We start from the raw sequence: 55438 nt of genomic DNA on the forward strand, positions 1-55438 counted from the left end.
GCCCCAGCGACCACGGGCGCCGGTTGGCCCGACGGGGCCACTCGCTTGCTCTGTTGAACCCCTGCTGCCCGTTACCGGTTCCGGGGCATGGATCGCCCCCGACGTAACATTTTCGCTGGTGGCGGGGTCAGCGGGTGGTGTGGTTGCGGGTGTGGGCAAGGCGGTAGGAGTGGGTGCCGGTTTCGATGATGGTGCCGCCGAAGGTGAGGCGGTCGACGATCGCGGCGCAGAGCCGTGGGTCGGTGAACGTCTTGGTCCATCCGGCAGAAGGATTCGTTGCTGGTGATGGCGATGGCGTTCTTCTCCTCCCGCTCGGTGAGCACCTGGAACAGCAGCTCAGCGCCGCGTTTGTCGAGCTTCATGTACCCGAGCTCGTCGAGTAAAAGAAGATCAACCCTGCCGTAGCGGTTGATGGTCTTGGTGAGCTGTTTGTCATCGGCAGCCTCGATCAGTTCGTTCACCAGCCGGGTGGCCAGGGTGTAGCGGACCCGGTAGCCGCGTTCAGCAGCTGCCGTCCCGAGGGCGATCAGCAGATGGCTCTTGCCGGTGCCGGACCAGTTCGATGCGCTCAAGACGCATACGGAGGATCACAGGCTGCCGAGGCCCGCAAGCGCACGCGAACAGATAGCCCCGTATCTCTCGACGCTATATGTTGCAGCGCAATGCAAGTCGACGATGCCTCACCTCCCGATGTTGCTGCTTTGCAGTGCTGAGGCAAGCAAGATCGGCGCCGGGCGGGTCACCGCGCCTACATCGGACGACGCCCTGGTCGAGTCGGCGAAGAAAGACTCGCGCACTGACAGACGTCCAGGTCTACGACAACCTGCACCACCGTACCGTTCCGACTTTTGCCGTTTGGATGACCAAAACCGCTCCTCCACCTGCGTGGCAATCTTGAAAAGGTGCAGCTAGGAGCGGTGGTCTACGCCATCCAGTTTGGCAATCGACAGTCGCCGCCGCCGAGGATGTTGCTGCTGTACCACCGCGGAAGAGGACGGCGATGCATGACCCTTGAGGACTAACGTCGTCCGTCGTGACGGTTCAACGCTTGCCATTCGCGAGGTGACATGCCGTAGAGGCTCCGAAAGCGGCGCGCGAAATGCGAAGCGTCGCTGAAGCCCCAACGGTGCGCCACCGCGGCAATCGGCGCGGGCGTCTGCGCGGATACCGTGAGCTCCTCATGGGCGCATGCGAGCCGCTGCTCGATGATCCACTTTTCCAGGCTCAGGTCGGCACGAGCAAAGATCTTGTACAGCTGTCGTACCGACACGTGGTTCGCTGCGGCGATGCTCGCTGCGTCGAGGCTGGCGTCTGGTAGATGGGTGCGGATGAAAGCCATGACCCGCGGCATCAAGCTGTCCTCCAGCGCTTCCCTTTCGAACGCGGCGTCATTCGACACGCTGGCGAGCAAGGCGCGGGCGAGTGCCAAGGTGGCCGTCCCGAGTGACGCCTCGGCGACACCGTTGACGTCGTCGGCGACATCGCGAAGATGCATCAAGTGTCGGCTGAACAGCGGCGCGAGCGGGCTGCGGCCGACATGCCCCAGCGCCGGGCCCACAAGATCGAGCGGGACACCGAGCAGGTCAGCCGGGAGTTTGGCCGTGGTCGTCCAGGTGTCCGTGACGTGATGGGTGTAAGGCTCGGCGAGATTGGTGGCCCAGACGTCAGCGGGTTTCACGGCCCACTCGCGGTCGTGCTGACGATGTAGGCCACGGCCTAACCGACCACATGTGAGGGCTATGACCGTCCCGTCGTCTGATCTTTGGCGGCTGGAGCGGCGCAGTGTGTGCGCAGAGCATTTGGCGTCGACAACCTCCACGCTTCCGAGCTGCCATGCACTCAAGGTCAAGTGAAGGCGCTCGCCACCGTGCTGGGGTGTCATGAAAGATGCTCCGGCCGCGCTTGTGATGGAGTCGACTATGGCGCTCTGCCGGTCACTCTTCGGCACCGAAGCACTGTCGAAGACGAGCATCGCCGGGGCCCTTTCCTGAGGCGCGCGAGGATTCCGCAAGTTTCAGTGGCGGACGTGCCAACAGTGTGCCACCGAGTTGACTCAGCGTGCACACCAATGGTCCGACAGTGCTCAACATGCCGGCGGCGAGATGCCGCGGGGCCACGCCGGCGCCACGATGAACGCACCGCGCCTCAATCGCGCCGGCCCGACGACGACCGCCAGCGGCCCCACGCCGACCGGCTCGATAATCAGCTCCGAACAACGAGAAGAGAGACCACCATGAGCGACGCGAAAAGCAACTGCGACACAATCGTTTTGGTGCACGGCCTTTGGATGACGCCGCGCAGCTGGGAGGGCTGGAAGGCCCACTACGAAGCCAAGGGCTACCGCGTCCTGACCCCGGCGTACCCCGGCTTCGAGATCGAGGTCGAGGAACTGCGGGCCCACCCGGACGTCATCGCGAAACTCACGGTGCCCGAGACCGTCGACCATTTGGCGTCTGTCATCGAAGCCGTCGAGGTGCCACCGATCATCATGGGGCACTCGTTCGGCGGCACGCTCACCCAGTTGCTGCTGGCGCGCGGCCTCGGCGCGGCGGCCGTGGTGGTCGACTCCGCGCCGACCGAGGGCGTGCGGGTCAACCCACTGTCCCAGGTGAGGTCGCTGTTCCCCGCGCTGAAGAACCCGGCCAACTTGCACCGTGCAGTCGGGTTCACGCAGGAGGAGTTCCACTACGCGTTCGCCAACACCTTGAGCCGCGAGGACTCCGACGCGGCGTGGGAGCGCTACGCGATCCCCGCGCCGGGCAACTGGGTCTGGGCCTACGGACTGATCGCCAACTTCAAACCGGGCCACCAGGAGACCTGGGTCGACTACTCGGCCGACCGCGCCCCGCTGCTGTTCATCGGCGGCGAGAAGGACCACATCATGCCGCCGTCGGTGAACAAGTCGAACGCGAAGCACTACGCCAAGTCGCCCGCCGTCACGGAGTACTACGAGTTCGCGGGCCGCGACCACTGGACGTGCGCCGCACCCGGCTGGGAGGCCGTCGCCGACCACGCCCTCGACTGGGCGCTGGCCTACGCCGACACCAAGCCGCGCGGTGCGCACACGGCTTGACAGGCGACCATGACGAACTACACCAGCAGCAGGACGGCAGTGCTGCTCGTCGACCCCTATAACGACTTCCTGTCCGACGGCGGCAAGTTGTGGCCCCTTCTGAAGTCCGTTGCCACCGAGGTGGCGCTGCTGGACAACCTGCGTACTGCGATCGCAAAGGCGCGGGAAGCCGGTATGCAGGTGCTGTTCGTTCCGCACCGACGTTGGGAAGCAAGCAATTTCGTGGGCTGGGACCATGCCAACCTCAACCAGCAGGGAGTGAATCAGCAGCAGATATTCGCGCGAGGCAGTTGGGGCGGCGAGTTCCACCCAGACTTCCAGCCGCATCCGGGCGACGTGCTCATCACCGAACACTGGGCGCAGAGTGGTTTCGCCAATACGGATCTCGACATGCAACTCAAACAGCGCGGCATTACCCACGTGGTTCTCGTAGGTGTCGTCGCCAATACCTGCGTCGAATCCACGGGCCGGTTCGCGATGGAACTCGGCTATCACGTGACGCTGGTCCGGGATGCGACGGCGGCGTTCGGGCCCGAAATGATGCACGCCGCGCATGAACTGAATGGGCCGACCTTTGCCCATGCGATTCTCACCACGGCGGAGTTCGTCGACATCCTCGCCGGCCAAACTGCATGGGAAGCCGGTGATTGACGGTGTCCTCTCGTGTCTTGATGGCGTCGACGGCGACCGCGACCATCAACGCCCCAGCCGACGCGGTGGACGTCGCGGCCTGGCTCTTCCAGCTCACCGACGCCGAGTATCAAAGGTGCGCTCCCGGCGAGCACATCGCCGCGGGCGCGACTACAACCGACGACGGCAGGCTGATGTCGATCAACGTCGAACATGTCGGGTCGGCGTTGCTCATTCAGCACTACGTCGGCGTTATCGTGTCCCCGAAGCACTGCCGACTCGTCTCGGAGTCCGACAATTTCACCCCCGTCGGGCGCACTAAGCCTCGATCCACCGACTGTTGTGGATCGAGTGCGGTTCCCGCTGAAGAAATGCTGGCTCTGATCTGGGCTGATTCGTACTTGGGCCGGTTGTGCCGGTCGCTGCGGTCCGGCACTGCGAGTGCCCGTGGGTTGTACGACCCCGGTGTAATCCGCGCTTAGCGATTCGTGGGCAGCGAATCCACGTGAAGTCGCAAGATCTTGGCGATGGTGGTCGGCTTTCGGGGGCCGTGTGCTGTCACAGCGTCGAGGGCGAGGCCGGACAGAAGTGACGCTAGGCGTTGGGCTTCCAGGCTGGGCTGTGGCACCGACATGCCCTTCAGGGCTGTGACCAGCACGTCATCCAGGTCGGTGGCCATTTGCGCTGTCGCTGCGCGGAATGCTTCAGTGGTTCGGGAGGCAGCGATGACTTCCATGAGGATCACTGCCTCGCTATGCCGTTCGGCGTCAAGGGGAACAAGTTCTTCAAGTAGTGCGATCAGATGTTGTCGTTGTCGCGAGAGATCGCGCGATTGCGGTGGTGTGTGTTTCATCAGCCGCTGGCCCATGCGGTTTCCGGCCTCGGTAACTACTGCGACGACGAGGGATTCGTGATCTGCGAAGTAGTGCCGGACTGACCCGATGTTCAACTGCGATTCCGCCGCAACACGGCGGAACGTTGCGGCGGACAGCCCCTCCTTCAGCACCAGACGTAGCGCGGCCTCGACGATGTGACTTCGGCGTTCCACGGGGTCGATACGTGCTGGCATCGTCGAAGTCTAACGACAGCAGACGGCGGCCTATCACGAGTGTGATAAAAAGAATGCAGGGTGGGCGGGCGGTCGCCGATCGGACGGAGGGACCCAAATGAATTACGTTGATGCGCTAGCCCGTAACCAAGAGAATTGGGACGAACGCGCAGACATCCATGCCCGGTCGCAGATGTATGACGTGGAGGGCTTCCTGGCGGACCGGTCACAGGTCTCATCGGTGGTCCGAAACGATCTGTCCGTGCTGCAACCGCACCTGCCCGCCTCGGGGATCACCGGCCGATCACTGCTGCATCTGCAGTGCCACATCGGGACCGACACCGTGTCCTGGGCGCGGCTGGGCGCCGTCAACGTCACCGGCTTGGATCTGTCGCCGAACTCGCTACGTCACGCTCAACGTATCGCAGAGCGAGATGGTCAGGCCATCACATGGGTGCAGGGCGATGCCCGGGTCGCGTCCTCACTGATCGACGAGCAGTTCGACACCGTTGTCACCAGCGCAGGAACCATCGTGTGGCTGCCAGAGCTGTCAGCGTGGGCGCACTCCATCCACGACCTGCTGACACCCGGCGGCGTTTTCATGATCCGAGACGACCATCCGATACTGGCGGCGATGGAGTTCCAGCCTTGGACAATCAGCGACGACTACCTCTCCGGTGGCGGTACCCGGACCTATGACGACGCCAGCACCTACACCGAGAACACCGACGTGGCGATCCGTCAGACAACAAACTACGAATGGCGCCACGATCTCAGTGAAGTCCTCACGGCGCTCTTGGAAGCAGACCTGCGTATCGAGGCCGTCCACGAGCTTGCTTACATGGATTGGCTAGCATTCCCGGCGTTGACTCCCGACCCCCGCGGTTGGACACTGCCCGCAGACGCGCCACGCATTCCGTTGAACTTCGCGATCGTCGCCCGCCGCGCCAGCTAAGTTCAACACGGGCACAGACACTTTCGAGCGCCGCGAATGGAACTATCGCACAGATTTGCCGCGTCGTCGGCGGTCTTCGACGATGATCATCTCGTGTCAATCGCCGGTTTGGTGCCCGTGATGACGCTGGCCACCCAGACCGGATTGTCGGCGCTATTGGCCGACAAGGTTCGGATCAGCGAACCAAGAATCAAGTCCGGGTCTGCCAACCCGTCACCGAAGCTGACCACGCTGATCGCCGGGATGTGCGCCGGCGCCGACAGCATCGACGACCTCGACATCGTGCGCTCGGGCGGGATGAAGACCCTCTTCGACGACGTGTACGCACCCTCAACCATCGGCACACTGTTGCGTGAGTTCACTTTCGGGCACGCCCGACTGGCGTGTCCCCGCTGAATGAGTCCGCCCAGTTTTAGAGTCCTGTAGCCCGATGTCGGCGAGAAGGGACGATGAACGTATGGCTGGTCGGAAGCGGAATTCCGCAGAGGACATCGTGCGCAAACTGCGCCGCGCTGATGAGCTGGCTGCCGAAGGCAAGACCGGCGAGGAGATCGCCGCCGAACTCGAGGTGTCGGCCGCGACGTTGTACAACTGGCGCCGCACCTACGGCGGGATGGGCACCGACGCCGCCAAGGAACTCAAGGAATTCCGCGAGCAAAACGCCCGATTGAAGCGGCTGCTCGCCGAGGCGGAACTCATGAAGGATGCCTTGCGGGAAGTGGCCAAGGGAAAATTTTAGGCCCAGCCGCCAAGCGCCGCGCCGTCGACATGCTCAAAGAGACGTTGAACATGTCAGAACGGCTCGCCTGCAAGGCTGTTGGGCTGGCCCGCTCTACCTGCCGCAGACTCCCCATCTCGGAGACCCCTGATGATCCGGACGCCGAGATGCGGTCCTGGCTGCGCTCCTACGCCACCAAACACCCCTGCCACGGGTTCCGCCGTGCCTGGGCGGCGTTGCGCTACGACGAACGCCGTGAGGTCAACAAAAAGAAGATCCACCGGCTGTGGCGCGGGGAAGGGCTACAGGTGAAGGTCACCAGTCCGCGCAAGCGGGCCGGGGTGTCGTCGATCCCGCCGATTGAAGCTGACGCCCCGAACGTGGTGTGGGCGATCGACTTCCAGTTCGACTCCACCATCGACGGCAAGGCCATCAAGATCGCGTCGATGGTCGACGAACACACCCGCATGTCGCTGCTGAACATCGTGGAGCGGTCGATCACCGCCGACCGTCTGGTCGACGAACTCAAGAAGGTGTTCGCCGCAGCGGGCGGCCCGCCCGCGGTGCTGCGGATGGACAACGGGCCGGAATTCATTTCCCAAGCGCTGCAACAGTTCTACGATCACAAAGTGGGAATGTCCTACATCCCGCCCGGAACGCCGTGGAACAACGGGCACATCGAATCCTTCAACAACCGCTTACGCAAGGAGTGCCTCAGCCGCAACCACTGGAACACCCTGCTGGAGGCCCGCGTGGTCATCGGCGACTTCAAGGACGAACACAACCATCGGCATCGCCACTCGTCCCTGGGCTACCGAACGCCGGCCGAGTACGCTGCGGCCTGCAGGTGCGCCCACACCCCGGTGGCCTGCAGCATCAACTGAATCTGGATCACACCAACCCGACTCTAGTAACGGGTGGACTCAGAAACGGGGACTCGCCAGTCAGATAAGCAGCGCGAGCCGAATCCCTTCAAACCCGGTTCGGGCCTTGTGTATTTCGTGGTTCTCGCCCGCATCTTTCGTGGCGAAGTTTCACACCGATCAGGTGCCTCGCCCTGCGGGGGACGTACTTCAGTCCGAGTTTCCGGTCGGATGGAACGAGGAAGGCTTGGCGCGACGCACAAGCTGCCCGACCGCGGCCTGTTGTCTCGAAGTGGGCGCAGTAGCGAAAGCGGCACTTCCGGGCGGTGGCAATCTTGCTCGGGTTGGTCTCCTTCCGCCAGAGCGAGTTCACGAAGCGACATCCGGCCTAACCCATCACTTTTGGTCACGGTGACAGATGCAGTAATTTCATTCGCCACCGCATTTTCTCCGGTGGTTTGTCGTTTGGAACTGCCGGTACTGGTTGGTGGTAGCGTGTCGATTGCAAGTTTCGGATAGACGAGGAATGGCTATGGCTGAACGCATTGTCCGCCAACTAATTGACGATCTTGATGGTTCTGAAATCGCAGACGACGGCGGTGAGCGTATCGAGTTTTCTGTGCGCGGCGTTGAGTATCAGATCGATTTATCTAACGCGAATATCGCCAAGCTCGATAAGGCTTTGAAGCCGTATGTCGATGCGGCTGCGAAGGTGCGCGCCACTCGCACTCGGCGTGCGAAATCCCATGGCGGTAACTCAGCTAGCTCGAAGGATCAGCTCGCGGCAATTCGCGATTGGGCCCGCAAGAATGGCCATAAGGTGTCCGATCGCGGACGTATCAAAGCCGAAGTTATCGAAGCGTTCGAAGCGGCGCACTAACAAACGTGCTGCGTGGGCTGTGGTTGGCGTGAAATGTGAAAGGGGGCCGCTCGCTCGTCAGATTTCGAGCAGTTGAGCGTGCCGAAACAGCCTTGTCCCCGCGCGGCATACATGCCGCAAGAGTCGCCGTACGTCATCACTTGTGACGCAGTTCTCTTAGACAGCCTTGAGCTTCGCCGAGACCGGTCCTGAACGCGGGATCGGACGTTCGAACCTTCTTGCTACAGCCGCGTCGTTAACGGTGTTTCGCTGACGCACGCGCTGTACTTCGGCTGGTGTCGGTGGCCGATCGATCAAGGCCAAGATCGCGGTGCTGATCTCGATGTCAGAAACCGGGAATCCGTGATCGAGAAAGTCGTCAGCAATGGCCGTTGCCTCCTCCGCGGAGAGTCGGCGCGCCAATACGGCAATCACTCCAAGCGGGCCAGCGCTTGCGCTGCGGAGCAAGGCAGTCCACGACTGGCGCCTTTGCATGGCGTTTCCTTTCTGTCGCGTACTGGTCGTATGCGTATCACGGTCCCATCAATGTGGAATATTGAGGCGGCGGGTACCTGGTGGCGGCGTCGAGTAATCGCGACCGAGAAGGGTTGCGCGCGACTGGTCACCCACCCAGGACTCTGCCACGCGGCAGCTCACGTGTTTCCGCGAGCCGAACGCCATGACCAGCACCAAGGCAGGTCCGGCCTCCATGGCATCTCAGCCAATAGCGACGTTTTCGTCGATGTGGGTCGCCTATTCGGGGGCAGCCAACACACACGGCCGCTAAAATGAACTTGCATTGCTTTCGAGATGTAGGGTCAGTAGTGCGCTGGATTCGCTTCAGTGTCGACAGCGGAAAACGTCCATGTTTGGGAGCTGACGATGAGCGGCGAGCAACTGTTTGGCGGTTTCGGCGATGCTGGATGGGATCATGCGCCGTGGGAGCACGAACCGCATTTTTCGGCCGAAGAGCTCAGCATTCTGTTTGATCCGACGTTGACCCCATCCGAAGCTGCGCAACTGGTGGGCTGCGTGGAGCGCGATGTAGTGCGGCTTCGCCACATCGCTTAGCCCGATAGGGGTTGGGCCGATCTTCTGGGCGCCTCGGATCGGTCAATGTCCAGTTCGAGTGACGTACGGTTGGCGGCCTGACCCCGATCGGTCTATTTATGGTTGTGAGAGACGTCCCGCCCACCTTGTGGACAGCAAGACTCGACAAGATCCTGGCTACGAGGAACCGGTCGGGATGTTCGCGATGCAGATATCGCTGAGTAGCCAGGACCCCGTCGAAGAATATTTTGGCGCTGGCCTTAGAACCGCATCACCGAGAACCACCCGCAGCCCGGCACGATCTTAATCCAGTTGACTTGTAGGCCAAGTGCTTCGGCCCGAGGAACATGGCGCGCACATCGTGATGGTCACAGTCGGAGTTCGAGCATGGTCAGTGCGGACATGACGGTCTCGTTGGGCGCTGGGTTGTCATGAAAAGCGGCGATCAGGACGCCGACGATCGCCCCGGCAACCACTCGCCGTTCCTGCTCGCTGCTGGGTGAGTCGGCGCGATGGACGAGCGCGTGGGTGATCAAGTCGATCAATCTGGTGAACTCCGTGTAGAGAGGGCCCCGGGCCTCGGGCACTTGTTGCATAACTTGCAGAACGGCTTTCGCGTCTTCGAGTTCCTCCGCTGTCAGCCGGCCGAAAACCTCGGCTAGTGCATGCCGGTAGGCTGCGACCGCCGAGAGGTGTCGGGGAGCTGCAATAAAGGCCGACACTGTCGGCTCAATCTGTGTATCGCCCAGTAAGACTGATTCTTTGAGCCCGAAGTATCGATAGAATGTGCGGGGCGAGACGTCGGCCGCCTCGGCGATCTGATCGACCGTGGTGTTCGCGAAGCCTTGTGCAGCAAAAAGTTCGAGTGCCGCACGGCGGATCGCTAGGCGCGTCTTGACCTTCTTGCGTTCCCGCAACGGAGTGACCTCACCAGATGCTGGCACCACTCTGTGTTCCTTTCACAAGGAAGCTTTCACGACTGATCCCTCGGGTATCGCGGATGCCGAATGCGTAGTTTGAGATGGTCTTTGCAGTGTGAACGGAATGAGCGGTGCTCGCAAGGGACGGTCATGCGGTGACACCAGACCCCTGGCGGCGTTCGAGCTGGACGCGACCCTGGAACATCCCCGAGCTGAACATTCGTCGCGCAGCCACTACCGTGCGTGGCGATGCGCGAGCGGTAGGGGCGGGCCTGTCGGCGCTAGGCTATCCGCTGTTGCTGGCGGATCGACCGGTGGCTTCGAAGACGACGCGGCGCCCGATCGCGACGGCGTGGTCAGCGAATCTCTCGTAGAAGCGCCCCAGCAGTGTGACATCGACAGCCGCTGCCGCACCGTGCTTCCAGTCGGGGCCCATGAGTACCAGGAAGAGGTGGCGGTGCAGCGTGTCCATGGCGTCGTCGTCGGTGTCGATCTCAGCAGCACGGGACGGATTACGCGAGCGCACGACATGTTCTGCGGCCGTCCCGAGATCGACAGCGATTTTGCCCATCTGGGCAAAGTAGCTTCTGACCTGTTCTGGCACTGCGCACCCGGGGTGCCGCCGCCGTGCGATCTTTGCGACGTGCACTGCCAGGCCTCCCATCCTTTCTGCGTCGGCGACATTCTGCAGGGATGCCACGACGGTTCGGAGATCACGGGCGACAGGGCCCTGCAGCGCCAAGAGGAGGAAGGCCTGCTCCTCGGCGTGAGCCCGTGCTTCTGCGAGTTGGCTCTGGTCGCTGATGACACTTTCAGCCAGCCCAAGGTCTGCGTCCAACAACGCGCTGGTCGCGCGGTTCATCGACCGACCCGCCGCGCTGCACATGGCGCTGAGCGTCACGGTCAACGAATCAAGCTTCTCGTGGAAGTCCGCCCGCATGACTCAACTGTAGGGCTGACGTTAGCGTCGCGTGCTTGGGTCGTCCTCTACCGAACGCGTCGTTGATGTTCGGTACGGCACACTGACGTCATTTCAGTGGATCTCACTCCATGCCTCGAGGACTGTGGCAGGTATACGCCGGCGCGCAGAGAGCGTGTGACGATTGTCTGCCGCCCACTGACGGTAGTACCAGTTGGCGCTGCCTCCGGGGCGCCGACCGTAGCCATGGTGCTAGTCCGAGATGTCCAGTTCTTGCCGCAGAGCGGTGAGGCTTCTGGCCAGCAGGCGTGATACGTGCATCTGCGATATGCCGACACGTTCGGCGATCTGGGTCTGGGTCATCGACTCGAAGAAGCGTAGCCGCAGCACCTCGCGTTCGCGTTCGGGCAGTTTGGCCAGCGCCGGGCGTATCGCTTCGCGGTCTTCGATGCGGTCGAGCGCTGAGTCGCGTTCGCCGAGGCTGGCTGCGAGGAAGGGCGTGTCGTCGTCGCGGCCGGCGTCGATAGATCGTGTGGTGTAGGAACTGCCGACGATGAGGCCCTGAACGATCTCTTCGCGGTCCTCACCCAGTTCGGCTGCCAGTTCTGATGCGGTCGGCGCGCGGCCGAGCCGTTGCGACATCTCGGCGGTCGCCGAGCCGATGCGCAGGTGCAGTTCTTTGAGTCGGCGAGGCACTTTGACAGCCCAGCCGTGGTCGCGGAAGTGTCGGCGGACCTCGCCCATGATGGTCGGAACCGCAAAGGCCATGAACTCCGATCCGGTCTGCACATCAAACCGGTTGACCGCGTTCAACAGACCGATACGGGCGACCTGGACGAGGTCGTCGTGGGCTTCACCGCGGTTGTTGAAACGGCGCGCTATGTGATCGGCCAGCGGAAGGCATTGCTGCACAATCTGTTCGCGTAGCGCTACGTACTCGGGTGTGTCCGCCGTCAGAGAGGAGAGTTCGTGAAACTTGACGGTGACGTCCGCGTATTCCGAACTCACCGACGTATGCTCCGCCGGCTCAGGGTCAGCGAAGTTCCCAGTACCTGGTGCGGGCCGCTTTCGTCACTGGTGAAGGTGTGGACGCTGTCGGCCAGCGAGTCGAGCACATGTCGGCTGAAACTGCCCGGCTCTATCACTGTCACCCCAGTGGGGCAGACGACCGAGACCCGCACTGCGACGACATCAGGTTGTGGTTGCACCACCACCTGCAGGGTTTCGCCGGGCAACGCGGCGCGGACGAGTGCGGTTGCCGCCTCGTCGAGGGCTAACCGCAGGTCAGCGACGGCGTTGAGGTCCAAGTCTTCGTATGAGGCCGCAGCCGACACCATGGTCCGCAGAATTGCGAGGCTATGTGCGTGTGCCGCTGCCCGAACCGTTACTGCGACGTGGCTCTGAGGGGACGCGAGCTCACGCTCGTGTGGCACGTGCTCAGCCATGCGGCCTCCTGATCATCGGTTGGGCACGCTACCGCACCGACCGCTGTGGACATGATGAGCTGTGATCGGCAAGAGTTGGTGTTGGAGCAGTGGTCGGCGATCGCGGTGCGGCCCCACTGTCGTCTCAACAAGGGGTTGGCCCACCTGATCGCCTCGCAGACGACACCAGCACAACCCGACTGTCGGCCGCCCACTGCGACTTGTTAAGGGCCTCTCTGCTGACCGGCTGTGATGTCTTAATACATTGGTGACGCGAGAGGGACGCGGCAGCTGTGGTCTACCACCTGACCTCGGTGACGATGCGTGCGGACACCTCGGACAGCGTGATGTTGAGGTCTTGGGACAGGCTACGCAAGGTGTTGAAGGCCGCCACCACGTCGATGTCGAAGCGTTCCATCAGGATGCCCTTGGCCTGACCGATCAGGTCCCGGCTGCCCAGTGCGGTCTGGAACTGGCGTTCGCGTTGCAGCGAATTCCACGCCAACGTGAAACGCTCTGGCGCACTTTGCCTCCGGTCACCGACAACGCGACAGGATTAGTTTGCTCGCCGGCCGGGCATACACGTCACGAAGAGTCCAGTTTCCCTTTGGGGCGCCGAACTCCTCGTCAAGTGCGGGTCAGGGCTCCACCAACGACCTTGGACAATTCCAACGTCGGTGCTTGCCTACGCACACAGGAGCCCTGGCCCTGCACCACACATAATTGGTTGCACCACAGAGCATTTCAGACTGGTTCCGCGATGCCGGAGCGATTGTTGAACTGGAGACACACCCTGGTGCCGGACCCGGTGCCATCAACAGCGACTTCGTCGACTTCGTCGCAGAGCGCCCGCAGAAGGCGCAGCCCTCTTCCGCGCGCGATGTCGACCTCGGACGCTTACGGCTCAACCCAAGTTCCGCTGTCCGTGCCGCAAACGACGATCGCCTCATGGCGGTCGCTGAACGTTGCTTCGAGCGTCATCTGGCCTGCCGCACCCCGGTACGCGTGGTCGACGCAATTGGCTAATGCTTCATACGCTGCCAGCGAGATATCGGACGTGCGCGCCGGATCGATGCGTTGGCTGTTGAGCCATCTGACCAGATCTTGGGTCAGTCTGTTGGCGGCAGGAGGGTCTGCTCCTACCGCCAACGCCAGCCCAGTGCCACGCGCGGCGCTCCGGTGCATCGGTCATCGACACTTTCGTACCCAAATCGGCTGCACGCTAGTCAATCCCGAGAAAACGAAATGGATACGGCAGATTCTGCGCAAAGTGGATAGCGAACCGATCCCGGGCCCGCACACCGGTCGGCGACCGTCGCACACCCCTATATGATCGGCCAGCCTCGAACACGCGGCTGAACTAGCTATGGAAGGTCGCGCCAATGAACGACGACACCAACGCGGGCCGTTCTACGGCGACGTGCAAAGTAACCGAACACCGCGACGGCGACATCTGGGTGCTCACGGTGTCGGGAACAGTGGACATGTTGACCGTCGCCCGCCTAGAGGCCGCGATCGAGTCAGTGATGTCGAAATCCCCGGGCAGCCTGGTGGTAGATCTGCTGGCCGTCGACTTTCTGGCTTCCGTCGGGATCGGCGCACTAGTCTCCGCGCATTACAATCTGGACGCTCAGTTCGCCGTGGTCGCAGACGGACCCACGACAGCACGCCCATTGACGCTAGTGGGCGTCGCTGATGTAGTCGACATCTACACCGCCCTCGATGAAGCATTGGCCGCAATCAGAACGGACGAACCCACGACCCCGACCTCGGACTAAGGCGCACTACCCGTCGAACCAGAAGCCGGTGGCGAATGAACTGTCACGGTCACTGTTGACACCACCGTCGACACCGACGACGGTGTCACGAACACCGTCGTTGTGGTCCCGTCGTTCCCGCCGCCGCAGCCCGCCAAGATCGCCACGCCCATTGTGCTGACCAGCGCAGCAATCAGCTTCATACCCAACCACACCAGGTCTAGCACGGCCCCGAATGGCCACTGTGCCTTCTACCGTTCGGGGGACCGAATAAGTTTGCGTATTCCGGACGTGACCCCGTCGTGGCTCCTCGGGTGCCTTCGGAATCTGTCGAGATGGCCCTCACTGGTTCAGCCGACCGCTGAACACGTAGCCCCGACAGAAAATGTCCACTTCGCGGGTGCGTGAGGTATCCAGAGTGCCCTGCTACTGATACCAGGGCGAATTGTGGACGGCCCCGCCGGCATAGTTAGGGAGGAGTCTGCAGCGGGGCCTGGGCGGGACGTCTGGTCAACGCAGACGCACACCCACCGTGGTGTCGATGGTACGCCCGAGAATCGATGGCAGGACTGATTCGCCATGCGGTGCAGAGTCGTTGCCGCACGAATGCGCCCGCGATCGATCAGACAGCCCCCAGCGTTGGTCTACCTGACGACAGGGGGCTTTATCAGCGCCGCTGCACACCAACTCATGGAAGAAACGAGATCACGGCTGGAGAAGCGCAGCGATCCTCGTGGCCGCTTTCTTGGCGGATCCTGGGTTTTGTCCGGTCACCAGATTGCCGTCGGTGACGGCGCAGGCCTTGAACGGGACAAGGTTTTTTTCATATCGGGCACCCCGCAGCCGTGCCTGTTCTTCGGCGTTGTAGGGGACGAGCTTGTCGATGCGGGCGAGAACTTCTTTCTGCCATGCGAAACCGGTCATCAACTTGCCGTCGATAAGGTACGAGCCGTCGGACAGTTTGGTATGGAGTAGTCCGCAGTAGCCGTGACATACTGGTGCGACGATGTCTCCGCACTCGTACAGTTCGCGGGTGATCCGTTGCAGTCCAACGCTATTGGGGAATTCGTACATGACAGCGTGTCCGCCGGTGAAGAAAATGGCATCGTAATCGGTTGAGTCGATCTCGTCTGGGCTGCGGGTGTTTTCCAGCAGTGCCATCTTGGCGGGATCGGTATGCCAAGCCTTGGCGGTCTTGTCGTAGCTCGGGAACTTCAGCGAGCGGGGCTCCAGTGGAACCGTTCCGCCGGCGGGGCTGACGAGAGTCTGTTCGAATCCATGCTGGCCGAAGACATGCCAGGCATGGGTCAGCTCGGAGAGCCAGAGGCCGGTCCGGTGTTCCTCGTAATGCGCGACGTTGGTGACGGCATGGAGGATGTGCTTGGTCATGTGCTGTCCTAGAGATAGGCGAGTCCGTGGACCAAGCCCCAGCCGCCCAGGGCCAGTCCGTCGATGGTGTCGGGCAGTCCCCGGCCCCGAGACAGATCGATCTTCAGATCACGTAGCCCCTGCGCCGCTACCGCGGATTCAAGCGCCTCGCGGTCGGGAAAATGTCGGTATGGAGCGGTGGGCGACACGCCGGCCTCGCGTGCGACGGCCCGAATGGAGAATGCTTCGCCGCGTTCGAGCATACCCATCGCCGTCCTCAACAGCGCAGCACGCAGATCCGCTGAGACCAGAACCGCCACGCTGCCCTATAAGTGGTGTGTCCTGTTGCCGCCATCGCGTTTGGCATCGAACATCGCTCGGTCGGCGCGCGCGATGATCGTGTCGAGCAGCTGGTGCGGATCCGCGTCCGGAGACATGAAATCGGCGCGGGCCGCGATGGTGACGCCCAGGCTGGCTGTGACTGCCATTCGGCCTACTGTGGTCATGATCGCTTGCCTGACGAGTTCAGCGGTATGGGCGGCGTCGTTGGGGTCTGCGCGGTCGACGATGACAAACTCTTCGCCGCCCACACGCGCAACCAGTGCACGATCGCCGACTGTTGATCTGATTTTCTGGGCACAGCTCGTCAGCACCTCGTCCCCTGCAGCGTGGCCGTAGGTGTCGTTGATATCTTTGAATCGGTCAAGGTCGACGAGTAGTACCGCCACGGCCTCAATTTCGGACTCACCGAGTTGGAGTAACTCATCCAGGTGCAAATGGAGGCCTCGGCGATTGAGCAGCCCTGTCAGCGGATCGTTGGCAGACTCGTTGGCATCTTGGCGCAACGTACGTATGCCGAACTGTATCCCCAATGGTGTTGTGATCAGCGGGATCACCGCTCCGAGAACCCTGCCGGCAACGCTGGTGTCTGCGCCTTCGACCACGACGAAGCCCATCGTCGCGACAAGGATCAAACTAGTATGTAGGGCAAGGGATTTCGGCCCATCGAAGAACATCAGATAGACTGAGATCAATGCAAAGCAATTCAGTGCGAACAAGGCGGTCAACCAGTTCGCAGCCGTGACCGCCATGGCTGCGATGCCGACATCGGCGGTGATGATGAACACCCGGGACTGCTGGCGGGTTGGCCACGGGCGCAAGCACCACAACACCGCCCAGCAGCCGAGAAGCCCGGCGAAAAGAACCAGAACGATCTGAGACGCAGGCTGGGTATCGCCGGCCGAGGGATACACCAGCGCACCGGTGATCACCCCAATGAGACCGATTCCGCAGCCGATCATGATGCGTATGGCGCCGGCCAGAGATCGCTTGGAAAAGTACTGCACGTACGCGTTGTAGTCGACAGGTTCTCGCCACCATTCAGCCACCAGTCGCGCAAAGATCTGAGCGCTCCGAAGATCGCCGCGCAACCCCCATGCCCCTTCGTCCAGTTGCTGTGCCTGCCGTCAGCGTTCGGCGCCGACACAGCACCCCCAAAGCCAGCTATCGCCGCAGTCCGATAACTGGACGATAATATCGCAGTTGAACACGGAGATTCTGCATGCGCAAGTCTTGCCGGCAAAATATATCGATCGCGTCAATACATTTGGCCGAATGTCAGACGTGTAGCGCCAGTCGCCGTCCGCGAGCCAATGCCGGTGGGACAGGTTGACATGCTGACGCAATGTGGGGGTGACATCCTGGGATCGTGGATGCGAGGAATTGGGGGCTGAGGACCGCCGGGGCGGCATCGTGGTGGCGGCGGCGCGTCGTGTCGTTCGTCCGGCACGCCGAAACATGGTTCGACAGTCATACATCGGCACATCTGTGCCTGGGGACGAGAGCTCTTGACCACTGATATCAGCCTTCGGACGGAGAGCATCAACGAGGCGCTCAGGCGACGAGGGGCCAATCCGGCGATAAGTCGGCGATACGCAGCAGTAGCGGCGCGGTGGGAGTCCCTGCGACTGGCACGACTGGAGATGGGCTCGTCAGCGGAAGAGGAGGCGCGGTTCAGCACGCTTTCCAGCGTGCTGGCGGCGCTGACCGCAACGCTCGATTTGGCAGTCTGCGAAAGCTCAGTCGGCCAATCTGTGGGTGGTTTGACCGACGAAAATGGCCTTCTGCCAATTGACTCAAGTCATCCTGGTGTTGGCACTTGGATTGAAGTCGCAGAGTATTGGCGCGCCGGCCACCGGTGAGATGTTTGTTGTCGCCGGTGCATATGTGACTTTCTTTCACGGTCTCAAACTCCCTGCCTGCCAAGTTATTGGGCCAGCCTGACAGTGGTGGGTTTGACCATCTGGATGGGTGCTGAACAGGGACTCTCCGGCGCAGCTATGGATCAGTCACGACATTGATTGTGCCTGCAGTCGTAGTGGGGATCCTGCCGGCAGTGCAGTTCGGCTACTGGCTGGTCCACACCAGTGCGGTCGATTCGCTGGTCGACCCTTTGACCGGACTCGCATCATCGTCGACGCGATGCCGGCAGATGTCGCCGCGGTGATCAGTGAGAGGGTGCGAGCGACGATTGCATCCGGACCGCCGCCGAAGGTGACGGCCAGTATCGGCCTGGCGGTGATTGAGCAGGATGACCCACTCGGTACAGCGGAGATCAACGAACTGGTCGCGCATGCCGATCACGTGATGTATTGCGCCAAACGTCGCGGCGGTGACGCCGTAGAGATCGTTTTCCGCATCCAGGGCAAACATTCCCGATATTTGGTCAATTGCCCTGCCAAACTGTTCATTTCGCCCCACGCGGATGAGTCGAACAAGGCCCACATGTGTCGTCGTTGCCATCGAGATCATCGGTGCGCAGGAGTGGTACCAAGCGGTGCTGACTGCGATAGTCGTTGACGCCTCTGTCAGTTCGGTGTCCACCGAGTAATTCGGGTAGGTGGCCAAGTATGGGTTCGCCGCAGCCTTGGTCGGCGAAAGTAGCCCGCTGGGCAAGAGCACTGGGGAGTCCGCTGAACTTCGTGCGGCGCGGCATCGGATCATGTCATTAGCGCAGGAGAACGAAATCCCGTGCTGGGCCGCGGTCTATCGGTCACATGCCAACCTGCCCTTGTCTTTGCGGGCAAGTTGTAAAGGGGAATTCATACCGACAATCGAATGGTGCGTAATTCGAAGACGGCAACGGTTGATTGTGTGGCAGCTTCGGAGTGGCCGAATCCGGGGGCGCGTTGCTTGATGATGTCGAGGAGGCAGTCGCGGGCTTCGCCGAGTATCTCGTCAGCGTGGCCGTAGGCGATATCGGCGCCGCCGAGCTCGATGCGGACGCCGGGATTTGCCCGGATATTGAGGACCCATGCAGGTTGCGCATTGCTACCGGGCGCTGAACCGAGGATGTATCGGGCCCCGTCGATATCGAAGTACCGCACTGGACTAATGCGGCGGAGGGTGCTCTTGGCGTCCACATTGTGCAGCAGGAGAATGTCGAATCCTTCAAAGGCACCGCTCACTTTTCCACCGTGTGAGCGGAACTCTTCAATAACGCGTTCGCTGAACGTGTGCTCCTGCTGGTGGTTGGACTCAGTGGATTCGCTCATCGTTGCCTGCCTCTTTGGTGTGGCGGCGGGGCAGCCCAAGCGGATGAGGACCAGAGCCAAGGTCTGAACTCGGCATCAGGTCATGGGTGTCCATCAGTTCGGTATGAGCTTGGGTGATTTCGTATGCCGAGGCTCGCAGCATGCCGTCGGTGACGAACAACCGTCCGTCGAGGCGGCTGATCCGGAACAGGGATGCAACGGTGGTGAGGTAGGTGGAGAGCTCTGCGCGGATGAGTTGTCGCGGAATGCTGATTGCGTGTTCGTCGGCGAGTATCTGCATCAGCTGGTCGACGCGGTCTTTCATCCACGGTGATCGGTCGTTGGCGATGCCCGAGGTGATCCAGCCGGAGCGCCGCGATGCCGTGGGTGGTGGTTCATGTCGAGCTGGGCGTGTGGTCCGGGGTGTTGGTGAGCGATGGTGCGCCTGTGGGTCTTCCCCAGCGCTTGCGGTGCAGCCGAATATGTGGCGGTGGCCCAACATCTGAGTGGTCGCCATCCTGAATTTGTGTCGTGTCGTCGGCATTGTCAGGCCTGGCCCAGGGGTGGCGACTGCGGAGGGGAGTGCGCGATGTGTTTGCGTGCGTGGCGAACTGCATCGTCGAGGGTGTCGGTCACGTGGTTGTGGTGGCGCACTGCGTCGACGATGCCTACGCCTGCGAGTAGGTCCAGGTGTTCGGCTTGGATTCCTTTGAGGATGACGGTGATTCCGCGTGACTCGAGTTGCCGGGCGATGCTGGTGAGGGCATGGGCGCCGGTGGCGTCGAGGAGACCCAGCTGGGATAGGCGGATGATGACCACTTCTGTTCCGGGGCTGCAGAGTTCCATGATGTTTGTGGTCATGCGTTCGGCCGCACCGAAGAACATCGCGCCGTCCAGACGCAGCAGGGTGATGTGCTCGTCGCCGGGTGCTGCGGGGCCGGGAAGCGGTTCGCGGTGGACGCCGCTGCGCCGGGCGACGGCACTCAACGCGAACACGGCCGTCACGGCGATCCCGATCTCGACGGCTTGGATCAGGTCGAAGCAGACCGTGACTGCGGCGGTGATCGCAAAGGTCAGCGCCGCCGAGCGGCTGCTGCGCACGATCCTGCTGATATCGGGGACCGAGATCATCCGGACTGCGGTCACCATCAGCACCGCCGCCAGCGCCGCCAGCGGGATGGCGCCGACCGGGCCGCTGAGCAGGTAGACCACTGCGAGTAGCAGGATCGAGTGCGTGATCGCGGAGAGTCTGGTGCGGGCACCGGATCTCACGTTGACAGCGGTCCGCGCGATCGCACCGGTGGCCGGCATCCCGCCGAAGAATCCGGAGGCTACCGAGGCCAACCCTTGGCCCACGAGTTCGCGGTTGGGGTCGTAGTCGCCAGCAGTCGACATGGTGGCCGCGACTCGTGCGGACAACAGCGACTCGATGGCCGCCAACGCTGCAATGGCCAGCGCCGCACCGAGCAGGGTGTGCACCACAGCAAGATCGGCTTGCGGCCACGCGGGTCCTGGAAGCTGGGACGGCAGTGCCCCGATCCGTGCGGATTGCAGGCCTGCCACCGACACCAGGACCGTCGCAGCGATCACGGCCAGCAGTGAGGCCGGGATCGATGGATGCAGGCGCGGCAACACGATCATCACGACAACCACCAGAGCCACCACCGCCAGCGCGGGCAGCACGGTGGTGCTCTCGGCAGCCATGACGACGTCGAATGCCGCGACCAGGGGGCGCTTTCCCTCGGGTACGGGCCGGCCGACCGCGGCCGGCACCTGCTGCAGGAAGATGATCACTGCGATGCCGAGGGTGAAACCTTCGATCACCGGCCACGGAATGAAGGTCACCGCACGACCGAAACCGGTGGCACCGGCGATCAAGACGAAGGCTCCGGCGAGCACTGTGACGATGGCGACGCTGCTCAGTCCGTACTGCGCGACGATGGGCGCGAGCACGACGGCCATCGCCCCGGTCGGGCCGGACACCTGCACATGGGAGCCGCCGAACACTGCGGCCACCACGCCGGCGACGATGGCGGTCACCAGACCGGCCGCTGCGCCCACTCCCGAGCTGATGCCGAATGCCAACGCCAGCGGCAGTGCCACCACGCCGACAGTGATTCCCGCAACGATGTCGGACCGCCATGACGATCGCAGCCCGGCGTAGTCGTGACGGCCCGGAAGCAGGGGCCGTGCGAAGTCGCCGACCGTGCCACCCATCACGGGGCGGCGCCGATCGGCGGTAAGGCCCCGACGGCTTCAAGCTGATCGTGTTGTGCGCGCAAAGTGTCGGTCAGGAATGTCCGCGCGATCACCAGCAGTTCGGCGATCTTGGGGTGCGCCAACTCGTAGAACACTGCGTTGGCGATGCGATGCCCGCGCACGACGTTATGTCGTCGAAGCACGGCCAAGTGTTGGGACAGCTGAGTCGGTTCGATGACGGTATCAGCCAGGATTGCGCTCACCGGGGTGGCGGTGGAGTTCGCCGACAGGATCTCCAGTACGCGAATCCGGGCCGGGTGAGCGAGTGCCTTGAAGAGGTTGGCTTTGATTTCATACAGCGGCCGCTCAGGTCCGTTGAGGAAGTTGTCCGCCATACCCGCCGCCAGTCATCTTGATGGATTGATTGAATTCGCAATCCATCATACCGGTGGTTAAGCTGCTCTCTCGTGCCGACCGATCAGCCACCGCGGGCAACGCCCGGCGTGCTGCAATACATCGCGTACTGCTACGGCAAGCGTCTGCCTGATTGCATGCGGGATTGGGTCGCCAATGATCTCGCCGGACCGGGTGCCACGGTCCGCATGATGGGTCGAGTGGCGGTGCCTGCCATCCTGATCCTCGCACCGATCTGGTTCATCCCGATGTCGCTGTATCTGCACGTGAGCATGACGCTGCCGATCTTCATCCCGTTCGTGTTCTTCTCGCACGCCCTGAACAAGGTATGGCGCCGGCACATGCTGGCCAAACACGGCCTCAGACCGGATCTCGTCGATAGGCTCTCGCGTGAGCGCAACGCCGACAAGCACCGAGCCTACGAGCAGCGCTACGGGCCCCGATCAGGGCCCGCCGGCAGCCACGACATCTAGAAACACGCGCGACCGACGTTGTTGAATGCAGCGGTGAGGCTGATGAATCGAGAGGCAGGGCGTGAGCGAGGAGACTGCGGGTTTGGCCATCGACGTGCGGGTGCGGGTGTACCCGGGCGATGCGCAGGAGACCGGAGGTGTCATCGTCGAGGACTACGGGTCAGCGGCCGGTCAGCCGGTCGTGGTGGGCGACGAGCTGATCGTCGCTTCGGCGCGACGGTGGGCGGTTCTGCTCGACGACGGCACTCTCGTGTTCGCCGACAGTGGCCAACTCGCGGCTGAAAACATCGAGCGCTGAACGGATCACGCGCAGCGCGGCGAGCTGATAGATGGCGCAGAGCCGCATCTGCGTAGCTCAGCCGACGTCTCCGGCGGTGGCTACGTCGTCGCCGAACCATTTCTCTTTGATCATGTTGTAGGTGCCGTCTTCGCGCATCTCGAACAGGGTTTGGTTGATCGGTTTGTCGCAGTGGACTGTTGATTGCGAGGACGAATCCTTGGTTCTCGTCCTGGAAAACGGGACCGGCCATGACGGCGATACCTTCGCCGCGGTGGGCGACGTAGTAGCGCAGCACCGGGGCATCGAACACCACAGCGTCATAGCCTGCGTCGCGCAGCAGGTGGTATGAGTCCTCGATGGTGGCGGTTTCGGTGGCGTCCACGCCCATGGAGCGCAGGTAGTCGGCGGCGATGGTGCCGGCGACGGTGGCGACCGATTTGTCGTAGAGGTCGGCGGGTCCGGTGATTTTCACGTCCAGTTTGGTGACGGTCAGCGTCGCGCTGAGATTGGCGGTGTAGAACGAGACGAACACGATGCCGGCGAATCCCCACAGGATGGCGAGCGCTTTGGTCAAAGTTCTGGTTACCGGGGTGCTTTGACGCCCGACGAGGGATCCGATGCCCCAACCGAAGGCCTGGAAGATGCCGGGGAAATACGAAAAATCTCTGAGCTCTTTGTATCGGGTGAATGCGATTGTGGGGAAGTGTCTTTGACCATCGATATCAGATGGGCATGCGGTAGCCGAAGTACTCGTGGTCCTCGTTGTACCCACCCTGGCCTTTACCGACATGTTCGAAGTGCTCGACGAATTCGATGGATTCGATCCATTTGACCTGTTTGAACCCGAGCTCGACCTCGTTGCGCAACCGCAGCGGGGCGCCGTGGGATTCGGTGAGCGGTTCACCGTTCATCTCGTAGGCCAATAGCGCCATCGGGTGGTGCATGTGCTCGACCTTGTGGCAGTCGTAATAGCGGCCGCCGTCGGGGTCTGATCCGTCGGCCATCGAGCAGAACACCACCCACCGGGCCGACGGGTGCGGTCCGACGATATCCATGATGTCGGACATGCGAACCCCGCCCCATTTCGCGATCCCGGACCAGCCCTGGATGCAGTAGTGCTGGGTGATCTGCTCGTGTTTGTCCATCGCGAGCAGGTCGGCGTAGCTGAAACCTGTTGGATTGGCGACCAGTCCTGCGACGTGCAGGGTGTAGTCGGCCCATCCGCCGGTTTGCAGCCGCCGGTAGCCATCCGAGGTGGGCAGCGTGCCGTTGGCCCAGAAGTACGGCGAAATGTCCTTCTCGGTGTAGTCGGCACGGGGATGAAACCACTCCATCAGACCCTTGATCCAGCCGATCGACGCCTGCCCGACCTTCTGTACCGTGCGCGGGTAACGCAGCGTGAGTGGTGAGGCCAGCAGCCACAGGGCGATGATCACGACCATGACGATCAGGTAGATGACCAGCGCCCAGTAGGAGTCGGTGTTGGTGCCGAACACGATGTGGTTCAGATTTCCGACCAGTCCGGTGGAGAACACCATCGCGGTGTGCACGAAGATGAAGAACACCATCCATGCCAACACCACGAAGTGGACGGAGCGGGCGACCTGCCGGTTGGCGGGCCCGCGGCCCAGCCCGAACCGCGCCGCGATCGCCGGCGCCTGCAGCAGCCCGGTGACGAATGCCAATGGTGCGAAGACGAACACGGTCAGGAAGTACGCGATGAGCTGTAATCCGTTGTAGGCGACGAAACCGTCATTGACCGGAAAATCCAGAGACAGGTACTGCACCATCGTCGATGCTGCATTGGGGATCACGTCCCAGGATTGCGGGACGATGCGGCGCCACTGCCCGGTGGCGAACAGCAGCACGTAGAAGACGATGCCGTTGAGTAACCACAGGGCGTCGAAGGTGAAGTGCCACCATCGGGCCAGCCCGATGGTGTGCCGAACACCGGGGATGCCCAGCCACCTCGGCAACGACACCGAATCGTCTTTGGCCGTCCACACCCGCGCCGGGTCGGCCGAGGTGAGCCGATCGGCTGGAACCGGGCCGCGCAACCGCATCCACGCCGTTCCGGGGGTGCTGCCCGAATTGAGATACAGCCGTGGATGATCAGCCAGAATCTGCAGGCCCGCGCGGATGATGAACATCATGAACACGAGGTTGAAAAGATGGCTCCAGCGCAGCCATGCGGGCAGTCCGGGCTCGATGGAACCTCGGGGCGCCGTGGTTCCCGGGTACCGGGCGATGAACTCCTGCATCCAGTCGAACTGGCGCAGATGCTGCGCGATGGCCACCCCGACGACCAGCGCGGCGATCCCCAGCGGTAATAGCCACAGCGAGCTGATCCAGCGCCGGCCGATACGGATAGACGGTATCCGGGCGGGTTCATCAGCGATGCCGCCGGCCCATTCGCCCAGCCGGATGCGTTCGCTGGAATCATCGTCGGGTGGGCTTCCTGCTGATGGGGTGGTGCCCGAGCCTGCGCTTACGCGACCGTCAGTATCCACACAACGCACCGTACCGTCAATCGATCGGTAGCTACACCTCCGTTGTGATGTGGAATCGCAGGGCACGCCCACACCGAGAGGTGTGAGTCCTAGCAGCCTTGCTGCGCACGTGGGTGCTCGTCCGTGGTGGTGGGTATCGGTATGTCGTGTGGAGGTGGGGGGACAGGGTAGCGGGACATGGCGTTTCCGCCGTGACGTTTAGCGGTGAACATGGCGTGATCGGCGTGGGCGATGGCCTGTTCCAGGCTGGCTGTGCGATCGGTGTGCGGATCGGTGAACTGTGCACTTGAGACGGTGGTGACCCCGATACTGGCAGTCACGGTGGGCGAGTCGGCGGGGGCAGCGATCGCATCGAGGATGCGTGCGGCAACCGATGTCACGCGACGCATCGACATGAAGGCGGCGACCACGAACTCTTCGCCGCCCGTGCGGGCGATCAGTGCTGGGCTGTCCATGGCGGATGCGATTCGCCGGCCAGTTCGCACGAGTACCTCGTCGCCGATGGCGTGTCCGTGGGCGTCGTTGATGTCCTTGAAGCGGTCGAGATCGATCACCATCACCACGAGCGTCGCGTCGCCAGTGGGGTTGCCGGCGAGGGCCTGAGCGATCAGCCGATTCAAGAGCAGATGCAGACCACGCCGATTGAGTAGCCCGGTGAGGTCGTCGGTGATGGCTGCATCGGCGTCCCCGCGCAGCACCCACACACCGAAATGCACCGCGATCGGCGTCGCGACGAGCACGGCGATGGCTACCATTGCCTTCGCCGCGGCCAGGTAGGGATCCGCCGGACTGCCGTCAGCGATCTGAAACGCGAGGTACAGCGCCCACCCGGTTGCCCAGATCGTGTGTGCGACCAACAGTTTCGGTCCATCGAAGAACTTCGCATAGACAGAGACCAAAACCATCAGGTTGAGCCCGACCAGGCCTGCCAGAGGGTTGGAATCCAACGCCGACACCACCGCCACTCCGACATCGGCGAAGACAATGAACGCGATCGACCACGGCCGCGACGGCCAATCCCTGCACCACCACGCAAGGGCCCGTACGACGGCGATGGCGGTGAACGCCGCAGAGGCCGTCCTGGCCAGAAGTGTGTCTGGACCCGATGGAGAAAACTGAGCGACCACCGGGATGGCAGCCACCAGAAGGCCGCAGCCGCCGATGAGCAGCTGGATGGCCCCTAACAGTCCCCGGCGCTCGAAGTAGCCGACCTGTGCGGCATAGTCCACCGGCGACATCCACCACGCACGAACCGCCGTCGTCACCCTGCGCAGCGACTTCACCTTCGATAGCAAATCCACATCCTGCAATCGAATCCCCCATCTGGAAGTGCCCGAATCACCAAAACGCGCATTCCAGTTACCCACGGGCAATCTAGCCACAAAACGCATGACCGTCTATAGCTGGTACAAAGCATGGCGTCCGTCACCCGAGGCGCTGAGGAAGCAAACTGCGTAAACGTCAATAGCTGGCTGGTTACATCCGGTATCGGTGGGTTCGCGAACCCCGCCGGCGGGCTCTCGCAACGGTATCGTGATTTGGTGGTCGTAGCGGAGCGTGAGCGCCGACATGCGGCACGCGCGTAATGCTGCCGGACGGGCGGTGACAGACCGGCCGATTCCTGTGGATCCTGGCTGTGGTGAGATGGCGGAAACCCGTCGTAACAGGAACTATCTGGGGAAATCTCAGCGGCCAATCAAATCGTATGCTGCACAGGAATATCTGGACGAAACCCCTTAGGCCTCTCTGGGCAAAGGCCGGGCTACACAGGGATACGCAAATCAGGATCGTCAACGATGGCACTGAAGCCCTGGAGCCGGTTGTGGACCGTTGCGAACGGTGCCAGGCATGACCCGCAGCGATAGAACCGACTCGGCCGCAGCAGGTTACGTGATGTCGCTCGACGAGATCATTGGTTTCTACGCCGGTACGTTCACCGGTTTCCACCAACGCCGTGCGATCTCCGTGACAAACTCGAAAAGCGCACGTGGGAGCGGCGTCGTTCGCCATCCAGTTCGGCAATCGACAGAGTGTCGTCTGCTGGGTTCATCTCGTGCTTCGCGTGGTCAGGCTCCCAAGCAGCGTGCATCGATCCGAACGTCGCGACGGGATCGCCTAGTGTCAGGTGATGGCAACCGTCGGTCTGTCCGCTTCGACATGCGGAGGAAGGCCGGGGCGTCGTCGATTCCGCCGCTACTCCGGGCGTCTGACACCAGCCATTGGGCGATCGTCCGTGCTGTGGCACCGCCACCGCAACCGTTGTCGCTCAGCCCGATAGGTGGATGACCAAGATCGAGAATCAACCGGCACCCAGCGCGGCCCGCGGGCTGCGCTGGGTGTTGTCGACACTGTGCGTCACCGAAATCACCAGCTGGGGTGTGCTCTACTACGCCTTCACCGTGCTGTCGCCGCAGATCAGCGCCGACACCGGTTGGTCGGCACCCGCCGTGACTGCAGCGTTCTCTGCCGGGCTGGTGACCTCGGCGCTGGTGGGCATCCCAGTCGGCCGCTGGCTGGATCGGGTCGGACCACGCTGGATCATGACCGGCGGTTCGGTGCTCGGCGTCCTCTCGGTGCTCGCGGTGGTAGCTGCGCCGAACTTCGGCTGGTTCGCCGGCGCCTGGGTGTTCTCCGGCGTCGCGATGAGTGCGGTCTTCTACGCGCCTGCCTTCACCGCACTGACCCGGTTCTTCGGCACGGACGCGGTGCGTGCCCTCACCGTGCTGACCCTGGTGGCCGGATTCTCCAGCACCGTGTTCGCCCCGCTGACCGCCACGCTGTCAGCCCAATTGGATTGGCGACATACCTATCTCGTGCTGGCGGCAGTGTTGGCGATCGTCACCATTCCAGCGCACTTCTTCGGGCTGCGCCGTCCATGGCCGCCGATCACCACCGACCATGTGGTCGAACCCGCCACCCACACCGCGCGGTCATGGTCGTTTCTGGCGTTGGTGTTCGCATTCGCACTGGCCGGTCTGGCCTCTTTCACGGTCATCGCCAACCTGGTGCCCCTGATGAACCAGCGGGGCATCAGCACCGGCGCCGCGGCGGTAGCGCTCGGCTTGGGCGGCGCCGGGCAGGTGTTGGGACGACTGGGCTATCAGACACTGGTGCGTCGGATCGGCGTCGTGCTCCGCACCGTGCTCATCATGGTCGGTGTGGCGGCCACCACCGCCCTGCTCGGAGTGTTCACCTCTTACGAGGCGCTGGTGGTCGTGGCGATCGGGGCCGGCGTGATGCGTGGCATCATGACGCTGCTGCAGGCCACCGCGGTAACCGAGCGTTGGGGCTCAACCCATTACGGTCACCTCAGCGCACTACTCAATGCGCCGATCATGATCGCCACAGCGGTCGGCCCGTTTGTCGGGGCCGCGTTGGCCAGTGCGCTCGGCGGTTACGCGGCAATGTTTGTTGCGCTCGGTGCCGTCGCGGCCGCGGGGGCACTGGCCGCCATGGCCACCACGCCGCGTACTCCATCGGCACAGCACGCCGGTCGGCGGTGCAGCCTCGGCCGGTGAGGGTTGTGTGCAGCCCTGGTCACGCCGCCTGGTCACTCCAATAATTCGGGCGTAAAGGTGACATCGACCAGGCCCACGGTCATCGTCACCTGCCCTTCCATCACCATCACCTGCGCCGAGACCCGTCGATCAACGCTCTGGGCGAGCTCCTGCACCGCTGTGTGCGGTATCTGAAGCACCGTCAGGTTGCGCAGCCCCGCCACTTTGGGGCCCACGGTGCGCCACCAGGTGGGCACGCCGGCGGCGAACGGGAACAGCAGCACCTCCTCGGCCTGACTGGCCGCCTTGCCCAGGACGCGTTCATCGGGCTGGCCGACATTGATCCACTCCAGGGTGCGGCCGGTGTAGTCGGCGAGCCGCAAGTCCGGCACGCCCGGCGTGGACAGGCCCGGCCCGAACGTCAGCTCACCCTCGTTGTTGCTCAGTCGGTGTGCGCGCAGCCCAAATGCCAACAACCGCACCACCATCCGCTCATCGTTCTCGCTGGGATGGCGCGCCACCGTCAGCGTGTGGTCGGCGTAGTAACCGTGATCGACATCGGAGACGCCGAGTTCGACTTTGAACACTGTTGCAGAAAGGGCCACGTCCTAGTGTCCACCCCCGCGGTCGTGCCCGAGCATTCGGGCCGCTTCAAGAGTGATATGCACGCACAGTGTCGACATGAACGTCACGACGGATCGTCTACTGTCAGGCGATGGCGACCGTCGGCAAGCTGCGAGTCTGGTACTCCGAGGAAGGCTGGGGTGTCATCGATTCGTCGATACCCCCGGTGGCTGTTGGGTGGACTTCACCCACATACGAGCCGATGCCGGCCGTGTCGCACGAGGCTTTCGTCGAATTGCCGACGGCCAGTCGGTGACATTCATATGGGAGAGGTATCCGCAGGACGGTTATGACTTCCGAGCCACCGCGGCGTGGCCTGCCGCAGACACATGGCACCAGCCGGTGGACAACCGTCCTGTCCGGGGGACGAATGACCTACGGTCGCCCGTTCAGTATGAGACTGCTCGACGTCGGTGACGGCAACCAGATGTACTGGGAACGTCGAGGAAACCGTATGGGTCGCACCGTATTGCTGGTGCACGGAGGGCCAGGCACGAGAACGGCAGTTGCTTCGATGTCCCGCGGTAATTGAATTATCAAGAAAGCAAGCGGCGCTGACCATATCGTGTTGCAATAAGAAGAATGGCTGGCTCATTCGCCGCACACAGCGCGCCTGATAGAGATCTTGATGCTGCCGCGAATGGGGTCGGACTGCGTCCTCTTTTTCAACCGATCGTATCTCTACCAGAGGCGAGAGTCGTCGGATACGAGGCGCTGGCTCGGTGGCCGAGAACTAGCTCTTTGAGCCCGCTTTCCGTGTTCACCCACGCCGCCCGCACGCGCAACCTCGATTCGTTGGACCGTGCATGTCTGATCGCAGCCGTGGAGACTGCATTCGATGTGGGGATCCCACGCGGCAGTATGCTGGCCGTGAATTGTGAACCGGCAAGTACCTTTTCGCCGGCCAGCGACGTGCGTATTTCACGTGCTGCGTCAGAGTTCGCCATGGTTTTCGAGCTCACCGAACGGAATCTACTCAGCAATCCCGCGGCCTTGATCAGGAAGGTTGCCGCGCTTCGCGCAGCGGGGTTCGCGGTTGCTCTGGACGATGTGGGTGCCCACACGGACTCGCTTGCTCTTCTGGACGTGATTGAACCTGAAGTGATCAAGCTGGATTGGAACTTGATCCAAGGGCAGACTCGTCGTCATCAAACACAAACCCTGGCTGCGGTCCTGGCCCATCACGAGCGCACCGGCGCCGTCATTGTCGCTGAGGGTATCGAGACTGAGGCCCACCAGGAGCGCGCGGTTGCTGTCGGCGCAGCTCTGGGTCAGGGATACAAGTTCGGTTCACCACAAACGCCCGGTACGCACGATCTGTGCGCGGTGATGCCGTGGACGGCAGACCTGCTCCCAAGAAACAGCTTTCACGCGTATCCGGTTCAGGGCGAATCTCCATTCGACTGGGCAACGCGCAACGTCTCGGCCGTTTCAGTGCGAAGTGCGCGCAAGGCGACACTTACAGCGTTTTCACGCCACATCGAACGCCAGGCTGCGGATACGGTGGATCCAGCGATGGTTCTCGCGGCGATCCAGGACGGTCGAAACCTGACTGCGTCGACACTGCGTCGCTACGAAAGTCTCGCGCGAACAGCTCCCCTGGCGGCGGTCCTCGGTCGGAACGTGGATGCGAGCCCGGCTTCGGGCGTGCGCGGAGTCGCTCTGGATGCCGACGACCGGCTATGCCTGGAATGGACAGTGGTGACACTCGGGCCGAGGACTGCGTCTGCGTTGATAGCCCGCGAAAGAACGCCCACCCAGCATTCGTCGGACGACGATCGGCTGTTCGACTTTGTTTTGACGTTCGATCGCGCAATTGTGGCAGCGGTAGCGCGACTGCTCCTCCTTCGAATCGGTGTTTCCGAGCCTTGACGGTGCTCATCGGGGGTCGGGCCCGACTGCCAAGGGGGCTTCGGTGCGGAACGGACCGGGATGTCGCACGGTCGTACGATCGATCCAGCTCCTCCGAAAGCATTGATTAGCAAATATATTGATGGAAAGTGTCCCGGGTAGGAGGGCTGCCTCACGTGGTCAGTCCGCCGCGCTGGGAGCCGCTAAGCAGCAGACCTCAGTCCGGGAAATCTGCTCTACGAGACAGAGTTTCGCTCGAACGGATATCGGTCAGGCTCCGCTCCAGGGTGTCGATCACGGCATCGTATCCGCCGTTACCCAAAACCAGCCGACGGGGCGGACTGTCTTGTTCCATTGCCGCGATCACTGCGCGGGCGCCGCGGCGCGGATCACCGGGCTGCACACCGTTCATTCCCACGAATGCGGCGCGGACCTGCTCCAGCATGTCGTGGTACTCCGGAATCGGCTCCGCCACGGGCTCGTCGGCGAAGCCGGCATAGGCGTTGGTGCGGAACGCCCCCGGCTCGACGGTCAGCACGGAGATGCCCTGCGACGCGACCTCCGCGCGCAACGTGTCGGTGACCGCTTCGATGGCGAATTTCGTCGCGCTGTAATAGCCGAATCCGACCGCGGCCACCATCCCGGCCACCGAGGACACGTTGACGATCCACCCGCTGCCGCGGGCGCGCATACCCGGCAGCACCGCGCGCGTCACCGACATCACCGCGAAGAAATTCAGCTCGAACATCGCCCGTACCGAGGACTCGTCCATCGCCTCGATCGACCCGAACCAGCCGCGACCGGCGTTGTTGACCAGGATGTCGATACCGCCCCAGTGCTCCTCGACGGTTTTCACCGCACGCTGGACCTGCGCCGCGTCGGTGACATCCAACGGCACCACTAGGACACGGTCACCGAAGGGCTCGGCCCACGTCGCCAATTCCTGGGGACGTCGGGACGTGAGTGCCACGCGGTCCCCGGTTTCCAGTGCCGCCTCGGCGAACGCCACCCCGAAGCCACCGGGTGTGCCCCCGGTGATGAACCACCGCCTGCTCATGGCTCGATCACCAGTCGGCTGATCAGCCCACCATCCAGCTTGAAGCGATAGTGCAGATCGGCGACCCCGCCCGGGAAGTTGCCTTCCAGGTGCTGCTTGACGTCGACGGTCGTGTCGGTCGTCGTCGCGCCGGTGAACGCCGTCGTATACGTGTACTCACTAACCGACCTGGTCAGCCAGGCCGCGATCTCGTCCCGTCCGGTGTAGTCGCGGCCCTCGTCGGTCACGACGGCGTCGGCGGTGAAGGTGGCGAGCGCTCGGTCGTCCTGTCGGCCGTCGAGTGCGTTCATGAAGGTCGTGATGTTGTCGGGGAGCCCGGCCCATTTTGTGGTCATGACCCTACGGTGAGGTCTCCCCCAGGGGGAAGGTCAACCCTGTTCGGCGCGCAGCACCGCGTCCAAGGTGGCCATGAGCTGCGACATCCGGCTGTTCGTGGGTGGCAAACAGGGATACCGGCGCAGGACATCGACCACGGTCGGGGTGGCGCGGCGGCACGCATCGTCGATCACTCGGCTCGCGGCGGCTGCATCGCCGTGCGCCTGGAGTTCGGCGATGCGAGCGCAGCTGGCGGCCGCACGCAAGATGTGTCCGGTTTGGGTGGCTCGCGCGATCGGGTGCAGGTAGGCCGCCGAGGCGGCATCGCCGGCCGATCGGGCGGCAAGTCGTGCCGCTTCGCTCGGTGCTTCGCCGGCCGCCCGATGTGCCTGCACTGACGCGACCCGCTGCAGCCTGCTGCGGGCAGCACCGTTCGCGAATTCCCATGCCGCCTCGATGGCAGCGCGCGGCCGAGAGTCATCTGGCTGCGCCGCTTCGAAGATCGGCAGGACCGTCTGCGCGGTCTCGGCCACAAAGCACGTCACGACACGAAGCTCGTCCATGGTCAGATTGAAGTCGCCTGCGACCACTGGCTCTCCGTCACTGCTCGTCGGTCAGCCGACTTGGAGCGGCCTGCCGCCAGGAGTCGAGCAGAACATCGTGCAACTCCTGCTCGTCCTCGAGTGCAGCCAACCGGACCCGCACCCAGGCCGAGGGCGCCTCATGTGGCGGCACCCAGAACTTCTCCGGTTCGGCGGCGATCAGTTCCTCGCGGTCAAAGCGCGGGCAGCGCACGGCGAAGGACGTCTCGTCATCGGGCACCGTGACGAACATCTTGCCGGCCACATCGAAGGTCGGATGTCCCCAGCGCTCCTTCTCCCGGGTCTCGGGCAAGGACAACGCGCTCCGGCGCACATCGTCGGCATCGAGCACGACGATCAGCCTACGGGTATGTACCCATCACCTTCATCGAATCTTCATCCGACCTGGAACGGACCCATACCCGCACCGCCGACCCTGGAGTGCAGGTGGCGAGAGGACCTGCCGCCAGGAACCGAGGAAGGATGTGCGATGCAGCACAAGCGATATGGATACGGGCTGGCCGCGGTCGCGGCAGCAGCTCTGCTGGTCAGTGCCTGTTCGGGTGCGACGACGGAATCGACGGCATCATCGACCGCCGGCACCGTGGCCGCGGCACCCGCCGCCAGCACGATCGCCTGTGCTGCCAGCAGGCGCAGGCCGAGGCCGGGCCGCCCGCGGGTGGTGCTCATTCGCCGGTTCCCATCCGATATCCCACACCGCGGACCGTGCTGATGTACCGGGGTTGCGCGGGCATTTCGGCTCTTCTCACAAGGCGACACTGGGCAGCATCTACGTAGTTGGTACGGAGATGACGGTAGCACACGCCGCCTTGGACGGCGGCGGGCGGTTCCCCAATCGAGACGATGAAATTCGTTGCCGCCGAGTGGGATAGCGGGATCCAGCGCCAGGCGGGCTGCGCAGTATCGGCGGTGCCGGTATGGCTTCGCTGGAGCTTCGATGAAGTTTTCGTAAAGGGTGTTCACCGGTCGGCCGCGGCTTACATATACCCCTTGCGGGTATACCCACCAGGGGTATATGTTCGGCTACAGGTACCCGGTAGGGGTATTGGATCGGAGGGAGTCGATATGAGCACGGCCACATACACGGTCACCGGGATGAGCTGCGGACATTGCGAGGCATCGGTCCGCCGAGAGGTCGCCGGAATCGCCGACATCCAGGACGTCAGCATCAGCGCCAAGACCGGCACCCTCGTCGTGACCTCGAGCGGACCGTTGGACGACGCGCACGTGATCAGCGCTGTCGACGAGGCCGGCTATACCGCGGTGCGCGCCGACTGACCGGGAGTCTTGGAGGAGGCGTCATGGAAGAACACAACGGACACGTCATGGCCGGCGAACACGCCGGCGATGATGCCCAGCACCATGGCCACGGTGCGCATGCGGGCCACGGTGACCACGTCGCGCAGTTCCGAAAACTGTTCTGGATCAACCTGATCATCGCCATCCCGGTCATTGCCTTCTCGACGATGTTCGCGATGCTCATCGGCTACACCATTCCCGCCATCCCCGGTGCGCGCTGGGTTGCTCCGGTGCTGGGCACGCTGATGTACGTGGTCGGCGGGCGACCGTTCCTCACCGGAGCGGTGTCTGAAATCCGTTCCCGGAAACCGGGAATGATGCTGTTGATCGGGCTGGCGATCACGGTCGCCTTCTTCGCGTCCTGGGCCGCGAGCCTGGGCCTGGTGCATCACGAGCTTGAGTTCTGGTGGGAACTGGCGCTGCTCATCGTCATCATGCTGCTGGGCCACTGGGTCGAGATGCGGTCGCTGGCGCAGACCACCTCGGCGTTGGACTCCCTGGCCGCATTGCTGCCCGACGAAGCCGAAAAGGTCGACGGGGACCGCACCATCACCGTCGCGCCCGCGGATCTGCGGGTCGGCGATCTGGTGATCGTCCGGCCCGGGGGCAGCGTTCCCGCGGATGGCCGCGTCGTGGACGGCCGCGCCGACGTCGACGAATCGATGGTCACCGGGGAATCCCGGCCCGTCTCGCGGGGCGTCGGCGACAGCGTCACCGCCGGCACGGTCGCCACCGACTCCGGCCTGCGCATCGAGATCACCGCCATCGGTGCGGACACCGCGTTGGCCGGCATCCAGCGACTGGTGAGCGAGGCGCAGAACTCCTCGTCACGAGCCCAGCGGCTGGCCGACCGCGCGGCCGGGTGGCTGTTCTGGTTCGCTCTGGCCGCCGCGGCGATCACCGCGCTGGCCTGGACGATCGTCGGGGACCCCGACGCTGCCGTCGTGCGGGCGATCACGGTCCTGGTCATCGCCTGCCCGCATGCGCTCGGCCTGGCGATACCACTGGTGGTCTCCATCGCGACCGAACGCGCGGCCCGTGGGGGCGTCCTCGTCAAGGACCGGTTGGCGCTGGAAGCGATGCGGACCGCCGACGTGGTGATCTTCGACAAGACCGGCACTCTGACCAAGGGCGAGCCCACCGTCACAGCGGTCGAGGTGGCTGCCGACCTCGACGAGGCCGCGGTTCTCGCCCTGGCTGCCGCCGCAGAGTCCGACAGCGAACATCCGCTGGCCCGGGCCATCGTCCGGGCCGCAGGCCAACGTGGCATCAATGTGCCACGAGCCGAGGAGTTTTCGTCGTCGCCGGCGGTCGGTGTCACGGCCACCGTGGATGGCCAGGTCATCCGGGTGGGTGGGCCCCGCCTGCTGGAGGCGGTCGATGCACCGGAAGTCGGTGCCGCTGCGTTTTGGCGCGAGCAAGGTGCCATCATCCTGCACGTCGTGCGCGACGGGGCGGTCATCGGCGGGCTGCGATTGGCCGACGAGATCCGGCCCGAATCGCGGGAGGCCGTGGATGCGTTGCACCACATCGGGGTTGAGGTGGTCATGATCACCGGTGACGCCGACGCGGTGGCGAACGCCGTCGGCGACGAACTCGGCATCGACCGAGTGTTCGCCGGTGTTCGCCCAGAAGAAAAGGCCGCCAACGTGGCCACGCTCCAACGCGAGGGCAAGATGGTCGCGATGGTCGGAGACGGTGTGAACGATGCACCTGCGTTGGCCCAAGCCGACGTCGGCATCGCCATCGGTGCCGGGACCGACGTGGCGATCGCCTCGGCGGGCGTGATCCTCGCGAGTTCGGACCCGCGCTCGGTGCTCTCGGTCATCGAACTCTCCCGCGCCGGGTATCAAAAGATGAAGCAGAACCTCTGGTGGGGAGCCGGATACAACTTGGTCTCGGTGCCGTTGGCGGCCGGTGTGCTCGCCCCGATCGGCTTTGTGCTGCCGATGTCGGTGGGCGCGATCCTGATGTCCCTGTCGACGATTGTGGTGGCGCTCAACGCGCAGCTTCTGCGACGCCTGGACCTGAGCCCGGCGGCGAGCGTGCGGGCCGTCCTCAATCGCTGACGGACCGGTTGGTATCCGAAGAAAGCTGCTCGCCAAGAAGAGTCGCGACACCTGCCAGTGCCACATCGACGATGGCGTCCAGCCGTGACTGCGGCGTGCCGGCGCCGGCGTGGACCGCGAGACCCTGCCCGACCGTTACCACGTAATCGGCCAGCGCCGCGGTGTCGAAGCCGTCCGGACGCTGTGATACATCGGTGGTCGCGGCCAGCGCCTTGGCGACCGTGTCCTCCAGGCCTTGTCGATACTCGGCCAGCAACCGCGGAATGTGCGCGTTGTTCGGGCCGCACGCCAACCCGCCCTGGATGGACAGGCATCCCGGCACATCGCCATGCGGCGCGGTGTCCGCGATGGGACGCAGATAGGACTCGATGACCTCGTAGGTGGTGTCCTTGGCCAGCACCATATCGAGCTGTTCGCGGTACCGCTGCCCGTAGCGCTGCAGCGCCCGGACGAACAGCTGCTCCTTGCTGCCGAACGCGGCGTACAGGCTCGGGGCGGCCGCCATCCGCGCCGATGTGACCGAGCAGGCCGAACTCGATCGGGTCGCGTCCACCGTCGAGGGTTCCGGGCGCCGGCGACATCGTCTTTGCCAATGCCGGCATCGCCGAGGTCGCCGCACTCGGCGATATCAGCTGGGAGCACCGAGCTCGTCGACCGCAAGATCCGCGTCAACGTCGTCGCCCCGGGTGTCACTGAGACGCCCGGTCTGGCTGATCTGTTCTCCGGCGCCGACGACGCACTGGCCGCCCTGACTTCTTCGATACCGATGAAGCGGCGCGCCCGGCCGGAGGAGAACGGCAGCGTCATCACCTTTCTGGCCTCCGAGGGCAGCAGCTTCATGACCGGCTCGGAGATCTACGTCGACGGCGGCGGCAGTCAGCTCTGAGTCGGTCGGCTCAACTGCGACGGATTCGTCCATCGGCCGGGTACAACACCGCTTCCCGTGGTGCAATGGCCCCCACGCTGGTATCGGTCAGCGGAAAGGTGATCTGGGGGAGGATCGGCCGTGCGCCGTACTGGGCTGTTCGCTGCGGTTGCGGGAGGGTGGCGTCAGCCGGACCGGTACGACTGGGTGGTTCAGTTGGTGCAGTCCAGTGGGTACGGGCTGCTGACCCGGCTGGGCATCGCCGTCGGCTGCGTCGCGATCGGGGCTTGGCCGATCCTGATGGCATTCAGTTCGCGCGGGGTGAGTGGGACGGCGAACCAGATCGTGACGGTGATCTGCGGTGTCATCGCCCTGCTCTTCGCCGGTGTGTGGTTGATCGGATGGCCGTCCTACCGGCAGTCGAAGGTCATCGTGGTGGTCCTGAACGCCAGCATCGCGATCAGTTGTGTGCTCTACGTCCTCGACGACAAGCCGATGACCGGCACCTTGGCTTTCGCGCTGACGGCGAGCTATGTCGCCTGCGTGCACACTCTTCCGTCGCTCACCGTGGTGCTGGGGCTGGCCACGGTGCCGATCGTGATGCGGATGGTGATGGTGGGCCTGGACGGCGAACTCGCCGACGGCCTGGCCGACGGGCTGTTGCGGTTGACGTCGGTGATCGTGGTGCCGATGACGATCCGGATCCTCGTGCAACTGCTCGGCGATACCGCGGTGGTCTCCGACATCGATCCGCTCACCGAGCTGTTGAACCGCCGAGGACTGGTACGGGCGGTCCGGCAGCTGGTCGGCACCGACGGGCCCCACCGCATCTGCATGACGATGGTCGATATCGATGACTTCAAGACCATCAACGACACGTTCGGTCACGCTGCCGGAGATCAGGTCCTGGTCACGTTGTCGGACATGCTGCGCCGGACCTGTCCGGACGATGCGGTGATCGCCCGGATCGGGGGTGAGGAGTTCGCCGTCGTGACGCTGTGTGATGTCGGAGAAGCAACCGATATCGCCGAGCGGCTCAGATCGGAATTCGGGTACCAGCAAACCGAATTCACGGCGAGCTTCGGCATTACCGCCACCACGGTGGGCCCCGACGATGATGTCGACATCATCAAGTTGACCGACCGCCTGCTGGCGGCCTCCGACAAGGCCATGTACGTCGCCAAGCGGGCCGGGGGCGACCAGATCGAGGTGGTCAGCCTGGCGGGTTGACGGTCTGCCAATCCCGCGCCGCCACCAGTTCGGGCACCAGCGTCTCGGTCAGCAATCGAACGTCGTCGACATCGTCACCCGGGTAGCGCACCGTCGTGGTCGCTGTCGGGACATCGGCGCCGACGGCGACGATCGTGGTCCTCCGCGGGCCGGTCCACTCGGCCATCTGCGCCTCCCAGGGCGAGCCGCCGAAGACCAGCATCCGCAGATCGGAGTTCTTGGTGCGGTACACGTCGACATGGCTCCAGTCGCCGCTCTCGCAGCCGATGGCCGACCGGCGCGGCCCTTCCCGCAACATCAGCGCGCCCTGCTGCGCCGAGGACAGTCGGCGTGCGGGCGCCACCAGATGGGTCTCATCCGGACCGAGTAGAAGTTCGGACACCGATGGGCGCCAGTCACTTTCGGTGGACAGCAGGTGTGCGCTCGCACGTGCCGACGCCTCGATGGTGCTCACCAGGCCGGCGGTGGGTGTACCGGTCAGCTGGCATTCCAGCGCCAACAGCAGCGCCAGGGTGTGCTGAAAACTGCGGCAGGCCACCCCGCCGGCCTCCGGATCGGCCAGTAGTTCGACTGTGGCGGAACAGCGTTCGCTGATCGCTGAGCCTTCAGTATTGGTCAGCGCAACCGTCGTCGCCGCCGGATCGAGCCGGTCGAGGGCATCCAGTGTCTCCACCGAACCGCCCGACGCCGAGGTGGCCACCACCAAGGTGTCCGGCCCCCACACCGGCAAAAGGTCCGAGGACGCGATCTCGGAGACCGCACAGATGCCCCGGGCCCGCAGCCGGCCCGCGGCCACCCCAGCGGCATACGCCGAGGAGCCCATGCCGAGAAAAACAACGCGTGTCACGCCGGATGGCACCACGGCAGACCACGGGTTCGCCTGTGCCAGTGCGTCAGCCAGCCGCGAGAGCACCTCAGGCTTGCGGGCGAGGTCGGCGGCGAAGGCATCGGGGTTCATCGGCTCATCTCATCGAGTAGGGCGGGTAGTGCCGCATCGGGCACATACATCCAGCGCGGCAGGTGCCGGCCGGCGTAGACGATCTCACGCAGCACCTGCTGCAGCCGGAAAGGTATCAGGGCCTGCGCGACATCCAGGTCGCTGCGGCCGGCATCGTCCAGCCGATTCCGATAGGCGTCCAGCAGTGCGGCGCGGGCGTCGGCATCAACCGGAGCCAGACTGGCCTGTGCGAGCTCACTGCGCTTGCCCGCCACGATCGCGACGTGGCACAGCGACTGCACGATGCCGGCCAGGTCGACCGCGGTGGGTGCCGGCAGCACACGTTCGGCCGGGGGCAGTACTGGATTGCCGTCGAAATCGGTGATCACCAGATCTGCTCCGGCGCGCAGGATCTGGCCGACATGCAGGTCGCCGTGCGCCTCCAGGACCGGGATGTCGACCAGGCCGGCCAAGCCGTCGAGGGCGCCGGCAATGGTGTCGGCCCGCGTGTCGAGCAGCTCGGCCGTGTCCGGAGCGGCCAGCTCACGCGCGGCTGCCAAGGTGGCAAAGGCATTGTCCCGCCAGCGTTGTGCATCGGCGGCCGTCGACCGGGTCACCGTGGCCGCCAGTGCGATGTGCAGGTCGCCGACCACCGTGCCCAACTCGCGGCAGGTGTGCACCACGGTGGTGCGGTCAGCCGAACGCGCTGCTGCCTTGAATTCGTCGACGGCCCAGGTCCAGCCGTCCTCGGCGCCGGGCAGATAGCCGTTCACCGTTGCCGCAAGAGTCGCCACACCCCCTTCGGGTGTCCAGGTGACCACACCCCACGGGGTGGGCATCGCGGTGAATCCGGCGGAGGTCAGCGCGGCGAGTCGGCCGGGCGCCGGGTGCGGCCCGGGTTCCAGGTGGGTCGCCCACTTGACCACGGCGACGTCACCGACGATCACAGACTCGTTGGTCTGATCGACGGTGACCGGGCGCTCGCCCGCGGGGACGGCTCCCGCGGTCCAGGACATCACCTCGAACCGTCCATGTGAGGACCGGCCGGGCGCGCCGACGATCAACCGCAACAGGGCCTCGGCCACTCCGTCACCGGCACCGGCGCGTCGCCATCGGTCACCGTCGGCCACGGCAGGGACCGCCGCCAGCGAGCCGTCCCGGTCGATGATGGCCAGCGCGTATCGGTCGTCGAGACGCAGCAGATCGAGCGGTTCCAACTCCACGGGTCAGGCGCGATGCGCGTGGCCGACAGTCTCGATGACATCAGCGGCCCGCTCGATCCCGTCGCGTTCGCGGATCTGCGCGCCGATCGCCGAAACCTTCTCGCGCAGTGCGGTATCGGCCAGGATTCGGTCCAGCGCGCCGGTAAGTTCGTCATCGGCGAAGTGATAGGTGTCCAGCCGCACCCCGAGGCCGAGTTCGTCGACGCGCTGGGCGTTCTCGTACTGGTCCCAGAACAGCGGGAGCACGATCAGCGGCTTGCCGAAGTGCAGCGATTCGGTGGTGGTGTTGTTGCCGCCGTGCGAGATGACGGCGTCGACCAGTGGGATGATCCGGGTCTGCGGCAGCATCTGCGCGCCGACCATGTTGTCGGGCAAGGTGATCTTGTCAGCCTGCGGCCCCTTGCTGACGATGAAGCGGTGCGGTGTGCGGCCCAGCACGTCGACCAGGCGCTGCATCAACTCGACATCGGCGGCGCCCAGCGACCCCAGCGACAGGTACACCAGGGCGCTGCCGTCCGGGCGGTCGGCCATCTCGGCGGGAAGTCGGTATTCCTCATCGGTTTCCCGGATGCTGGAATCGATACGCGTCCAGGAGTCGCCGAGCGGACGCCGGTCGGTGTAGTCGGCCTCGGCCGGATAGTTGTAGATGGTGGCGGCGTTTTCGCGCGGCATGAACTCCAACTCCGGAAGTGGTTCTCCGCCTTGCTCACGAACCCAGGCATCGAAGTCCTGCCACATCGGGCGCAGCACCCGGTCGTATTCCGCCGTGTAGTCCGCCCATGCCGAACGATCATCGCTGGGCAGTCCCGAGAACGGCGGTGGGACATCGGAACCCGGTACTTCCAGCGGGCTGCACGAGATGAAGCGGACGAACGGCTTTCCGGCCGTGGTCAAAGCAGGGAACAGCACCACATTGTCCTCGACGATGACGTCGGGTTGGTGGGTGGCGATGATCTCGCGCAGTCGCGGCTCGCAGTACTTGGCTCCGTCGATGAGGGCTTGGAAGGTGGGCGCGATGAACGTCTCGAGCTGCGCGATAGTGGGTTTGGCGAACTCGGGTGCGGTTTCGGCGATGAAGTCGGTCCAGAACTGTCCGGCGTCGCCATCGGCAGCCTCGGGTGCCGGTTCGGCCAGATCGACCAATTCCTCGATGAAACCGTATTTCTTGATCTTCCCGGCCCAGGAGGATTCGGCGGCGAACACGATCGTGTGTCCGCGCTCGCGCAGCTTGGCGGCGACACCGATGCATTGGTTGGTGGGTCCGTAGGCGGATTCCGGCCAGAACATGATGGTGAGGGAGTCGCTCATCGGTGTTTCCTTTCGTCCTGCGCCGTGCGGGGCAGCGGGTGACCGGTTGCCACCCGCGCGTAGTCGAGGATCAGTTCGGTGGAGGCGTCGGCATCGAGGCTGGGATGCCGGGCCACCATGCGGTAGCCGTAGGCGTCCTCGAGCGCGACGATATTGCGGGCGATGTTCAACGACCGTGATGTCAAGGTGAAAACACCCTGTGCCGCACCGGATTCCAGGATCACCTGGTACATGGCCACCTGCCGGTCGAACAAAGCCGTCAGCAGGACGCCGTAGGTGGGGTAGCGCCCGGCGGCGCCGCCCAGTTCGCACAAGAGCTTGACGGCGGGATCGTCAGAGTCGACCGGCAGTCCGGATTCGATCGTGACCACCAGGCGGCGGTCCGATTCGGCGATGCCCTCGATGGCGCGCAGGCGCTCGTCGTAGAACCGCTCCATGCCGGCGCGATTGGCCTCGACGAGCAGGGTCTGCACATCCGGGAAGTGGTAGAGCACTGCGCCGGAGGTGAGGCCTGCCTCGGCGGCGACCTGGTTGAGCTGGACGTCGGCCCCGTGTTTCATCACGGCGCGCTGCGCGGCATGTAGCAGCTTTGCGCGTCGTTCCGTGCGGCTGACGGGCACCGACACCTCCTGAAATCTATGTCCCGGCTCACTGTGCCAGAGATTCCGCCCCTGCGCTGGAAAAACTTGAACTGTTACTCAGTTTTAACGACTAAATATCGCTCTACATGCGAATTTACGGCTTGCACTCCTTGAAATTCAGTGCAACTATCGTCCCTGCCGCCCTCGCCGATCCGCGATGGCATTCCCTTCACCCCCGGAGCCCCAGATGAGAAGCGCCGACCTGTTGCGCGATGCCGAACCCCGGCCCGTGTGGTGGGACGACATGCCGACGGAACCACGCACCGAACCGCTGACCGGGCAGGTGCGCGCCGATCTCGTCATCATCGGAGCCGGTTATACCGGCCTGTGGGCAGCGATCGAGGCACTCACCGAGAACCCCGGTCGCCGCGTGGTCCTGCTCGAACAGCACTGGGTCGGTGCGGGCGCATCCGGGCGCAACGGTGGGTTCGTATCCGAGTCGCTGACCCACGGCGTCGCGCACGGTGAGGCGATGTGGCCCGATGAACTCGACGAGCTGCAGCGGCTCGGCCGTGAGAACGTCGCCGAGATCGCCGCCTTCCTGCGTAGCCACGACATCGATGCCGACCTACGACTGGTCGGCAAGACCACGCTGGCGCGCACCACCCACGAGTACGACGCATTGCGGCGCGCGGTGTCCGTCTACGGCCGTCGCGCCGAACAGGTCCGCTTCCTCGATCGCGACGAGGTCCGCGCCGACATTCATTCGAGGGCGTTCCTCGGAGGACTGCGCATCAGCAGCGGCGGCCTGGTCGATCCGATGGCCTTGACGCTCGGATTACGCCGTGTCGCCGAGGAATTGGGTGCCGCCATCTTCGAGAACACCACGGCCTCCGGGATCACCCGGACCGGTTCGGTCCTGACCGTCCGCAGCGCACGGGGTGCCGTGGAGACCGACCAGGTGCTACTGGCCTCCAACGCCTACCGGCCCCTGCTACGTCGGCTGCGCGCCTGGATGCTGCCCGTCTACGACCATGTGCTGGCCACCGCACCGCTGACCGCGGACCAGGTGGAGTCCGTCGGCTGGACACAGAATCAGGGACTGACCGACGCAGGCAACCAGTTCCACTATTTCCGCCGCACCCGTGACGACCGGATCCTGTGGGGCGGATACGACGCCATCTACCATTTCGGCAACGCCGTGCGCCCTGACCTGGAGTTGCGCGATCAATCGCACCGGCTACTGGCACAACACTTCCGGGAGACCTTTCCGCAATTGTCCGATCTGCCGTTCACCCACCGCTGGGGCGGCGTCATCGACACCACCACCCGGTTCACCCCGATCTTCGGCACGGCCTTGAAGGGCCGGCTTGCATATGCGGTCGGATTCACCGGACTGGGAGTGGCATCAACACGATTCGGCGCCCGGGTGGCGCTGGACCTGCTGGCCGGGCGGAGCACCGAGCGGACCCGGCTGAAGGCGATCACCGGCACCGCGGTGCCGTTTCCACCCGAGCCGCTGCGCTGGCCGGCCGTCCAACTGACCCGGGCCGCGCTGGCGCGCGAAGACGTAACCGGGCGCCGTGGACCGCTTTTGCGCACGCTCGACCGGTTCGGTGTGGGCTTCAACAGCTGAGGAGTGCAAGACATGACCGCGGGACGATTCCACCGAGGCCGGCGCCTGCCGGGCTCGGGTGAGCGGCGGGTCCTTCACAACCCGTCCACCGGGCTGGCGACCACGACGGTCACCGAGGCCTCGGTGCCGGAGTCGACGCAAGCAGTCACGGCAGCGGCCGAGGCCTTCCACGAGTGGTCGCGGCGCACCGCCGGCGACCGCGTCCGTGTACTGCTGCGCTGGGCTGATCTGATCGACGCGCACGCAGCACAGCTGACCGCCTTGGAGATTGCCGAAACCGGTAAGCCCGACGCGGTGTTTCGCGACGGTGAGCTCCCGTTCGGCACCGACAACCTGCGCTTCTTCGCCGGTGCGGGCCGGTCTTTGGAGGAGACCGGCGCCGGGGTGCTCAGCGAGGGCTATACCTCGATGATCGTCCGCCGCCCGGTGGGCCCGGTCGTCGGAATCGCGCCATGGAACTTCCCGCTGATCATGGGTCTGTGGAAGATCGGACCGGCACTCGCGGCCGGCAACACCATCGTCGTGAAACCCGCGCCATCGACCCCGTCGAGCACCCTCTACCTTGCCGAACTCGCGATCGAAGCCGGTCTGCCGCCGGGAGTTCTGGAAGTGGTGACCGGGGATCAGGCCGTCGGGCAGGCATTGGTGGCCGACGAACGGGTGCAACTGGTTTCGATCACCGGGTCCACCCGGGCGGGGCGACAGGTGATGTCGGCCGCGGCGCTGCGCGGTGCCCGCGTCCATCTGGAGCTCGGCGGTAAGGCGCCGTGTCTGGTGTTCGACGACGCCCACCTCGACGACGCGGCGCATGGCATCGCACTGGGCGCGACCTACAACTCCGGGCAGGACTGCACCGCCGCCACCCGCGTCTACGCCCACGAATCCGTGTTCGACGACCTGGTGCAGCGACTCGTTAATGCGTTCAACACGATTCGTGTCGGCGATCCGCGCGACAAGAACACCGATATCGGTCCGCTGATCAATACCGAGCATCGTGACCGCGTGCACGGATTCGTCGAACGTGCGGTGGCCGCCGGGGCGACGGTGCACTGCGGCGGTGCCATTCCGGACGGCCCCGGCGCGTTCTACCCGCCGACGCTGATCACCGGGGTGCCGCAGTCCGCCGAGATCGTGCAGGACGAGGTGTTCGGTCCGGTGCTGGTGGTCCTGCCGTTCCGGGATGAGGCCGAGGCCATCCGGCTGGCCAACGACTGCCGCTACGGACTGGCATCGTCGGTCTGGACAACCGATGTCGCCCGTGCGCTGCGTACCGCTCACGCCATCGAAGCAGGTGTCACCTGGGTCAACGACCATCTGCCGATCGCCTCGGAGGCCCCGCACGGCGGGGTCAAGGCCAGTGGTTTCGGCAAGGACATGAGCCAGGCCGCGGTGGCCGAGTACACCGTCGCACGCCACATCATGGTCAAGCACGCGCCGCGGGTGGCGCACGACTCGTTCCGTCCCTCATGAAAAGGACCGTCCGACAACACCAATAAGCGACGAAACCATCCGGATACCCTGATCCGGGTGGTTTTTCATGTCCAGTGACGATGGTGAAAATGTTGGTGGACAACAAATTATCGATTCCAGATGCGAGATGACCACCGGGCGTCTAGCGTGTGAACCGCGCAGCCGGTCCGTGAGAAACGCTCCGGTGTAACGGAATAGGCGAGGCACTGATCCATCGGAGCTGTGCCGACATCAACACCCGACATCGATGTCGAGGACTCAGCATCAAGCACTGGAGGTTCACATGGCGACCAAGGATGACGCCACCGCGCTGCACTCGGTGGACGAGGTGTTGCCGCGGAAGATGCGTTGGTTCGACGGCTTCGCGATGGCCATGACGATGCCCGCCGCGCTGGTCGCGACGTTGGGCGCGTCGATCGCCGGGCTCGGTGGCTGGGGCGCGGCAATCCTCTGGGCGATCTCGATGGCCATCTCGTTGGCGGTGAATTGGATCTACATCGAACTGGCGGCGATGTTCCCGAATGCCTCCGGCGGCATCTCCGGGTACGCCGCCGAGGCCTGGAAGAAGCGCGTCCCGTGGTTCGCGCCGCTGGCCGGCGTGGGCTATTGGCTGCCGTGGGGCTCCAACCTGGCTACCTACGGATCGTTCACCGGCCTTCTGGTGCAATCACAGTGGTTTCCCGACACGCAGTGGGCGGTCGACCTCGGTCCGCTCCACCTGAGCTTCCCGATCCTCGTCGGTCTGGTCGTCATCTTCGTGCTGTACGGCATCAACATCATTGGCGTCCGCGTCACCATGGCCTTCGTCTACGTCACCGCCGCCATCCTGATGATCCCGCTGGCGGTGTTCATCTTCTTCCCGCTCTTCAGTGCCGACTGGGCGCCGATGGATCTGACCTGGAAACTGCACGGGCTGGAAGGCCTGCACACCGCGATCGTGTGGCTCTACGTGATGGCTTGGACGACACTGGGTATCGAGGTGTGCGCCACCTTCGCCTCGGAGTACCGCGATCCGGTGGCCGACACCTCACGCGCGATCCGCGCCTCGGCGCTGTTCTGCCTGGGTGTCTTCTTCCTGGTGCCACTGACGCTGGGCGGTTTCGCCGGTGAACAGGCCATCGGCGAGGACCCGTCGACTTTCTTCGTGGCCAGCTTCTCCCAATTGACCGGTGCCGGTGCGGATGTGATGGTGCTGTGCCTGATCGCATCGCTGGTGCTGGTGATGTTGACCTCGGTCGCGGATGCCTCGCGCGTGCTGTTCAACATGGGTAAGGAGGGCATCACCGTCCGGTCGATGGGCAAGCTGAACCGTCGTGGTGTGCCGGTGCGGGCGCTCAACGTCATGCTGGTGCTCAATGTCGTTCTGCTGGTGGTGCTTCAGCAGCCGTTGGCGATCATCGTGACGGGCAACCTCGGCTACATCCTGGCCCATGTGCTGGCCGTCGCCGGGTTCGCGCTGCTACGCAAGGACCGCCCCGAGGCATCGCGGCCCATCCGGCTGCCGCAGGTGTTCGTGCCGCTGTCGATCGGGTTGGCCACCCTGCTGGGCATCCTGCTGGTGGTCGGCGCCACCGGATTCTCCATCACCGGATACGGCGGTGTTCTCGAACTCGGTATCGCGCTTTCGATTTTGGCCGCCGGTGTAGTGCTGTGGTGGCTCGTCCAACGGCGCGACCGGGCGGTCGCTGCCGCGTCATCGCCGGATCAGGGCAGCGCGTAGTCCATCGGCGGCCCGTTGAGGGCCGCGGCGTCGCGGTGGGCCACCGTCGTGGCGATGGTGCTATCACCGCGGGCCACCCCGATGATCGAGACTTCGTCGTTGACCGCGAAGGCGGCCGCCGTGTCACCCATCTGACTGCCGGCCGCGGTGATGCCGTGTGTCTGGTTGTCGAGGAGGAACGTCCGGGCGACTCCGTCGGCGCCCATCGCGGTCAGCGACGTCGGCGACACGGCGATCAGCCGACCGTCCTGCATGACCGGCTGCACGGCATTGGCGATCGGGGCAGGCGCAGGATCGTGCGGGTGGGCGCTCTGCGCGGACTCCGCGGTCTGCATCACCAGGGCGGTCACGACGGCAGCGAAAGCCACGGCAAAGGAGATCGTGAGGCTGATCGTCGTGCTGATCGGCGTCCGCCGCGCGTGCTTGCCGGTGTGCACGTCATTGACCTCCTTTGCGTTGATGCGGGGTTACCCGGCATCACGGTGGGAGTAAACAGTCACCGTCCGTTCGTTTGGGGGATGACCGGTGCGCTCTGTGACAGATCAACCGGGTGGCGGCTGGGTGCCGACTCCGATCGTGATGCGCGGTGAGGCGGCCGGGTCGAGCCATTGCAGCAGCGTGCGCATGTCATCGCGTCCGACCGCGATGCAACCCCAGGTGGGTTCGCCGTCGGTGACGTGCAGGAAGATGCCCGCTGAGCGCCCCGGGATCCGGGCGGGGTTGTGGTCGATCAGCACCGCGTAGTCATAGATCACGCCTGAAGTCCCGAGGTTCTCAGCGTCCTCCGACGGGATCGTGGGCGACCGTACGAGGGTGTTGTAGGTGGGGGAGTCGACGTCCTCGTCCCACCAATCCTGGTCATCAACACGGGTATAGGGCAGCGCGGTCCCGGGATTGGGTTCGCGACCGAACGCCATCCCGAGCGGGAAGGTGCCGACGGGCGTGCGGAAGACATCGTCCTGCGGTTGGCCGACACCCAGCTCGCCGAGGTCGGCGGGGATGGGACCGAGAATCTGCTGCCAGTCGTCGCCGACGAGTTCATACGCGGTCAGCGTCCCGACCGGGGAGTCGGCGGTCGGCGCCTGCACGGTGATCAACTGTGATTGCGCCGGCTGGGCCGCCGCAGACATCGGGGACAGCGCGCCCAGTACCGCCGTGGCGGTCCACGCCAGGAGAAACCTGATCCCCTTCGACATTCCCACGCATCCTCCCCGTCCGGTCCTTCAACACTATGTGGCCGCTGGGTGATCAACGGCATCGCGGGCCATCGGTAAATGGATTTCCCGACCCGGGCCGGCACGCCTACCCTGGGTAGGCGCACTAACTATGTGCGGCAATCCAGGGAGTGTGCATTGAGTACCGGGCCGATCAGTCGCGCCACGACAACGCCGAAGGCGCCGCCGAGCGCGGGCGTCGTCATCGCGCTGTTGGTGTCCTCGGCGTTTGTCATGATCCTCAACGAGACGATCATGAGCGTCGCGCTACCCGTGCTGATTGTCGACCTGGATATCGCCGCCCGCACGGCGCAATGGCTCACCAGTGGATTCCTGCTGACCATGGCCGTTGTCATCCCGATGTCCGGCTCGCTGCTGCAACGGTTCCCGGTTCGGACCATCTTCGTGGCGGCGATGTCGCTGTTCAGCGCCGGCACCCTGATCTCGGCGCTGGCGCCGGGATTCCCGGTCCTGCTGGCCGGTCGCATCGTGCAGGCCTGTGGCACCGCCGTCATGGTGCCGCTATTGATGACCACGGTCATGAAACTCATCCCCGCCGATCGCCGCGGCCAGACGATGGGCACCATCTCGATCGTGATCGCGGTGGCGCCGGCGGTCGGGCCCACACTGTCCGGGTTCATCCTCGGGTCGCTGAACTGGCGCTGGACGTTCTGGATCGTGCTGCCGATCGCGCTGGCGGCGTTCGCCGCCGGGTTGGTCTGGTTGCGGGTGGCCGATGAACGTGAACAACCCACACCGATCGACACGCTCTCGGTCCCGCTGTCGGCAATCGCGTTCGCAGGCTTGGTGTTCGGGCTCTCGGAGTTGGGTGGGCACGGCGGCCAGGGCATCCCGGCCTGGATACCGCTGACGGTCGGTGCGGTCGCGATGGTGCTCTTCGGTGTCAGGCAGATTCAGCTCCAGCGCATCGACCGCGCCTTCCTGGACCTGAGCCCGTTCACCTATCGGCGGTTCTCGGTGTCGGTGGCCCTGGTGGTCATCGGGTTCATGGGACTGTTCGGTGCCATCATCATGATTCCGCTGTATGTGCAGGATGTGCTCGGTCAGAGTGCGCTGATCGCCGGTCTCACGAGCCTTCCCGGCGGGCTGCTGATGGGTGTGGCGGGCCCGTTGGTCGGCCGGGTGTACGACCGCCACGGCGCACGACGGTTGGTGGTGCCGGGTTCGATCATGTTGTTCCTGGCGTTGTGCGGTTTCGCGATGCTCTCCGCGACCACGCCCATCTGGGAACTCATTGTGCTGCAGACGATCATGATGGTCGGCCTGGCGATGATGTTCACACCACTGATGACCGACGCGCTCGGTGTCCTGCCCGACCGGCTGTACTCGCACGGCAGCGCCATCATGACGACCCTGCAGCAGGTGGCCGGGGCGGCCGGTACCGCGCTGTTCATCACGGTCATGGCCAGGGCGTCCGCATCCGGCGGTGCTCCCGATATGCTCGGTGTACACGCGGCCTTCGTGGCCGCCGCCATCATCGGTGCGGTGGCCGTGGTGACGGCGTTCTTCACGGCGTCACAGCCGAGTCCGGCCGGCGGAACGCCGGTTCACTGAGCCGCAGCGAGGCCCGGACGGTGATCAACTCCGCGACCGTGTCGGCGACAACGATGGTCTGCGGATCGTCGGCCGCCTCGTACCGGTCGTTTGCGGTGTCATAGCCGGCACCGGCGATCGATCCGTGATCGGCGGCCAGTTCGACGACCTCGGCGGGCCAGCCGATGACACGTAGTTTCGCAGCGAACTCGATGGCGGCTGTGGCCGGGACCACCTCATCGGCATCGCCGGTGAGCAAGGTGAATGGAGTCGGCAGGGCTCCGGCGGGTGGTCCGGCTGGTATCGGACCGCTGGAAATCGGGTCATCGGCCCAGAATGCTCCGCCGAGACAGGTGGTGTGCGCCACCGGGATATCCAGTTCGGAGGCGCGCAGTGTCAACCCTGCCGCGGCGACACCGCCCAGCGACCAGCCGACGACGATGAGACCGGCATCTGAGGCACGCTGCCCCGCGAAACGTGCCGAGGCCAACAAATCTGAACGTCCGCCATCGGGTGCGTGCGAGTCCCAATCCGGAGCGATGACGCCGACCTCCCGGACGGCAAGTGCCGCGGCCAGATTGCGGACGGCCGCCCGTGAGTCGGTCTGCGTGCCGTGCCACAGCAGTGCCGTGATCGGTGCGGTCATGCCGAAAACGTCAGCCGACCGCCCGGGGGCGTACTCGACGGTTTCCACGAGCTGCTCACGATCAGGGTGTCGGGCTCTGGGCCGACTCCCACTTGGATTCCAACGACCGCTGCGCCGGGGTGCCCGCCGCCAGTTCGAGTTGGAACGTCTCGCCGTCATCGCCTTCGAAGGTGACCAGGAAACCCGCGTCGACAGGCTCCTTGTGAACCACCTTGTAGACGCCGGCGCGATCCTGCAGAGCGACGATATCGCCCTCCGCCGCGTCGTCGATGATGCCTTCGGTAGGTGACTTAGCCATGTGTGGAGCGGTAGCCCGAAAGGTGTGCCGCTAAACCGTCCAGTGGCCGGTAATTGCACACGGTCCGGCGGGCTGAAACGGTGTCATAACCGGCCACTCGGCGCACGGGTCAGAGTTGCCATCCCCGCGATCACCACGTCCAGCTCGAACTCGAACTGCTCCGACGGTGTGGGCGCGGGACCGGCCAGCACCGTCCGCAGCGCCGGGTACTGCTCGGGGACGGCCTCGTCGAGCGCGGCACGCGTTTCGGCCCCGTAATCGTGTTGGCCGGCGGCGGCCTGCAGGGCTGTCTGCGCTGCGGTCTGTGCGATACCGGCGACCGCCGTCAGAGCCTTTTGTGCGTCGGGTGCCGCGAATCCGGCCTTGAGCAGGACGGCGATGACACGTTCGGCCAGGCCCAGCGCCGCCGTCGCGCCCGCACCCTGCAGGGTGGTGTGCTCGATCGCGACGCCGATCTGGATCAGGCCCTCCCGGAATGCCCGCGCGTAGCTGCGCATCACCGCAGCCCAGTCTGCATGGCTGGGCAGCTCGACGGCGGCCAACTGCGCCTCGAACCGGTCGGTGACCACCAGGGACAACAGGCCCTGCCGGTCGCCGACGTAATAGTGCAGCGCCTTACGGCTCACCCCGAGCGCGTCGGCAACCGCCTGCATCGACAGATCCTGTGGTGCGACGTTGCGGGTGGCCGCGACGATCTGGTCGCGCCCGATCTTGGCCGGCCGGCCGCGCGGCCGACGCGGGGTGTCTGCGCTGCTCGGGACGGCCATCGGCACAGCCTATCCACGATTTTTTTCCGGTCGGCGAAAAATGCCCCGAAACCGCGTCGCGATTCCTATGCTGTGCACATGCCAAACACCCCCTATCGGGTTGTCCAGTGGACAACCGGTAATGTCGGCAAGAGTTCGGTACAGGCCATCGCGGCCAATCCGAACTACGAACTCGTCGGTCTCTATGCATGGTCGGAGGACAAGGCCGGCCGCGATGCCGGTGAGCTTGTCGGGATCGAACCGCTCGGCGTCGCGGCCACCAACGATGCCGACGCGCTGCTCGCCCTCAAACCGGACTGCGTCGTCTACAACCCCATGTGGAACGACGTCGACGAGCTCGTGCGCATCCTGTCGGCCGGGGTCAACGTCGTCGCGTCGGCCTCGTTCATCACCGGCCACAATCTGGGCGAGGATCGTGCGCGGCTCGAAGAAGCCTGTCAGAAAGGCGGATCCACGCTGTTCGGTTCCGGGGTGAGCCCCGGATTCGCCGAACTGCTGGCCATCGTCGCGGCCAATGCGTGCGACCGTATCGACAAGATCACCATCACCGAAACCGCGGACACCACGCTCTACGACTCACCGGATACCGAGCGCCCGGTGGGATTCGGTGCGGCCATCGATGACCCGAACCTGCAACCGATGGCGGCCAAGGGCACCGCGGTGTTCGCCGAGGCAGTGCAGCTGGTCGCCGATGCCGTCGGCATCGAACTCGACGAGATCAACTGTGTCCCTGAATATGCCGAGACCACCGAGGATCTGGTGATGGCGTCCTGGACCATCCCGGCCGGACACGTCGCCGGTGTGGCGGCGAGTTGGCAGGGTGTACGCAATGGCAAGGTCGTCATCGACGTCAATGTGCGGTGGAAGAAGGGGCAGACGCTGAAGCCGGACTGGCAGATCGACGGGGACGGTTGGAAGATCACCATCGACGGCCGACCGACGGTCAACATGCAGGTCGGCTTCTTGCCGCCGGTGGACATGATCGAATCCGCTACCTCCATCGACGACTTCTTCGTCCTGGGCCACATTATGACGGCGATGCCACCCATCCACGCCATCGCCGCGGTCGTCGACGCCGCACCGGGCATCGCCACCTACGCTGATCTGCCGCTCACGCTGCCGCGCGGCGTCGTCTCGGCGGGCAAGGGGTGATCACACCCCAACGGCGTGTCGGGCCGCGCGTCGTCCGGAGAACACGCAGTCGGCGATCGACAGCCCGCTGACATAGGAGTTGACGCAGAGTCCGATCGCGGTGCGTCCGGCCGCGTACAGGCCTGGGATCGGTTCGCCGGCCATGCTTTTCACCGCACCCGAGTCCTCGTCGACCACCAGTCCGCCGAGGCTGAACATCGGGCACGGGTTGATCAGGCTCTGCTTCACCGAGATCGAGATCAGCGAGTACGGGCCGGCGCCGACCGGTCGGACGAAGTCGGCAGGTTTGCCCATCGGGTCGGGTTCTCCGGCTGCTGCGGCGCCGTTGTGGGCTTCGACGGTGCGTAGCAACCCGCCGGGTTCGACGCCCGCCGCTGCGGCGACGTCGGCCAAGGTTTCCGCCTCGACCCGGTCCGCGCGCAGCATGGCCTCCATTTGCAGACGTTGAAACCAGATTGCCTCAGCTGCAAGATCTTTACGGGCCTGCGCCAACAGTGCTCGGTCAGCCAGGATCCACGCGCGTCCGCCCTGGCTTCGCACCACCGCGTTGCCCACGGCGGCTCCGTACCGGGTTTCGTCGATGAATCGCTCACCGTGGGCGTTGACCACCAGTGCGCCGAGGAACGAGCTCGGCGGCGTGATGAATCGCCACGCCGAGATGTTATCCAGATGATCTGCAGCAGCGCCGATTTCACGAGCAATCTGAATTCCGCTGCCATCATCGCCGCTGGTGCCCAATGCCAGCCCATCTCGGTAGGCAGGGGCATGGGCGGCTATCCATTCCCGGTTGGCGATATAGCCGCCGGCGCTGAGGATGACCGCTTTTCGGGCATGGATGTCGACCACCTCGCTGTGTCGTCGTTCCAGAGCGGCCATCCGGTTCTCCATTGCCGCGCGCAGTGGCGGGTAGTAGATTCCGGGCTTCACCGCGAGCGCGGAGTAGGTGTGAAACCGCCGTCGCACCGAAGGTGGTGCGGCGGCCAGTGTGCTGACCCGCACGCCCGTGACGGAGCCGTCCCCGTCTGTGAGTAATGCGACTGCACGGGTGTGGAACTGGGTTCGTACCCCGAGTTGGTCGGCCGCTTCGGCCAACGGATGGTAGATTCTGCGACCCGACGCGCCGGCACCCTTGGCGCGGTGGCCCCGCGGCACCGGTGCAGTGATGTTGCGGAACTTCCCGGAGTTCTCGCTTCCGGAATAGTAGAGGTAGTACTTGTTGTTGGGAAACGAGGTCTTGTACGGGCACGGCGAGGCTTCGAACGGTACGCCGTGCCCGGTCAGCCAGTCGATCATCTCGGGACTGCCTTCTACGAACCGCCGCAGCGTCTCCGGTGTCACGGCATCGCCGATTTCGGCCTGCAGGTAGGCGAGCATCGCATCGGCGCTGTCCTCGAAGCCGGCCTCACGTTGTACCCAGGTGCCGGCGCCGGCGTAGATGATCCCGCCGGACACCTGCGTCGCGCCGCCCCCGTTGAACCGGTCGACGGCCAGTACGTCGGCACCGTGGGAGCGTGCCTCGATCGCTGCGCACACGCCGGCCGCCCCGTACCCGACGACGACCACATCGGCAGTTCTGTCCACAGCCCCTCCTGCGCCAAGATTCAGAGTTTAGACTCTTAGTACAAGCTTGGAGCCTAAACCATTAGGCTGGCCTGGTGGCAGACCAGAGTGGACGAGCGGTGCCGGCCTCGGTCGCAGAACGCCTCTACGCGGCGGCGGACATCATTGCGAGCAAGGGACTGCAGGACACCAAGATCGAGGAGATCGCACAGGCCTCCGGCGTGCCCAAGGCCACCCTTTACTACTACTTCGCCGGAAAGGACCAGATCCTGTCTTTCCTGCTCAAGGACTCACTCGGCCATCTCGCCGAGGAGGTCGCCGCCGCGGCGGACACGCCAGGGACAGGCCGGGACCGGTTGGCGGCGGTCATCCGGGTGCAGGTCGAACACACCATGCGGCGGGCCGGTCCAAGTCGGGCGCTGGTCGGCGACCTGGGCCGCGCGATCCGACTTCCCGAGCTCACCGTGGCGGTGCAAGAGGCCTTCTATGCCCCCATCGCGCGGGTGCTGCGCAGCGGTGTCGAGGACGGATCGTTGCGGGTGCTGGTCGACCCGGACACCGATGCGGTCACCATCTTCGGCGCCGTGATGATGACGGCGATGCTGCACAACGTCGTGGACTCCTACCGTCCGGAGGCCGACGTCGCCGACGGGGTGACCCGGCTGTTACTGGAAGGCCTGGCCGGCCGGGCAGACTGAGCTATCCCTGCTCTTGCTGGAATACCGTGACCGACCGAGCTGCGACCTTCCTGGTCGCGCCTGCGGTCACCGCTTCGGTGAGGTCCGCTTCTGTCGCAGTGTCGATGACCGGTAGCCAGGAATCGCCGAACTCCGTGGGGGGCAGCGTGAATTCGATCGGCTCGTGATGGCCGTTGAAGCACACCACAAACGAGTCATCGGTGACACGCTGCCCGCGCGGGTCGAGATCGGGGATCCCGTGCCCGTTCAGATAGATCGCCACCGATTTGCCG

59 protein-coding genes and 4 pseudogenes (1 of these 63 cut by a window edge) are annotated in these 55438 nt (G+C 64.3%); 23 read left to right on the forward strand and 40 right to left on the reverse strand.

What is annotated here, in order from left to right; genetic code table 11:
* Window positions 1-127: 127 nt before the first annotated feature.
* Window positions 128-554 (reverse strand): annotated as a pseudogene (locus tag ACLBYA_RS05930) (ATP-binding protein); the annotation flags it as partial.
* 464 nt (window positions 555-1018) lie between these two features.
* Window positions 1019-1972 carry a helix-turn-helix transcriptional regulator gene (locus ACLBYA_RS05935; protein WP_447708425.1) on the reverse strand — a complete coding sequence of 318 codons (954 nt, stop codon included), beginning with the start codon at window positions 1970-1972 and terminating at the stop codon, window positions 1019-1021.
* A 300-nt stretch (window positions 1973-2272) separates the two neighbouring features.
* Here ACLBYA_RS05935 and ACLBYA_RS05940 point away from each other — a divergent pair, with 300 nt between their 5' ends.
* The 3 genes from ACLBYA_RS05940 to ACLBYA_RS05950 are packed head-to-tail and all read left to right on the forward strand — an operon-like array spanning window position 2273 to window position 4185.
* Window positions 2273-3073, forward strand: coding sequence for an alpha/beta hydrolase (locus ACLBYA_RS05940; protein ID WP_447708426.1), 801 nt, complete (start codon window positions 2273-2275; stop codon window positions 3071-3073).
* A 9-nt stretch (window positions 3074-3082) separates the two neighbouring features.
* The gene (locus ACLBYA_RS05945; protein WP_447708427.1) at window positions 3083-3724 is read left to right on the forward strand and encodes an isochorismatase family cysteine hydrolase; all 642 of its coding nucleotides are present in this window, start codon (window positions 3083-3085) and stop codon (window positions 3722-3724) included.
* Window positions 3725-3726: 2 nt separating this feature from the next.
* Window positions 3727-4185: a hypothetical protein gene (locus ACLBYA_RS05950; RefSeq protein WP_447708428.1), complete on the forward strand. Its 459-nt coding sequence runs from the start codon at window positions 3727-3729 to the stop codon at window positions 4183-4185.
* Here ACLBYA_RS05950 and ACLBYA_RS05955 read toward each other — a convergent pair.
* Window positions 4182-4772: a TetR/AcrR family transcriptional regulator gene (locus ACLBYA_RS05955; RefSeq protein WP_447708429.1), complete on the reverse strand. Its 591-nt coding sequence runs from the start codon at window positions 4770-4772 to the stop codon at window positions 4182-4184. The two genes, ACLBYA_RS05950 and ACLBYA_RS05955, sit on opposite strands and share 4 nt — an antisense overlap.
* Before the next feature lie 241 nt (window positions 4773-5013).
* Between ACLBYA_RS05955 and ACLBYA_RS05960 the strand changes: the two genes are divergently transcribed.
* The 4 genes and pseudogenes from ACLBYA_RS05960 to ACLBYA_RS05975 all read left to right on the forward strand — a co-directional run bounded on the left by ACLBYA_RS05960 (window position 5014) and on the right by ACLBYA_RS05975 (window position 8167).
* Window positions 5014-5706 (forward strand): class I SAM-dependent methyltransferase, encoded by a 693-nt coding sequence (locus ACLBYA_RS05960; protein ID WP_447708430.1) that lies wholly within the window; start codon window positions 5014-5016, stop codon window positions 5704-5706.
* Window positions 5707-5742: 36 nt separating this feature from the next.
* A pseudogene (locus ACLBYA_RS05965) lies at window positions 5743-6084 on the forward strand (IS1380 family transposase); the annotation flags it as partial.
* A 79-nt stretch (window positions 6085-6163) separates the two neighbouring features.
* Window positions 6164-7308, forward strand: a protein-coding gene (locus ACLBYA_RS05970) for an IS3 family transposase (protein WP_447708431.1) whose coding sequence is annotated in 2 segments (ribosomal slippage) — window positions 6164-6431 and window positions 6431-7308 — 1146 coding nt in all. Because the reading frame shifts where the segments join, the coding sequence is not laid out codon by codon here.
* Window positions 7309-7819: 511 nt separating this feature from the next.
* Entirely contained in the window at window positions 7820-8167 is a 348-nt protein-coding gene (locus tag ACLBYA_RS05975) for a histone-like nucleoid-structuring protein Lsr2 (protein WP_447708432.1), read from the forward strand.
* Window positions 8168-8323: 156 nt separating this feature from the next.
* Here ACLBYA_RS05975 and ACLBYA_RS05980 read toward each other — a convergent pair whose 3' ends face one another.
* Window positions 8324-8641, reverse strand: a complete 318-nt coding sequence (locus tag ACLBYA_RS05980; RefSeq protein WP_447708433.1) for a DUF3349 domain-containing protein — start codon at window positions 8639-8641, stop codon at window positions 8324-8326.
* A gap of 387 nt (window positions 8642-9028) precedes the next feature.
* On the opposite strand from ACLBYA_RS05980, the gene ACLBYA_RS05985 reads away from it, so the two are divergent.
* Entirely contained in the window at window positions 9029-9217 is a 189-nt protein-coding gene (locus tag ACLBYA_RS05985) for a hypothetical protein (protein WP_447708434.1), read from the forward strand.
* Window positions 9218-9564: 347 nt separating this feature from the next.
* Here the strand turns inward: ACLBYA_RS05985 and ACLBYA_RS05990 are convergent, their stop codons facing one another.
* The 7 genes and pseudogenes from ACLBYA_RS05990 to ACLBYA_RS06020 all read right to left on the reverse strand — a co-directional run bounded on the left by ACLBYA_RS05990 (window position 9565) and on the right by ACLBYA_RS06020 (window position 13644).
* Window positions 9565-10113 carry a TetR family transcriptional regulator gene (locus tag ACLBYA_RS05990; protein WP_447708435.1) on the reverse strand — a complete coding sequence of 183 codons (549 nt, stop codon included), beginning with the start codon at window positions 10111-10113 and terminating at the stop codon, window positions 9565-9567.
* Between the two features lie 289 nt (window positions 10114-10402).
* On the reverse strand, window positions 10403-11056 hold the full coding sequence (gene phoU / locus ACLBYA_RS05995) for a phosphate signaling complex protein PhoU (protein WP_447708436.1): 654 nt from the start codon (window positions 11054-11056) through the stop codon (window positions 10403-10405).
* A gap of 93 nt (window positions 11057-11149) precedes the next feature.
* Window positions 11150-11230 (reverse strand): annotated as a pseudogene (locus ACLBYA_RS06000) (hypothetical protein); the annotation flags it as partial.
* A gap of 57 nt (window positions 11231-11287) precedes the next feature.
* Window positions 11288-12043 (reverse strand): SigB/SigF/SigG family RNA polymerase sigma factor, encoded by a 756-nt coding sequence (locus ACLBYA_RS06005; protein ID WP_447708437.1) that lies wholly within the window; start codon window positions 12041-12043, stop codon window positions 11288-11290.
* Window positions 12040-12372 carry a hypothetical protein gene (locus ACLBYA_RS06010; protein WP_447708438.1) on the reverse strand — a complete coding sequence of 111 codons (333 nt, stop codon included), beginning with the start codon at window positions 12370-12372 and terminating at the stop codon, window positions 12040-12042. The genes ACLBYA_RS06005 and ACLBYA_RS06010 overlap by 4 nt, the downstream gene beginning before the upstream one ends.
* 385 nt (window positions 12373-12757) lie before the next feature.
* A complete protein-coding gene (locus tag ACLBYA_RS06015) occupies window positions 12758-12964 on the reverse strand; it encodes an ANTAR domain-containing protein (protein WP_447708439.1) in 207 nt (68 codons plus the stop codon).
* A 392-nt stretch (window positions 12965-13356) separates the two neighbouring features.
* Window positions 13357-13644: an ATP-binding protein gene (locus ACLBYA_RS06020; protein WP_447708440.1), complete on the reverse strand. Its 288-nt coding sequence runs from the start codon at window positions 13642-13644 to the stop codon at window positions 13357-13359.
* A 197-nt stretch (window positions 13645-13841) separates the two neighbouring features.
* Between ACLBYA_RS06020 and ACLBYA_RS06025 the strand changes: the two genes are divergently transcribed.
* Window positions 13842-14237 (forward strand): STAS domain-containing protein, encoded by a 396-nt coding sequence (locus ACLBYA_RS06025; RefSeq protein ID WP_447708441.1) that lies wholly within the window; start codon window positions 13842-13844, stop codon window positions 14235-14237.
* 684 nt (window positions 14238-14921) lie between these two features.
* On the opposite strand, the gene ACLBYA_RS06030 is transcribed toward ACLBYA_RS06025, so the two are convergent.
* The 8 genes from ACLBYA_RS06030 to ACLBYA_RS06065 all read right to left on the reverse strand — a co-directional run bounded on the left by ACLBYA_RS06030 (window position 14922) and on the right by ACLBYA_RS06065 (window position 21711).
* Window positions 14922-15605: a type 1 glutamine amidotransferase domain-containing protein gene (locus tag ACLBYA_RS06030; RefSeq protein WP_447708442.1), complete on the reverse strand. Its 684-nt coding sequence runs from the start codon at window positions 15603-15605 to the stop codon at window positions 14922-14924.
* An 8-nt stretch (window positions 15606-15613) separates the two neighbouring features.
* Window positions 15614-15853, reverse strand: a complete 240-nt coding sequence (locus ACLBYA_RS06035) for a TetR/AcrR family transcriptional regulator (protein WP_447708443.1) — start codon at window positions 15851-15853, stop codon at window positions 15614-15616.
* A gap of 57 nt (window positions 15854-15910) precedes the next feature.
* Window positions 15911-16972 carry a GGDEF domain-containing protein gene (locus ACLBYA_RS06040; RefSeq protein ID WP_447708444.1) on the reverse strand — a complete coding sequence of 354 codons (1062 nt, stop codon included), beginning with the start codon at window positions 16970-16972 and terminating at the stop codon, window positions 15911-15913.
* 1018 nt (window positions 16973-17990) lie between these two features.
* On the reverse strand, window positions 17991-18467 hold the full coding sequence (locus ACLBYA_RS06045) for a hypothetical protein (RefSeq protein ID WP_447708445.1): 477 nt from the start codon (window positions 18465-18467) through the stop codon (window positions 17991-17993).
* A 218-nt stretch (window positions 18468-18685) separates the two neighbouring features.
* Window positions 18686-19138, reverse strand: a complete 453-nt coding sequence (locus tag ACLBYA_RS06050; RefSeq protein WP_447708446.1) for a nitroreductase/quinone reductase family protein — start codon at window positions 19136-19138, stop codon at window positions 18686-18688.
* A complete protein-coding gene (locus ACLBYA_RS06055) occupies window positions 19122-19442 on the reverse strand; it encodes a hypothetical protein (protein ID WP_447708447.1) in 321 nt (106 codons plus the stop codon). The genes ACLBYA_RS06050 and ACLBYA_RS06055 overlap by 17 nt, the downstream gene beginning before the upstream one ends.
* 221 nt (window positions 19443-19663) lie before the next feature.
* Window positions 19664-21334, reverse strand: a complete 1671-nt coding sequence (locus tag ACLBYA_RS06060) for a SulP family inorganic anion transporter (protein ID WP_447708663.1) — start codon at window positions 21332-21334, stop codon at window positions 19664-19666.
* Window positions 21334-21711 (reverse strand): ArsR/SmtB family transcription factor, encoded by a 378-nt coding sequence (locus tag ACLBYA_RS06065; RefSeq protein ID WP_447708448.1) that lies wholly within the window; start codon window positions 21709-21711, stop codon window positions 21334-21336. The genes ACLBYA_RS06060 and ACLBYA_RS06065 overlap by 1 nt, the downstream gene beginning before the upstream one ends.
* Window positions 21712-21783: 72 nt before the next feature.
* On the opposite strand from ACLBYA_RS06065, the gene ACLBYA_RS06070 reads away from it, so the two are divergent.
* Together ACLBYA_RS06070 and ACLBYA_RS06075 are read left to right on the forward strand one after the other, a co-directional pair.
* Window positions 21784-22203 carry a DUF5313 domain-containing protein gene (locus ACLBYA_RS06070; RefSeq protein ID WP_447708449.1) on the forward strand — a complete coding sequence of 140 codons (420 nt, stop codon included), beginning with the start codon at window positions 21784-21786 and terminating at the stop codon, window positions 22201-22203.
* Between the two features lie 61 nt (window positions 22204-22264).
* The gene (locus ACLBYA_RS06075) at window positions 22265-22501 is read left to right on the forward strand and encodes a hypothetical protein (protein ID WP_447708450.1); all 237 of its coding nucleotides are present in this window, start codon (window positions 22265-22267) and stop codon (window positions 22499-22501) included.
* 55 nt (window positions 22502-22556) lie between these two features.
* Here ACLBYA_RS06075 and ACLBYA_RS06080 read toward each other — a convergent pair.
* The 3 genes and pseudogenes from ACLBYA_RS06080 to ACLBYA_RS06090 all read right to left on the reverse strand — a co-directional run.
* A pseudogene (locus tag ACLBYA_RS06080) lies at window positions 22557-23273 on the reverse strand (hypothetical protein); the annotation flags it as partial.
* On the reverse strand, window positions 23206-24993 hold the full coding sequence (locus ACLBYA_RS06085) for a molybdopterin-dependent oxidoreductase (protein ID WP_447708451.1): 1788 nt from the start codon (window positions 24991-24993) through the stop codon (window positions 23206-23208). The pseudogene ACLBYA_RS06080 and the gene ACLBYA_RS06085, both read right to left, overlap by 68 nt.
* Before the next feature lie 89 nt (window positions 24994-25082).
* Complete coding sequence (locus ACLBYA_RS06090) at window positions 25083-26360, reverse strand: diguanylate cyclase domain-containing protein (RefSeq protein WP_447708452.1); 1278 nt, start codon at window positions 26358-26360, stop codon at window positions 25083-25085.
* Between the two features lie 915 nt (window positions 26361-27275).
* Between ACLBYA_RS06090 and ACLBYA_RS06095 the strand changes: the two genes are divergently transcribed.
* Window positions 27276-28511, forward strand: a complete 1236-nt coding sequence (locus ACLBYA_RS06095; RefSeq protein WP_447708453.1) for an MFS transporter — start codon at window positions 27276-27278, stop codon at window positions 28509-28511.
* Window positions 28512-28543: 32 nt separating this feature from the next.
* Here the strand turns inward: ACLBYA_RS06095 and ACLBYA_RS06100 are convergent, their stop codons facing one another.
* Window positions 28544-29095, reverse strand: coding sequence for a YaeQ family protein (locus ACLBYA_RS06100; RefSeq protein ID WP_447708454.1), 552 nt, complete (start codon window positions 29093-29095; stop codon window positions 28544-28546).
* Window positions 29096-29696: 601 nt separating this feature from the next.
* Here ACLBYA_RS06100 and ACLBYA_RS06105 point away from each other — a divergent pair.
* The gene (locus ACLBYA_RS06105) at window positions 29697-30986 is read left to right on the forward strand and encodes a sensor domain-containing phosphodiesterase (RefSeq protein WP_447708455.1); all 1290 of its coding nucleotides are present in this window, start codon (window positions 29697-29699) and stop codon (window positions 30984-30986) included.
* Window positions 30987-31182: 196 nt separating this feature from the next.
* Here ACLBYA_RS06105 and ACLBYA_RS06110 read toward each other — a convergent pair whose 3' ends face one another.
* Genes ACLBYA_RS06110 through ACLBYA_RS06130 form a run of 5 tightly spaced genes read right to left on the reverse strand, consistent with a single transcriptional unit; the run spans window position 31183 to window position 33608 of the window.
* A complete protein-coding gene (locus tag ACLBYA_RS06110) occupies window positions 31183-32022 on the reverse strand; it encodes an SDR family NAD(P)-dependent oxidoreductase (protein WP_447708456.1) in 840 nt (279 codons plus the stop codon).
* Complete coding sequence (locus ACLBYA_RS06115; RefSeq protein ID WP_447708457.1) at window positions 32019-32357, reverse strand: nuclear transport factor 2 family protein; 339 nt, start codon at window positions 32355-32357, stop codon at window positions 32019-32021. The genes ACLBYA_RS06110 and ACLBYA_RS06115 overlap by 4 nt, the downstream gene beginning before the upstream one ends.
* Before the next feature lie 33 nt (window positions 32358-32390).
* Window positions 32391-32900, reverse strand: a complete 510-nt coding sequence (locus ACLBYA_RS06120; protein ID WP_447708664.1) for a putative immunity protein — start codon at window positions 32898-32900, stop codon at window positions 32391-32393.
* A gap of 37 nt (window positions 32901-32937) precedes the next feature.
* Window positions 32938-33270 (reverse strand): MmcQ/YjbR family DNA-binding protein, encoded by a 333-nt coding sequence (locus tag ACLBYA_RS06125; protein ID WP_447708458.1) that lies wholly within the window; start codon window positions 33268-33270, stop codon window positions 32938-32940.
* 44 nt (window positions 33271-33314) lie between these two features.
* Window positions 33315-33608 carry a hypothetical protein gene (locus tag ACLBYA_RS06130; RefSeq protein ID WP_447708459.1) on the reverse strand — a complete coding sequence of 98 codons (294 nt, stop codon included), beginning with the start codon at window positions 33606-33608 and terminating at the stop codon, window positions 33315-33317.
* A gap of 396 nt (window positions 33609-34004) precedes the next feature.
* On the opposite strand from ACLBYA_RS06130, the gene ACLBYA_RS06135 reads away from it, so the two are divergent.
* Window positions 34005-34217 carry a heavy-metal-associated domain-containing protein gene (locus tag ACLBYA_RS06135; RefSeq protein WP_447708460.1) on the forward strand — a complete coding sequence of 71 codons (213 nt, stop codon included), beginning with the start codon at window positions 34005-34007 and terminating at the stop codon, window positions 34215-34217.
* Between the two features lie 23 nt (window positions 34218-34240).
* Window positions 34241-36307: a heavy metal translocating P-type ATPase gene (locus ACLBYA_RS06140; protein ID WP_447708461.1), complete on the forward strand. Its 2067-nt coding sequence runs from the start codon at window positions 34241-34243 to the stop codon at window positions 36305-36307.
* On the opposite strand, the gene ACLBYA_RS06145 is transcribed toward ACLBYA_RS06140, so the two are convergent.
* Entirely contained in the window at window positions 36297-36812 is a 516-nt protein-coding gene (locus tag ACLBYA_RS06145; protein WP_447708462.1) for a TetR/AcrR family transcriptional regulator, read from the reverse strand. The two genes, ACLBYA_RS06140 and ACLBYA_RS06145, sit on opposite strands and share 11 nt — an antisense overlap.
* Before the next feature lie 87 nt (window positions 36813-36899).
* Between ACLBYA_RS06145 and ACLBYA_RS06150 the strand changes: the two genes are divergently transcribed.
* Both ACLBYA_RS06150 and ACLBYA_RS06155 read left to right on the forward strand, forming a co-directional pair.
* Complete coding sequence (locus ACLBYA_RS06150) at window positions 36900-37193, forward strand: SDR family oxidoreductase (protein WP_447708463.1); 294 nt, start codon at window positions 36900-36902, stop codon at window positions 37191-37193.
* A gap of 120 nt (window positions 37194-37313) precedes the next feature.
* A complete protein-coding gene (locus tag ACLBYA_RS06155) occupies window positions 37314-38402 on the forward strand; it encodes a GGDEF domain-containing protein (RefSeq protein WP_447708464.1) in 1089 nt (362 codons plus the stop codon).
* On the opposite strand, the gene ACLBYA_RS06160 is transcribed toward ACLBYA_RS06155, so the two are convergent.
* The 4 genes from ACLBYA_RS06160 to ACLBYA_RS06175 are packed head-to-tail and all read right to left on the reverse strand — an operon-like array spanning window position 38386 to window position 42496.
* A complete protein-coding gene (locus ACLBYA_RS06160; protein WP_447708465.1) occupies window positions 38386-39360 on the reverse strand; it encodes an SIS domain-containing protein in 975 nt (324 codons plus the stop codon). The genes ACLBYA_RS06155 and ACLBYA_RS06160 overlap by 17 nt on opposite strands.
* Complete coding sequence (locus ACLBYA_RS06165) at window positions 39357-40562, reverse strand: glucosamine kinase (protein WP_447708466.1); 1206 nt, start codon at window positions 40560-40562, stop codon at window positions 39357-39359. Before ACLBYA_RS06165 ends, ACLBYA_RS06160 begins: the two co-directional genes overlap by 4 nt.
* Window positions 40563-40565: 3 nt before the next feature.
* On the reverse strand, window positions 40566-41870 hold the full coding sequence (locus ACLBYA_RS06170; protein ID WP_447708467.1) for a glycosyltransferase: 1305 nt from the start codon (window positions 41868-41870) through the stop codon (window positions 40566-40568).
* Complete coding sequence (locus ACLBYA_RS06175) at window positions 41867-42496, reverse strand: TetR/AcrR family transcriptional regulator (protein ID WP_447708468.1); 630 nt, start codon at window positions 42494-42496, stop codon at window positions 41867-41869. Before ACLBYA_RS06175 ends, ACLBYA_RS06170 begins: the two co-directional genes overlap by 4 nt.
* Before the next feature lie 202 nt (window positions 42497-42698).
* On the opposite strand from ACLBYA_RS06175, the gene ACLBYA_RS06180 reads away from it, so the two are divergent.
* From ACLBYA_RS06180 to ACLBYA_RS06190, 3 genes are all read left to right on the forward strand, one after another.
* Window positions 42699-44087 (forward strand): NAD(P)/FAD-dependent oxidoreductase, encoded by a 1389-nt coding sequence (locus ACLBYA_RS06180; protein ID WP_447708469.1) that lies wholly within the window; start codon window positions 42699-42701, stop codon window positions 44085-44087.
* 12 nt (window positions 44088-44099) lie between these two features.
* The gene (locus ACLBYA_RS06185; protein WP_447708470.1) at window positions 44100-45557 is read left to right on the forward strand and encodes an aminobutyraldehyde dehydrogenase; all 1458 of its coding nucleotides are present in this window, start codon (window positions 44100-44102) and stop codon (window positions 45555-45557) included.
* A 283-nt stretch (window positions 45558-45840) separates the two neighbouring features.
* Entirely contained in the window at window positions 45841-47277 is a 1437-nt protein-coding gene (locus ACLBYA_RS06190) for an APC family permease (RefSeq protein WP_447708471.1), read from the forward strand.
* Here ACLBYA_RS06190 and ACLBYA_RS06195 read toward each other — a convergent pair.
* Together ACLBYA_RS06195 and ACLBYA_RS06200 are read right to left on the reverse strand one after the other, a co-directional pair.
* A complete protein-coding gene (locus ACLBYA_RS06195; RefSeq protein WP_447708472.1) occupies window positions 47262-47714 on the reverse strand; it encodes a hypothetical protein in 453 nt (150 codons plus the stop codon). The genes ACLBYA_RS06190 and ACLBYA_RS06195 overlap by 16 nt on opposite strands.
* Before the next feature lie 105 nt (window positions 47715-47819).
* Window positions 47820-48473, reverse strand: coding sequence for a L,D-transpeptidase family protein (locus tag ACLBYA_RS06200; protein ID WP_447708665.1), 654 nt, complete (start codon window positions 48471-48473; stop codon window positions 47820-47822).
* 156 nt (window positions 48474-48629) lie between these two features.
* Between ACLBYA_RS06200 and ACLBYA_RS06205 the strand changes: the two genes are divergently transcribed.
* On the forward strand, window positions 48630-50066 hold the full coding sequence (locus tag ACLBYA_RS06205; protein WP_447708473.1) for a DHA2 family efflux MFS transporter permease subunit: 1437 nt from the start codon (window positions 48630-48632) through the stop codon (window positions 50064-50066).
* Here ACLBYA_RS06205 and ACLBYA_RS06210 read toward each other — a convergent pair.
* The 3 genes from ACLBYA_RS06210 to ACLBYA_RS06220 all read right to left on the reverse strand — a co-directional run bounded on the left by ACLBYA_RS06210 (window position 50020) and on the right by ACLBYA_RS06220 (window position 51756).
* Window positions 50020-50691 (reverse strand): alpha/beta fold hydrolase, encoded by a 672-nt coding sequence (locus tag ACLBYA_RS06210; protein ID WP_447708474.1) that lies wholly within the window; start codon window positions 50689-50691, stop codon window positions 50020-50022. The genes ACLBYA_RS06205 and ACLBYA_RS06210 overlap by 47 nt on opposite strands.
* Before the next feature lie 61 nt (window positions 50692-50752).
* The gene (locus ACLBYA_RS06215; RefSeq protein ID WP_447708475.1) at window positions 50753-50989 is read right to left on the reverse strand and encodes a hypothetical protein; all 237 of its coding nucleotides are present in this window, start codon (window positions 50987-50989) and stop codon (window positions 50753-50755) included.
* 83 nt (window positions 50990-51072) lie between these two features.
* Complete coding sequence (locus ACLBYA_RS06220; protein WP_447708476.1) at window positions 51073-51756, reverse strand: TetR/AcrR family transcriptional regulator; 684 nt, start codon at window positions 51754-51756, stop codon at window positions 51073-51075.
* A 78-nt stretch (window positions 51757-51834) separates the two neighbouring features.
* Here ACLBYA_RS06220 and ACLBYA_RS06225 point away from each other — a divergent pair, with 78 nt between their 5' ends.
* Window positions 51835-52908, forward strand: a complete 1074-nt coding sequence (locus tag ACLBYA_RS06225; protein WP_447708477.1) for an NAD(P)H-dependent amine dehydrogenase family protein — start codon at window positions 51835-51837, stop codon at window positions 52906-52908.
* Here the strand turns inward: ACLBYA_RS06225 and ACLBYA_RS06230 are convergent, their stop codons facing one another.
* On the reverse strand, window positions 52909-54489 hold the full coding sequence (locus ACLBYA_RS06230; RefSeq protein ID WP_447708478.1) for an FAD-binding protein: 1581 nt from the start codon (window positions 54487-54489) through the stop codon (window positions 52909-52911).
* A gap of 74 nt (window positions 54490-54563) precedes the next feature.
* On the opposite strand from ACLBYA_RS06230, the gene ACLBYA_RS06235 reads away from it, so the two are divergent.
* Entirely contained in the window at window positions 54564-55166 is a 603-nt protein-coding gene (locus tag ACLBYA_RS06235; protein WP_447708479.1) for a TetR/AcrR family transcriptional regulator, read from the forward strand.
* 1 nt (window position 55167) lies between these two features.
* On the opposite strand, the gene glgX is transcribed toward ACLBYA_RS06235, so the two are convergent.
* Window positions 55168-55438 carry the final stretch of a glycogen debranching protein GlgX gene (gene glgX, locus ACLBYA_RS06240; RefSeq protein WP_447708480.1) on the reverse strand. The gene runs 1877 nt beyond the window's last position, so the window shows 271 of its 2148 coding nt (coding positions 1878-2148); its start codon lies off the right edge, out of view; its stop codon occupies window positions 55168-55170.

The sequence above is a fragment of the Mycobacterium sp. C31M genome, from assembly GCF_053345865.1.

Excerpts from the sequence above, each read along its gene's own strand:
- ACLBYA_RS05935 (WP_447708425.1), bottom strand. The coding sequence starts at position 1,972 with ATGCTCGTCTTCGACAGTGCTTCGGTGCCGAAGAGTGACCGGCAGAGC.
- ACLBYA_RS05945 (WP_447708427.1), top strand. The coding sequence starts at position 3,083 with ATGACGAACTACACCAGCAGCAGGACGGCAGTGCTGCTCGTCGACCCC.
- ACLBYA_RS05955 (WP_447708429.1), bottom strand. The coding sequence starts at position 4,772 with ATGCCAGCACGTATCGACCCCGTGGAACGCCGAAGTCACATCGTCGAG.
- ACLBYA_RS05975 (WP_447708432.1), top strand. The coding sequence starts at position 7,820 with ATGGCTGAACGCATTGTCCGCCAACTAATTGACGATCTTGATGGTTCT.
- ACLBYA_RS05980 (WP_447708433.1), bottom strand. The coding sequence starts at position 8,641 with ATGCAAAGGCGCCAGTCGTGGACTGCCTTGCTCCGCAGCGCAAGCGCT.
- ACLBYA_RS05985 (WP_447708434.1), top strand. The coding sequence starts at position 9,029 with ATGAGCGGCGAGCAACTGTTTGGCGGTTTCGGCGATGCTGGATGGGAT.
- phoU (WP_447708436.1), bottom strand. The coding sequence starts at position 11,056 with ATGCGGGCGGACTTCCACGAGAAGCTTGATTCGTTGACCGTGACGCTC.
- ACLBYA_RS06010 (WP_447708438.1), bottom strand. The coding sequence starts at position 12,372 with ATGGTGTCGGCTGCGGCCTCATACGAAGACTTGGACCTCAACGCCGTC.
- ACLBYA_RS06020 (WP_447708440.1), bottom strand. The coding sequence starts at position 13,644 with ATGCACCGGAGCGCCGCGCGTGGCACTGGGCTGGCGTTGGCGGTAGGA.
- ACLBYA_RS06025 (WP_447708441.1), top strand. The coding sequence starts at position 13,842 with ATGAACGACGACACCAACGCGGGCCGTTCTACGGCGACGTGCAAAGTA.
- ACLBYA_RS06030 (WP_447708442.1), bottom strand. The coding sequence starts at position 15,605 with ATGACCAAGCACATCCTCCATGCCGTCACCAACGTCGCGCATTACGAG.
- ACLBYA_RS06035 (WP_447708443.1), bottom strand. The coding sequence starts at position 15,853 with ATGGGTATGCTCGAACGCGGCGAAGCATTCTCCATTCGGGCCGTCGCA.
- ACLBYA_RS06050 (WP_447708446.1), bottom strand. The coding sequence starts at position 19,138 with ATGAGCGAATCCACTGAGTCCAACCACCAGCAGGAGCACACGTTCAGC.
- ACLBYA_RS06055 (WP_447708447.1), bottom strand. The coding sequence starts at position 19,442 with ATGAAAGACCGCGTCGACCAGCTGATGCAGATACTCGCCGACGAACAC.
- ACLBYA_RS06060 (WP_447708663.1), bottom strand. The coding sequence starts at position 21,334 with ATGGGTGGCACGGTCGGCGACTTCGCACGGCCCCTGCTTCCGGGCCGT.
- ACLBYA_RS06065 (WP_447708448.1), bottom strand. The coding sequence starts at position 21,711 with ATGGCGGACAACTTCCTCAACGGACCTGAGCGGCCGCTGTATGAAATC.
- ACLBYA_RS06095 (WP_447708453.1), top strand. The coding sequence starts at position 27,276 with ATGACCAAGATCGAGAATCAACCGGCACCCAGCGCGGCCCGCGGGCTG.
- ACLBYA_RS06105 (WP_447708455.1), top strand. The coding sequence starts at position 29,697 with ATGGCTGGCTCATTCGCCGCACACAGCGCGCCTGATAGAGATCTTGAT.
- ACLBYA_RS06110 (WP_447708456.1), bottom strand. The coding sequence starts at position 32,022 with ATGAGCAGGCGGTGGTTCATCACCGGGGGCACACCCGGTGGCTTCGGG.
- ACLBYA_RS06115 (WP_447708457.1), bottom strand. The coding sequence starts at position 32,357 with ATGACCACAAAATGGGCCGGGCTCCCCGACAACATCACGACCTTCATG.
- ACLBYA_RS06120 (WP_447708664.1), bottom strand. The coding sequence starts at position 32,900 with ATGGACGAGCTTCGTGTCGTGACGTGCTTTGTGGCCGAGACCGCGCAG.
- ACLBYA_RS06130 (WP_447708459.1), bottom strand. The coding sequence starts at position 33,608 with ATGAGCACCACCCGCGGGCGGCCCGGCCTCGGCCTGCGCCTGCTGGCA.
- ACLBYA_RS06135 (WP_447708460.1), top strand. The coding sequence starts at position 34,005 with ATGAGCACGGCCACATACACGGTCACCGGGATGAGCTGCGGACATTGC.
- ACLBYA_RS06140 (WP_447708461.1), top strand. The coding sequence starts at position 34,241 with ATGGAAGAACACAACGGACACGTCATGGCCGGCGAACACGCCGGCGAT.
- ACLBYA_RS06145 (WP_447708462.1), bottom strand. The coding sequence starts at position 36,812 with ATGGCGGCCGCCCCGAGCCTGTACGCCGCGTTCGGCAGCAAGGAGCAG.
- ACLBYA_RS06150 (WP_447708463.1), top strand. The coding sequence starts at position 36,900 with ATGCCGGCATCGCCGAGGTCGCCGCACTCGGCGATATCAGCTGGGAGC.
- ACLBYA_RS06160 (WP_447708465.1), bottom strand. The coding sequence starts at position 39,360 with ATGAACCCCGATGCCTTCGCCGCCGACCTCGCCCGCAAGCCTGAGGTG.
- ACLBYA_RS06170 (WP_447708467.1), bottom strand. The coding sequence starts at position 41,870 with ATGAGCGACTCCCTCACCATCATGTTCTGGCCGGAATCCGCCTACGGA.
- ACLBYA_RS06180 (WP_447708469.1), top strand. The coding sequence starts at position 42,699 with ATGAGAAGCGCCGACCTGTTGCGCGATGCCGAACCCCGGCCCGTGTGG.
- ACLBYA_RS06185 (WP_447708470.1), top strand. The coding sequence starts at position 44,100 with ATGACCGCGGGACGATTCCACCGAGGCCGGCGCCTGCCGGGCTCGGGT.
- ACLBYA_RS06190 (WP_447708471.1), top strand. The coding sequence starts at position 45,841 with ATGGCGACCAAGGATGACGCCACCGCGCTGCACTCGGTGGACGAGGTG.
- ACLBYA_RS06200 (WP_447708665.1), bottom strand. The coding sequence starts at position 48,473 with ATGTCGAAGGGGATCAGGTTTCTCCTGGCGTGGACCGCCACGGCGGTA.
- ACLBYA_RS06210 (WP_447708474.1), bottom strand. The coding sequence starts at position 50,691 with ATGACCGCACCGATCACGGCACTGCTGTGGCACGGCACGCAGACCGAC.
- ACLBYA_RS06215 (WP_447708475.1), bottom strand. The coding sequence starts at position 50,989 with ATGGCTAAGTCACCTACCGAAGGCATCATCGACGACGCGGCGGAGGGC.
- ACLBYA_RS06220 (WP_447708476.1), bottom strand. The coding sequence starts at position 51,756 with ATGGCCGTCCCGAGCAGCGCAGACACCCCGCGTCGGCCGCGCGGCCGG.
- ACLBYA_RS06225 (WP_447708477.1), top strand. The coding sequence starts at position 51,835 with ATGCCAAACACCCCCTATCGGGTTGTCCAGTGGACAACCGGTAATGTC.